Here is a 57,500-nt window from a genome sequence, read left to right on the forward strand (position 1 = left end):
GCCTCGTCTGCTTCGTCAGACTCGGTCGGCCACGCTCAACATACTGTAAAGTATGCCTCGCATGGCCTCGGTCGTCTTCCTCGCATCCAAAGCGGACTCGGCGCTCTCGCGACGAAATCTGATGAGAAATGCGGGCTAGTAGTCGCCCCATTTATGGGGCCGTCCCTCGCATAAATTTGCCCGATGAATCGGGCGGCTACAAGGGGAACCAGCTGTTGTTACGTCCACATGGTTCGATCCAAAGAGCGGTATTGAATGGCCTCAGAAACATGAGGAGCTTCTATCATTTCACAATTTGCTAAATCTGCAATGGTGCGGGAAACTTTGAGAATGCGATCGTGAGCCCGAGCGCTCATTCCAAGTTCTGTCACAGCCATTTTTAAGAGGTTCTTTCCCTCTGTTTCCAAAACACAGTGCTTACGAATTTCTCTTAAGTTCATCTGCCCATTGGTAAAGATTCCTTTTCTCTTGAATCGGTTTTTTTGGATTTCCCGAGCCTGATCGACTCGTTGGCGGACAACTTCGGAGCTTTCTAGCGCTTGATCATTGGACAGTTCATGGAATTTGACCTCTGGAACCTCGATGTGGATATCGATTCGGTCAAGCAGGGGACCCGAAATTTTTGAACGGTAACGCTGAACTTGAAGGGGAGTGCAACGGCATTCTCGCCTGGGATCAGTAAAATAGCCACAAGGACAAGGATTCATGGCTGCAACCAGCATAAATCTTGCGGGATAGGAGAGTGAGCCCATCGCTCGGGTAATCGTTATGTGGCCATCTTCCAAGGGTTGCCGGAGCACTTCAATGACATTGCGTTTGAATTCTGGAAGCTCATCCAAAAAAAGAACGCCATGATGTGAAAGACTGACCTCTCCCGGTTTAGGAAAAGTTCCACCCCCAACCAAACCGACATCACTGACGGTATGATGGGGAGAGCGAAAGGGGCGGGAAGTGATTAAAGGTTTTTCGGGACTCAGTGTTCCAGCAACACTGTGGATTTTTGTGGTCTCAAGGGCTTCTTCTAGATTCATGGAGGGAAGAATTCCAGCCAATGCCTTTGCAAGCAGGGTTTTCCCTGATCCTGGAGGACCAATCATTAAAAGATGATGAGAGCCTGCTGCTGCAATTTCAAGGGTCCTTTTGGCAAGCGCTTGCCCCTTAATTTCAGAGAGATCAAGATCGGCATATCCGTTTTGTTCAAAAATTTTTTCGGGATGAATTTCACTGTTTTTCAATTCAATTTCATTCGATAAAAAACGGACTGCCTGAGAGAGCGTTTGAAGGGGAAGGGCTTTGATTCCTTGAACAACTGCGGCTTCTTGAATATTTTCTTGAGGGACCAAAACCCCTTTTTTCCCTTGTTTTAATGCGAGAAGAGCCATGGCCAAAACCCCTTTCACGGGCCGAATCTGGCCATCTAAAGCAAGCTCTCCAATCACAAGATAATCCCGAATTTTTTCAGTCATCAGTTGATTGGAAGCGATGAGAATTCCTAAGGCGATGGGAAGATCAAAACTGGGCCCTTCCTTTTTAAGATCTGCTGGGGCAAGATTGACCGTGATCCTTTTAGACGGTTGAGAAAATCCTGAATTTTCAAGAGCGGACTTGACACGATCTCGCGATTCTTTGACAGAAGTATCAGGGAGTCCCACCAAGACCATGGTGGGAAGCCCACGGGTAATATCCACCTCAATCTCGACCGCATAAGCATCCACCCCTAAAATAGCGCTCGAGAAAACTTTTGAAAGCATGATTTGAAAAGCCTTTTTTAAATGATGGTCATCAAAATGAGTTTCGAATCACAAACATCATACATTGCTAGGAGAAATGTTACAAATATTTACAAGCTTTCATTTCTTTTAATTTCTGTGAGGAGTAAAAATTAACGACGTCTATGCTTTTTTGTCAGTTGTGTGTATTCTTGGATAAGCATAGAGTCGTCTAAAGCTGTTTCAAATTGTTTAAGCCATCCCAGAATATATTTTTGATCTAACTTCTTTTGTCTCATGATAATCCCTTCGATATCTTCATGATCTCTTGACCGGGTGGATATGATTTTGTAGATGAGGAGATCTTCGGGTGTACAGATTTTGAGAAATATTCCAGGTTTGACTTTAATTGGAACAGATCGCTCAATGACTTTAACATCAAAGGGTGTTTCTGCGAGCAATAGATCTATTCTGACTCCCTCTGGGCTTTTCAAAAAGATGAGACCTGCTTTTTGGAGGTCTTCTAAAGGGTTTGACGAGAGGAATTGGTAGGGAGCAGCTATCTTGTTGACCAGTTGTTTCGATTGAGAACGGTCAAGGAGTATTTTAAAATCTATGTCTCGAGTGAGTCGAGGTTCTCCCCAAATAGCAATTGCCAATCCTCCGATGACGACGGACTTAATTTTTTTCTCTTGGAGATAGGTTTGAAACTTAAAGGTGATCTGATAGAGATCTTCCACGGCGATTCCTCAACAACAAATTCAATTTTCCGAGTCGTTCTTGGAAATGGGAGAGATAGATTTTTCGTTCATGATGAAAGATCTTTTCCGTTTGATCAAGCAGGGGACGAAAGGTGTTGTAGAGATCAAGAAATTCGCATATTCCTTGATGCACGCTAAGAGATTGTAAGACCTTTTTCTTGTTTTTTTCGTGATAAAGCTGTCCCTGACGCAAGAAGGATAAAGAATGAGAATGAGTACCCATGGATGTATTTTACCATGATTTCTATGCTTAAAATTTAAAAAATAACTAAAATAGATATCCGTCTGCTTCAAAGGCATTTTCAAAATGTTCGATTCTTTGAGGAGAAGAATCTTTTAAATAGACGCTGACGACATCAAAACGATAATCAAAATCTTTGGCCCCGGATTCTTTGATAAATCCAAGAGCTGTACGAATGATTTGTTTTTGTTTTCGTGTATCGACTCTCGATTCAGGTCTTCCAAAATCATTGGAAGCAGCATTTGTTTTGACTTCCACAAAGGTTAATTTTTTTCGATCGAGACAGACCAGATCAATTTCACCTAAGGACGATCGATAATTTCTTTGAAGAATTTTATAACCCTTTTGACGCAGGAATTTTTCTGCGGCTTTTTCGCCTTCTTTTCCCACCTCGATGTTCATCGTTCTATCTTTCGTCTTGGAGTAATTGTTTAACCGGTTCAAAACTTGTACGATGGACAGGACAGGGGCCTTTTTCCTTGAGCATTTCTAAATGAAGTTTGGTTCCATATCCTTTGTGTTGTTTAAAACCATAACCGGGATAACGCTCTTCGTATTCAAGCATTAAATGGTCACGTGTGACCTTGGCGAGAATGGAAGCGGCTCCAATGGAATAACTTAAATCATCTCCCTTTGGAATTCCTTTCTGAGGAAGGGAAAGGCCTGGGATTTTAAAGCCATCGACCAGTACAAATTGAGGGCCAGGTGAGAGTTGACTTAAGGCCATTCTCATGGCTTGGAAACTGGCCTGAAGAATGTTTAATTGGTCGACTATACGCTCATTACAAATGCCAATTCCTTTGAGGATAGAAGGGTCTTCCATTAAGAGATGATAAAGGCGCTCTCGCTTTTGAGGACTTAATTTTTTGGAATCTCGAATGCCTTCAGGACTTTCTTTCTTCTGGAAGATCACTGCAGCTGCTACCACCGGGCCTGCCAGAGGTCCTCTACCTGCTTCATCGACTCCAGCAATCAGGGAAAACCCTTTTTGGAAAAGTTTTCTCTCAAACTGATCTCTGGGTTCCAAGACCACCTCAAGGTTTGTGCGAACAACTATGAAAACGAGTCCATAGTCTATAGTCCATGGTCCATGGAAATAAATAACTCCTTTAAAACTGTCGACCGTTGACTGTGGACCGTAGACTATTTTTATGACTCTATTTTAACCGGAGCCTCACTCTGTGGCACTTCTTTCTGAACATCAGCGATTAAAGTTTTCTTTTCCTTAATCTTAGACTTTTTTCCAACTTTTTCCCGGATGTAATAGAGTTTGGCCCTTCTCACTTCTCCATGGCGAACGACTTCAATTTTTTCAATGCGAGGAGAGGCTAAAGGGAAGGTTCGTTCGACTCCTTCTCCAAAGGAAATTTTTCTCATCGTAAAGGTTTTTGCAATGCCACCCCCATGCCTTCCAATCAAGGTTCCTTCAAAGGGCTGAATTCTTTCCTTTCCCCCTTCAACGATTTTATAAAAAACCTTTAGAATGTCCCCAATTCTAAAATCCGGAAGATCTGTTCGGATCTGTTTTTCATTCAGTTTTTTCATGATATTTGTTTTCATAAGCCTCTATTATAGTAAATCAGGTCTCTTTTGTTGAGTTCTTTTTATTGCTTCTTCATTTCGCCACTTTTTGATTTTTTGATGATCTCCAGTCAAAAGAATTTCTGGGACACTTTCATCTTGAAAGATACGAGGTCGTGTATATTGAGGATATTCTAAAAGTCCCATGGAAAAGGATTCCGTCATAAGAGAATCCGGATTTCCAAGGACTTCAGGAACGAGGCGTACGATAGCGTCTACGACCACGGCTGCGGCCAGAGCCCCGTTGGTTAAAACATAATCTCCAATCGAAATTTCCTCATCCGCGAGTCCTATTTTTACGCGTTCATCAATCCCTTCATAATGTCCACAAATAAAAATAAGATGGGAAAGACGTGAAAATTCCATCGCCTTTGCTTGGGAGAATTTTTCCCCTTGAGGATTGAGAAGAATGATCTTGGACTCGGATGTTTGTACCGACTTTACCGCTTTGAAAATAGGCTCAGCTTTCATCACCATTCCTGAGCCTCCCCCATAGGGGCGATCATCACAGGTTTTGTGTTTATCCGTTGTAAAATCGCGGGGATTCACACAATGAATTTCAAGAAGTCCTTTTTCTTGCCCTTTCTTTAAAATGCTTGAAGAAAAAAAGCCTGCAAGCATTTCTGGAAAAAGAGTGATGATATCGATCTTTAAAGACATTTTTTCTCCATTCAGGAAACAGGGATAAGGAGTTCTTATCTTATCCCTGAATTAAAATAAATTTGAAATTTGAGATTTGAAATTTATTTTTTAATACTGAACCCCTGACTTTTTTAAAAGCGTTTTAACTGTGTCAGAAGGTTGAGCGCCTCTCTTGATCCAGTCAAGCACCCGTTCCTTTTCAACGGTGCAGTTCTCAACCGCTTTTTTCTTAGGATCATACGTTCCTAAAGTTTCAAGAAATTTACCATCTCGAGGGCTTCTTGAGTCTGTTGCAACAATACGGAAGAATGGTTTTTTGAGTGTTCCCATTCTCCTCAGACGAATTTTAACCGACATACTGTTCTCCGTTGTTGATGTTTTTAATTTACAACTCCACTCCAATCTGGAGTTCCTCTTCTTGCTGAAGCTCTGAGACGCGTTCAATCTTTGCGCCGAGAGCCCTCAACTTCTGTTCAATTTTCTCATATCCTCTGTCTAGATGATACACTCGATGGACCTCCGTTTCGCCATCAGCAACCAACCCCGCAAGAATAAGGGCTGCACTGGCTCTGAGATCTGAGGCCATGACTGGGGCCCCGCTCAATTTCTTTCTTCCCACCACAACAGCGCTTGATCCTTCCAGAGAAATCTTGGCTCCTAACCGATTGAGTTCGCTGATATGCATGAATCGTTCAGAATAAATTTTTTCTGTAATCACACTAATCCCTTCCGAAATGGACATCAGTGACATCATCTGGGCCTGCATGTCGGTTGGAAACCCAGGATAAGGAAGTGTAATCACGTCAACCACCTTTAGCGGTTCTTTCCGTGAAACTGTAATTCCATCCACTTCAAATTCAAATTCAGCCCCCGCGTCCTGCAATTTATCAATCACGGCTGACAAATGTCGATATCGTGCATTTTTAACTTTGACAGGACCTCCTGTCATGGCTCCGGCTACAAGGTAAGTTCCAACTTCAATTCGGTCAGGAATAACGGTGTGTTCAGTGCCCTTGAGTTGAGATGAACCTTCAATTTTAATCGTATGAGAACCCGCCCCTTCAATTTTAGCCCCCATTTTCTTTAGGAATTCAGCAAGATCCACGATTTCAGGCTCACAGGCTGCACTTTCAATAAAGGTGATTCCTGGTGTAAGACAGGCTGCCATCATGACATTGGCTGTTCCAAGGACACTAGAACCAAAGCGTCCTCCTAAAAAAATATCTGCGCCTTTCATGAAAGTTCCATCGGCAACGACATAACCATGCTCCACTTGAATTTTAACATTGAGAGCTCGTAACCCTTTAAGATGAAGATCAATGGGACGAGGGCCAATCACACATCCCCCAGGAATGCTGACCACTGCCCGACGTGTTTTCGCTAAGAGGGGACCCAAAAGACAAACCGAGGCCCGCATTTTTCGAACCAATTCATAAGGGGCCTTATTCTCATGCAAATTTTGTGGATCAATCTTAAGAGAAGAAGGCCCGATCCATTCGCACTCGACTCCTAAAAAATTTAAAATTTCGATCATGGTGTTGATATCTTTTAACTGGGGGACATGATGAATAATGGAGGGACTTTCTCCCATCATGGCTGCTGCAAGAATCGGAAGGCAGGCATTTTTTGCCCCGCTTGCCTGAAGTGATCCTTGTAATCTTTCTCCACCTTGAATAACAATCTTGTCCATAGTTTCTACACCATGCTATTGATCTGACAAAATTAAAAATTGACAATTGACAATTGGTAATAAAAATAAATAAATTCCTAAATGATCCATTTTCAATTTTTAATGATTAATTAAGTTTTATTTTTTTATCGCCTTCACAATTCTATCTTTTCCTGATAGATCTTTTAAAATTTCAAAATTTTTAAAATTTCTTGTTTCTAGAATAATCTCTTCCACAATGTCGCTTTGAGCATTTCCTCCAAATTCCATCAAAAAAAGGCCTTCTTTGCTTAAAAGGGAGCTTACATTACTCATCATTTTTCGAATGATTTCGATCCCTTTTTCCCCACCCCAAAGCGCAATGCGAGGCTCAAAAAAACGAACTTCGCGAGGTAAATCGTTCCAATCCTCTTTGGCAACATAGGGTGGATTAGAAACCACCAAATCAAAAGGTTTGCTGCAAAATAATTCTTTTGTGAAATCAGCCTGAGAGGTTTCGATCTGAGAAGAAAGATCATGAAAAGTGATGTTTTCTCTCGCCACCTTTAAAGCTTTCTCAGAAATATCGATTGCCAAAATACGTGAGTTAGGAACATGCTTTGCAATGGCAATGGCGATATTCCCTGAACCGGTTCCCAAATCTAAAATTCGATGCATTTTTTTGGGATGTTGACAAAACCGATGTTGACAAAACCAATGAATAGCTTCTTCCACCAAAATTTCTGTCTCGGGTCTAGGAATTAAACAGTCTGAAGTTATTTTTAGCTTCAATGAAAAAAACTCCACTTCTCCCATTAAATACTGTAACGGAACGCCTTTCACTCTTTCAGCTGCAAGCTCAAAAACCCGATTGCAATTTTCTTGAGATATTTCTTGGTTTCTTTCAATATAAAGTTCGGCTCTCGATTTTAACTTCAGTGTTTCTGCCACAATCCATTCCGCATCAACGTCGCAATCATTCACCTTCCCTTGACTAAGATGGATACGAACTTCATTCAGCAAATTCTGAATTGTTTTAACTTTACAGTCAGTTTTGATCATTGTTGTCATAAACTTTTGTTCATCCAAGTGGATGAGAATTAATAATTCAAAATCCAAAAATCAAAAATCAAAATGACATACTAAAATCCAAAATTTCTAATGCTGCTGCAAGGGATGCATTTAGATTTTCATCATTGTATTAATATAATCATTCAACAACGCTTGAATCATCGGTTCAATTTTACCCTCCATAAATTCCTGGAGGTTATAGAGGGAAAACCCAATTCGATGATCCGTCACTCGATTTTGAGGGAAATTATAGGTTCTGATTTTTTCGCTTCTTTCCCCCGTTCCAATTTGAGATTTTCTTTCTTGAGAAAGTTTGATTTGTTCTTCTAAATCTTGTTTTTCTTTAAGCCGGGCTCGCAAAACGCGAAGCCCCTTGGCCTTATTTTTATGCTGAGATTTCTCATCCTGGCAAGAAATCGTAATCCCGCTTGGGATGTGAAAAATCCGAACGGCAGAATCCGTTGTATTGACACTTTGTCCGCCAGGTCCAGAGGATCGAAAGACATCAATTCTAAGATCCTCTGATTTTATTTCAATTTCTATATCCTCTGCTTCAGGGAGAACAGCAACGGTGACGGTAGAAGTATGAATTCTTCCACTCCCTTCTGTGACGGGAACCCGCTGAACCCGATGAACTCCGCTTTCAAAGCGAAGCTTCCGGTAAGCATCCGGCCCTTCTACCGAAAAAATAATTTCTTTAAACCCTTTTAATCCGGTTGGGCTGCTCGACAAAGGCTCTAATTTCCAACCATGATCCTGAGCATATCGGTCATAAAGCCGAAACAAATCAGCTGCAAAAATGGATGCTTCATCGCCTCCTGCACCTGAGCGAATTTCTACAATGACATTTCTTCCCTCGTTCTTGTCGTGGGGGAGGAGATCCGCTCTGATTTCAAGCTCCAAATCTCCTTTTTGATGTTGAAGGCGCTCCAATTCCCCTTTTAAAAAAGACGTGAGTTCAAGATCAAGATCATTCTTCGGGTCCTTTTGTAAGAGGGTAACCTCTTCAATTTCTTCAAGGACCTTTCTATAGGCTTCCATTTTTCCAACGGTGCCCCTCAAGGAGGCATGCTCTCGAGCGAGCTCCTGATACTTGGACCGATCTAGAAAAACCTTTGAATCTGAAAGGAGCGTTTCCAGCTCCTTCAGTCGTGATTTTGATTCGTCATATCTTTCTAACACAAGCTATTTCTCGTCTTTATAAACTTTCGTTTACCTCTTGTAGTCGCCCGATTTATCGGGCAATCTATGCGTGGCCCCATGAATGGGGCGGCTACTTATTACTTTTTGTTGTATCTTTTTTGAAAGCGTTCGACCCGTCCTGCGGTATCTACAAATTTCTGCTTGCCTGTGAAAAGGGGATGGCATTTTGAACAAATCCCCACCTTTAAATTTTCTTTCGTTGATCGAGTGTGAATGACTTCCCCACAAGCACACGTAATCGTTGTTTCCATGTAAGTGGGATGAATTCCTTCTTTCATAACATCCTCCAAAAGAATAAGTTATATAAAAAATGTCCTTTAAAAAGACTTGAAACCATAGCATAAAATGAGACGTTTAATCAAGCGTTACTGCTGGTGCAGAGTCACGAGAAATTCTGCATTCGTTTTGGTCTTCTTTAACTTTTCGACCAGAAGTTCCATGGCTTCTACGGCGTTCATGGTGTTCAAAGCCCGGCGAAGCATCCAGATTTTCTGAAGCTCATCCGGATGAAAAAGCAACTCTTCTTTTCGCGTTCCAGATTTTTCAATGTCAATTGCAGGGAAAATACGCTTATCGACGAGCCGGCGGTCCAAGGTGATTTCCATATTACCAGTTCCCTTGAATTCTTCAAAAATGACCTCGTCCATTCGGCTTCCCGTATCCACAAGGGCTGTAGCAATAATGGTAATACTTCCTCCCTCTTCAATATTTCGAGCTGTTGCAAAAAAACGCCTGGGTTTATGAAGGGCGTTTGCATCAATACCCCCGGAGAGAATTTTACCGCTATGGGGTTCAAGCGTATTATAAGCACGGGCGAGGCGAGTGATGCTGTCTAAAAGAATGACCACATCGAAGCCATGCTCGACCAATCGCTTGGCCTTTTCAATCACAATTTCAGCCACTTGAACATGACGCTCAGGCGGCTCATCGAAAGTGGAACTGACGACTTCGCCTTTGACCGTTCGTTTCATATCGGTCACTTCCTCAGGACGTTCATCAATCAGAAGAACGATGAGTTTGGTCTCTGGAGAATTGGTTGCGATACTTTTGGCAATTTTCTGGAGAATCATGGTTTTTCCGGTACGGGGTGGGGCAACAATCACACCCCGCTGTCCCTTCCCAATCGGGGATAGAAGATCCATCACCCTCATGGATATATCATTCGAACCATCCTCTAAAAGAAATCGCGATTGAGGATAGAGAGGCGTTAAATTATCGAAAAGAATTTTATCTCTTACCTTTGAAGGACTTTCAAAGTTAATGGCCTCAACCTTTAAAAGCGCAAAATACCGCTCTTTATCTTTAGGGGGTCGGATCTGGCCCGAGACCGTATCTCCTGTCTTTAGATCAAATTTTTTAATCTGAGAGGGAGAAACATAAATATCTTCAGGGCAGGGAAGATAATTATAATTGGGTGATCTTAAAAAACCAAAACCATCTGGAAGGACCTCTAGCACTCCCTCTCCAAACATTAGACCACTCTTTAATGCCTTGGCTTTAAGAATCTCAAAAATCAACTCGTGCTTTTTAAGATTTGCCATTCCCCGAAGGTCTAACTCCTTACCCATTTGATTCAGCTCGGAAACGGTCATCTCCTGCAATTTAGCAATGTCTGTCGTTTCTCCCACAGCATCGGCACGAGAGACCGTATCCTCGTCCAGTATTTCCCTTTCCGAATTTTGTGATCCTTGAGATGTTCTTCCCAGTCTAACCATATTTTTTCTCTCCTTTTATGTTAAAAATTTTAATCAATTCCACCCAAACTTTTTGAGTCTCACTTTTAAGCTCCAACTTTGTTCCTCGATTATGAATGATAAAATTGGCCTTCTTCATCTGAAGTTTTGAATCCATTTGATGCTTCATGCGAAAAAGAACTTGTTGCGGTGAAATCTTTAAATGTCGAGAAGCTCGTTCAATACGTTTTTTTTTAAGGCAAACGACAACAATGACCTTTTTAAAGAAACGTTCCAAATGTTTTTCAAAAAGAAGGGGAATAATGAATATCCCGATCGATGATTTTTCCCCTCTCTCTTCCTGTATCTTTTTCTTAATCTCTCGAATGACAGGAGGATGAATGATTTTTTCCAGTTGGTCCAGTTTCTTTCGATTCTGAAAAACAACCTCAGCTAATTTTTTTGGATCAATCTTTCCTGAAGCTTGGAGAATTTTTTTTCCAAAAGCGTGAAAAATTTTCACTTGAATCTTTTTTTCTTCTAAAACTGTTTTAGCAAGGACATCTGCTTCAAAAACTTGAGCCCCCACACGTTTCAGGTATTGGCCAACCGTACTCTTCCCTGATCCAATTCCTCCGGTTAATCCAACCCAATTCACTTTTCACCTGTATGACTTAAATTCATTCCAAGTTCCGAGATCGTTTTCACGCCTTCTTTGGTAGCGGCAATCGCTTTTTCAGATAAGTTTAAAAGCTTATAAATTTTAGCTAAACGAAAAAAAATCATGAAATCGTTTGGATCAAGGAAAAGGGCTTGGTTGTACTTTTTCTCAGCCTCATCATAAAATTGTTCTTTTAAATACTGATCTCCTTCCTCTTTCAATTTTTGAGCTTGTTCAAGCTCCTGAGGTGAAAGAACCCGATAGATCACGTATTTCGCGTTCTGATAAGTCAGGTCAAATCCTTGAATACGCTTACCATACTCAAAACGGGCTACAGGTGCCTGTAACGGAATTTCAAGTGCATTGGCCATATAGGCCCATGAGTACTTCGATCGATCTTGAAACGTCCCAAGGGCATGCACATAATAATGAACACCATTTTTAATACAGTACTGATAAAAAGCTTTTTCGTTTATTTGAAAGAGCGTCTGGGTAAATTGTTCTATCTTCTCCCGCATATCCCTGGATTCGTATTTGGGGTGGAGTACAATCGCCCTATGGCTATATGCAAGAAAAGAGGGGGATAACCCAAAATTCGCAAGGACCACAGCCTCTTTTCGCGTATGGACCTTAACCCAATGGACTACTCCCTCAAGCTGAGAATAAAGAACGGGTCTTTCAAAACGAGAAAAATCATTTGTAACGTCTTTTGCTTCAAAGAGTAACGTCAGAATTAAACAAGAATTCCAGATCATTTTCGTTCTTTGAAGGCTTGTCCTAAAGGGTGCTGAACCTATGAGGCACGCAAGGAAAAATACCAGAAATACTTCCAACCTTACAAAAGCTAGACTTAATATAAGGAAAGAGAAGAAAAAAAACAAGAGAAAAAATAAGGGCCTATTTTTGGGTGAAAATTGAAGGTCTGATTCTGGAGAGACGTTGAGTTTTCTCCTAAGATCTTTATAAAAAGAATAAATCGCTGCCAAGCCGAGCAAAAAGGCTGGGACAAGACTTTTAAGATGATCAAACGAAAGGGACTGAAGGGCAGGTGTCCAAAGGAGACGGATATCAAAGGGGAGGAGCGAAGGGTTTTCGGGTTTGATGTTTAAAAATTTAATTTTGTAGAATATTAACTCAATCATGTGATTATAAATGGGGAGATAAGGAGATTGCCAGCCCAGAAAGCAGAAAAGGGGTAGGAGTAAAAGGAGAGAGAACCTCTTCCATCTTTTAGAAAAAGGAAGGATCAATCCTAAGGCATAAAGCCCCATCATTCCTGGAGAGAAGAGAAACTGATGATCTTTGAGATAAGGGTGAAAAAAAGCTGTAGGAATGAGAACACATAAATGAATGATCCAAAGAGGATGTCGAAGACGAGGATCTTCATGAGCAAAAAACACATGGCCGATTTCATAAATCATCCATAAAATAAAATAGATTTGGGAACCATCCCAAATTATGAGGGCAAGGCAAAGACTCAAGGCCGCCAATATTTGTTGTAGGATTTTTCTTGCTGGAATGAAGAGCAGGGCAAAATGGAGAAAGAGAAATGGAAGCGCAAAATTTTCTCGGGAGTACTCCATGCCTGTTGACCTGATAACAGAGCAAAAACTAATGCCGTAAATTAAGCTCGAACCCAGGTTTAAGAAGGGATTTCTCGAACTTCGAAAAGTAATTCCAAAAACGAGAAAAATAGAAAGAGAAAGAAAAAAAGATTGAGCCATTTTTAAAAAATGGGCATAGGGAATAGATTTAAAGAATTTTCGATAAAAAAAACCTAATAGATGATCCGGGGTCAGTGAAATTTTTTTGGAAGCCGAAAACCCTTCTGGATATTGGGCTTTACGCTCAAGAGACGCCATATCTTTTCCTTGGGCTACAGCCTCTGAAAAGGTGTAGAGAAATGCCCCCTCTAAGGTGAAAGGGAGTTCGTCTCCATATTTTATATCGATGGCGTGGCGAATCCCAATCCGCAGCCAGACGCATAAAATATAGACGGTGATGAGGGAGAGGATAATGAATAATTTTTTTGAAAGTTTCATATGAATTATAACATAATTAGAAGCTCTGAGACGGGCTCGAAGCTCGAGGCTCAAGGCTCGAGGCAAATACTTCTTCGGTTTTTGCTTTTCCCTCGAGCTTCGAGCCTTGAGCCTCGAGCTGCTTTTAAAGCTCCATCCAATTCTTACCTTGGTTGATATTGATTTTGAGTTTAACGCGTAGGGGAGTGACGTTTTCCATTTTTTCTTTGAGTAAGGATTGAATAGTTCCTTCTTCTTTTTCAGGAACGATGAGAATGAGTTCATCATGAATTTGAAGAGAAATTTTTGAGGATAAGCTATTTTCTTTCAAGGCGTGATGAACATTGATCATGGCTATTTTTATTAAATCGGCAGCGGTCCCTTGAATGGGGGTATTGATGGCCATTCGTTCCGCCAGTTGACGTAGAGAGATTTGAGAACTTTTAAGGTTCGGAAGATAACGCCTTCTTCCAAAAAGGGTCGTAACATAGCCATTTTCTTTGGCCTTTTCTAAAATGAGTTTCAAAAATTCATGAACTTGAGGAAAGCGTTGGTGATAGGCTTCTATAAAATGCTTAGACTCCTCTATGGAAATTCCTAATTCTTTTGAAAGGCCAAAGGTGCCCATTCCATAGATGATTCCAAAATTAATGACTTTAGCCTTCGCTCTCATCTCGTCGGTGATTTTTTCTTCGGCAACACCAAAGATTTCCTGTGCAGTCGAGCGATGAATGTCTTCGTCCATTTCAAAGGCTTGAATCAGTTTAGGGTCTTCAGAAAGATGAGCGAGGACTCTCAGTTCAATCTGAGAATAATCAGCCGAGAGAAGAATATGATGTTCCGGGGCAACAAAGGCCGCTCTAATTTTTTTTCCTAAATGGGATCGAACGGGAATGTTTTGAAGATTGGGGTTGAGGCTTGCAAGACGTCCTGTTTCTGCTGAGGTTTGACTAAAGGTCGTGTGAAGCCGCCCCGTTTTTGGATGAACAAGGGAAGGAAGGGCATCCACATAAGTCGATTTAAGTTTTGAAATTTGGCGATATTCCAGTAGCAAAGGGATGATGGGATGGTGAGAAGTTAATTCGGTGAGGACACTGGCATCGGTTGAATAACCGGTTTTCGTTTTTTTAATGGGAGGAAGTTTCAATTTTTCAAAGAGAATTTTTGAAAGTTCTTTAGAAGAGTGAATATTAAAAGATTCCTCTGCAAAGGTATGAATTTTGAGTTCCAGCTTTTTAAGCAAATTTTGAAATTCATGAGACATTTTTTCAAGTTGAGAAAGTTCTAAGGGAATGCCTGTTTTCTCCATCTCAGCCAAGACCTCAATCAGGGGCATTTCAATTTTACAAAAAAGTTCTGTTTGATCTGATTTTTGGAGCATCGATGACAAAATGGGTTCCAATTCTAGGGAAAGGGCTGCTTCTTGAACGACGCTTTCGGGAGTTTCCACTTCTTGTGCTGCAATATTGGTTTTCAAAAAGAAACTTGCCAACTCTCTAAAATCTTTAAAGTGAGTTGTAGAATTGGCCAAAAAAGCTGCAACTTTAATGTCGAACGTTATTCCTGATAAGGAAAGGTGACTGCTTTCTAAAATGAGACTCTGTCCCTTTAAGTCATAACCTATTTTTTGAATAGAAGCATCTTTTAATAGATGGAAAAATTTTGAAAAATCTCTGTTTTTTTCCTGAAGTGAAAGATAGTAAGCTTTTTGATCAGGGGTCATGACTCCGATCCCTAAAAGAGAAGGTTCAAAAGGAGAAATTTTTTCAAAATGAATAGCCATTCCCATCTTTGGATGTTGTTGGAGCACTTGATTCATTTCGTCTATTTCATGGATATCTTGAGGTCGGATGATGTTGTAAGTAGAGGTTTGGGAAGGGGATGCTTCTCTTAAAAAATCTTTGAATTCAAGCTCTTCAAAAATTCTCAAGAGCTCATCTTGATTTTTAGCTTGGATTTTAGTTTCTTCCCATGAAAACTTGAAGGGAACCTCGAGTGAAAGGGATGCTAAATTTTTGCTTAATTCTGCAATTTTTTGATGTTCGAGGAGAGATGATTTTTTTGTTTTTCCAATGGTAGACCAGTTTTTTTCAAAAATCTCTTCGATGGTTTTAAATTTTTGAAGAAGAGCGGTTGCGGTTTTGGGGCCTACGCCAGGAATTCCGGGAATGTTGTCTGAAGTGTCTCCCACTAACCCCAAAAAATCAGTGATTTGACAAGGGAGGACCCCCCATAATTCCTTTACATCAGGTTCATCTAGAATTTTTTCTTGAGAAGGATCAGGCATGACATGAACATGAGGTTGAATCAGTTGAAGCATGTCTTTATCTGGACTGACAACAAAGACATCAAAAACTGATTTCGCTTTTTCTGCAAGGCTTCCCATCACATCATCTGCCTCAAATCCTGAAATTTCTAAAGTGAGGATTCCAGAGGCTTTAACCAAATTTTTGATCCAGGGGAGTTGAATCACTAGATCATCAGGCATGGGTTTTCGATGAGTTTTATAGTTTTCAAAGGCTTGATGACGAAAAGTAGGTCCCTTGGCATCAAAAACAATGACAAGATGGTCAGGATTTTTTTCATTTATAAATTTTTGAAGAGTTTTTGTAAATCCTAAAATGGCGTGGGTGGCCATGCCTTTGGAGTTTTGTAAGGGGCGGATGGCAAAAAAGGCTCGATAAATGAGGCTTGTCCCATCCAGAATAAAAAATTTTTTTCTAGGTAAATCGTTCATATTTTAGGGTTTTTAGGGTGATAAAATGAGCGTTAATCGATGGAGACAAAATTAATCTTTTTTAGGAAGCCCAGGCTGAAGAGAAGGTTGAGAAGCTAAAGGAGCTTCAGGATTTGTCTTGGGAACCAAGGTTTCACCGGGTTCAAATTGTGTGGGGGCATAAGGATCCCCAGAGGGAGTGACCAACTCGGCGGTCACAAAAATAATCAGGTTCTTCTTGACACTGATCTCACCTTTTTTCTTAAACAAGAGACCTAAGACAGGAATATCCCCTAGAACGGGTATTTTATCATGATAAGCAGTGATTTGATCTCGGATGAGTCCTCCTAATACAACGGTATCGGTATCATTAACGATGACACTGGTTGTCACATTGCGAGAGGCAAAAAGAGGTTGAAGAATAGGATAACCGGGGAGTGTTCGTGTGACTCCATCGGTTCCCAAAAACGTTTGAGTGGGAACTCCGTAATCCAGCCAAGTGACAAATTCACTGACCTCAGGAATAATGGTTAGGTTAATGGTCTTACGATCTGCACCTACATTGGGGGTTACATTGAGGACAATCCCAATATCCCTCGTTTGAAAATTCCCAGGAGAAACAACGGGAGGTGTGGTAACGCTGCCCTGGCTATTGGTGGTTGCAGGAGTGACGTCGTACTGAGTCGGATAGATAAATTCTTGAACAACTTTGATCTGAGCCCTTTGACCATTGACGGTGGTGACCCGTGGACTTGAAAGGACATTGCTTTTGGTCCGCTGGCTCAAGGCATGTAAGATAATTGAAAACTCTGGCCGTGTTAAAATTCCTGAAAAGGCAACAATAGGATTAGCGGAACCCGTTAGGCTTGATGTCACAAAGCCTGTTAACGGATCGGTTGAAAGATATCGAAGATTGCCAGAAAAGGATTGGTCGAGTGTTTTTCCGCCGACTGTTTTGGTCAATCGATCAAACTGGACTCTCTCCAAGGCATTTGCCGGTGTAAGACCTGAATTGGAACTTTCGTTGATGAAAAACTTAAGATCGTCTCTCAATAGCCACTCGAGCCCCATTTCTTCGGCATCCGTATTTTCTAATTCAATAAAACGAGCTGTAATGGCAACTTGATAGGGAGCAATGTCCAACGTTCTTAAAATATCTTCAACAATTTTTAAATTGGTAGGAGTGTTTCGGACAATTAAGGTTCCGGTTCTCTGATCCAAAAAGATTTTGCTTCCGATGGGCCATGGTACACCACTTTGCTCTAGGATGTCTTTGATGGTGATGGTTTCAGCTGCTTCGCTGCCTTCCTCGCCCATCTTCTTCTTCTCTTTCTTTTCTTTTTCAGCTGCACTGACAGAAAAAGAGGTAAAGGCACCTACACCGCTTGAAAGATGATAATAACGTGTTTCAAATTCTTCAGGGGGAATATAGTCTCCAGAGACAACGATAATCGCATAATCTTCAATCATGTAGCGCAGTCCCTTCGCCCTCAAGACGTATCTCAATGCTTCGATCAAGGGGACATCTTTGACGGTAATGGTCACTCGATCAGATTTTTTGGAAAGTTCAGAACTCAACGTCGGAGAAGGGGTTGAGGGTGTTTTACTCTCTAAAGGTTCATTCGGACCCACGGCTTCTTCAGGCACGTTCTCAGCGGGGATTTCTTCAGAAGACAGGGCCTGAAGAACGGACTCATCAACAATGATGTTGACGCCTGAGATTCTAGAAAGATACTTGATGACATCGGAGAGATGGGCATTATTAAAGTTAATGGCTGGAATAATCTGTTCTGTCTGAGCCTCTAAGCGTTTTCGAGCTTCAGAAATCCCGACGGGAACCTTCCAGGCAGGTATAATTTCAAGGGAGATTTTCTCCTTTTTAGGGGGAAGCCACTCTTTTTGAACATCAATCATCCGTGCATCCTCTGTAATGGCTTGCTTCTCTCGCTCAGCCGCCTGGTGGCGATTTTGTAAAAGAATAACGTATTTTCGTGCAGCAACATGGTAGGGATTCAATTCTAAGGCCTGTTCAAATTTTTTCTGGGCTTCTTCAAATTTGCCTTGGGTAATTAAATCTCGACCTTCATCATAAAGATTCCCCGCTTTGACAAAACTAGGATTGACTTGGAGTCTAGTCTTTTCCCTTACAGTCTTTTTGGGCTCTTCGACGATCGGAGTTTGATTTTCTCCTTTATGTAATTGCTGAACGCAGGCTGCTTTATATTTCTCAACACGAGAATTAGTAGGATCTATTGAGAGAGATTGATCAAAAAGACGAATCGCCTCTTCGTATTGTGAGTTTTTATAAAGCTTCATTCCCTCTTTAAAATATTTCTCTCCCTCTTCTTTTTGGAGTGTTTTTAAGGCTTTTTCAGTATTTTGGCTGTCTTCGGCATAGAGAAAGGATACATCTCTCAAAAGGAATAAGGATAAAAGAAGGGTTAATGCCAGAAAGGGAAAGGGGATAAAAAATCGATCGAAAATTTTGTATTTGGAATGGAAAAATTTTTCGTGATCTATTTTTAAAGGTTGGATTTCAGACGTGTCTTTCCTCACTTCAAATGCCCCCCGTTTTTAATAGGCTAGATCAGGTAAAGATGAGTGCTCGGCCTCTCTAGCTTTTTCTGCTTCTTTAAGAAATCAAATCGGATCGTTGTAAAGTAAAGTCTAGCTTTTCTTATCACGAATTATAACTTTGGAGGAAGTGATGTCAAGGACTTTCATCACATCCCCTGTCTTGCTTGAGAATAATAACACAGGTTTTTTTATTCAATCTCTCTGGGCCTCTGGAGAAAATATGGAGAATATGTATTTAAAATTTAAAAATTAAACCTGAATCCAGCACCTGCGATGAACATATCCAACTTTTCATTTTCCAAAATCGCCTGAATTTCTGTATCGGAAGTAGCAACAGTGGCCGTAATATCCATTTGGGCATGAAGATATCTTGCTTCAGCAAAGATGCTCCAATTTTTATTTAAACGATAGAGAAGCCCGCCTCCCGCCTGAATGGCACCGGCATTACCCACATCTACTGAAACAGTGACACCCAAGCTGTCCAAATCAACACCCAAGATGTCATTTAAAATCTCAATGGTTTTTGAAATGTCCAAATCGTAATCATTGAATATCACTCCTCCACCGACGTAAACGTAAGGACTGAAACGGGCTTCTCCCGAAGTCAAATCCAACTTCACATTAAGAAAAAGCGGAACCATCGTGAGCTCTGCGACTTCTTCGCCTTCAAATTTTTCATCGATCTTGGCCCATCCTGTTTCAAATTCAAGACTGGTCCAAGGGCTGACCTCAAACCCGATCCGACTTCCTATGAAAGGGCCTGGCTTTAATTCATCCTTCCCTAATTCCTCGTTCTCATCATCATTCCCTGGGACGATCACCATTGCCTCTGGCTCAAAATAAAAACGTTCCTTTAAAGAATTCTCTTCGGCCCAAACTTTCGAAATTCCCAAACTTATGATGACAGATAACGTCATCATGAATACCCCAGAATATCTCTTCATTATTTCCTCCTTTTCTTTTTGTCCGATTGAATCAGGTCAGACGCCTCGATATGAACCTCTCCCTCTCCAGGCTCCAGCTTAACCAAAAGCGATGTCGTCTCTAAATCATTCATAGAACCACTAACTGCATCCACAGCCATCCCAGCTACTGTCCCTATCCCCAAAGTCCACCATCCTACAGTTGCGGTATTGGTAAAAAAGGAGGCGCCCATATCTCCTCCACTGGGGCGTGAGCGAAGGTGAACAACTGCTCGCTTATAACCGGGCTTCTCAATATAGATCACATGATCCTGGGAACGATGTAAGCTCAAACTGCCCGGCGTCTCGATTGTTTGTCCACTGCACTTGACGATAGCACCGGCAGGATCCGTATGAACCTGTACCTCAAGCGTTTCATGGCTTGCCCTCATCATCGTCGCACAACCAGGTGATGAAAAAAGCACCGCTAAAATAAGTGCCTTCTGTGACCAATGCATTACGCCTTCTCTCATTAGAACTTTATCCTCAGTCCGCCCCCAAAAATGCCTGTGTGCAGCTCTTGCTCGTCCTCGAATGTCTCGACATCAGAATCAATCACAAAAGTTTCTGTCAGATCGGCTTCAGCAAAAAGGATGCGCCACTCCAGAAATGCAGCAATATTTTCAGTAAAATGATAAAGGATCCCCGCACCAAACTGAGCAGCAAGGGCATTGTCAATATCGGCCGAAACGCTCACCTCCCCAATCGTCTCGTCATCGATATCTGGGAAAACCACACCTAGGCCTCCAAAAAAGTACGGGTCAAGATTTCCAGACCTTACGTGAAGTCTGATGTTGGTCAATACCGTGACCATGGAAACGTCACCCAATACAGAATCACTTTCAAAATTTGCATACCCTGACTCCACATCTAGAGAAAAGTGGGAACTTAAGTCATATCCAAGTCGTCCACTGGAATAGATAGCCACGTCTAACGAATCATCCCGAGGAATAGCCCCCGATACTTGACCTTCCACGTAAAAATGATGCTTGTCTATTTCATTCGCCCAGCTTCCCTGCGCCACGAAGATCAATGATGCCACAACCCCGATTTTCCAAATATAGTCCTTCATCGCTTTCTTCCCCCCTTTCAAATTTTATGTAAGCTAATAAATTTTTAACAACTCTCAATCGCTTTTTCCCTTACTCGCAACATCTAGCCCGGATTTCTCATCAGATTTCTTGAGCTCGACCGCCCGAGTCCGCTTTGGAGGGGAGGTTGCACGACCGAGGCCATGTGAGGCGTACTTTACAGTACGTTGAGGAGGGCTAGACCTGAGTTTGCACCCAGAGACGAGGCGGAATTGGCGCTCTGAGTAGAAATGTGATGAGAAATTCGGGCTAGCTTCCTTTATTGCAATGGTACAACTTTCAAAGGTCACAAAGTTCAAACCTCGCAGCCATTAACTGAATTTTTAATAAGCCCTCCCTTCCTAAGATTGTCAAAAGACAAAGATAAGCATCTTAATTCTTGTCTCACGATCGTTTTAGAAAATTTAGATACTCAAAAAGTCCTTTTTTTTTTAAAGGAATAGATCGTCAGCCAAGATGTCACCAAAACAATTCAATTTTCAAAGAGCAAACTGTCATAAAATTTATGACGTATGTTTAGTAAATCAATGAATCAATGAACGTCCCCTTTTCATTGCAACGTGTAGCTTCTCTTATCACGTGAAACTATAACTTTGGAGGAAGTGATGTCAAGGACTTTGTAGGAATTAATTTGGCTCCCTGCATGAACTTGATAACGTTTTCCAGTCGAAGAATCCTCGATGATGGCATAGAGTTCCTTTTCAAAGGAAGGATGTCCCACGACTAATTTGATGGGGTTTTCTTCTTTCTTTTGAATTTTGATGTGAGAGGTATCCAAGATTTCGTCCGCATTAATTTGAGGGTTAAATTTCTTTTCGCTTTCTTCAGAAAATTCGATGATTTTATAGCCTCTGATTTCTTGATCTATTTTTAAAAAGGCTGTTTGCCTTCCCCAGTTGATTTGGATTTGAAAACTTCCGTCAGGGAGTTTGATGTATCCAAAAAAGTTTACCCGAATCCCCTGTTTGAAAATTTTAAGCAGTTTTAATTTAATTAAACCTGGGAAGCTGTTGGGATCGGTTGGATCTGATCCTCCGATGTATTCGTCAAGATTGGAATAATGGTCCTCATCCTTATCCGACTTGGCATCCTTTAAATCGGTGGGGTCTAGATTATAGCGGATTTCCCATTCATCCGGCATTCCATCCTGGTCCGTGTCCAATTTTCCAGAGGCCCATTTTTCGTGCTGAAGCGTTTCTTCACGGGATTTTGAGAAAATATCCCGCAAGTCCTTTTCTGAAAGATGGATCGATTCTTGAACCGTTGTGAGAATACTTTCGTATTCCTCGGAAGAAGGGATGTTTAAAGTGGGACTTTGCTTTGGATTTGCAATTGTAAAATCAATCGGGGCCTCGCGGCTCATTTCATGAATAATGGAAGTGGTGGCTCGGACCACTGTAAAAGCCCACACGAGTATCAGTATGACCAATAAAATTTTTTCAGCATGACCGAGGATCATCTTTTTTACAATTTCAAGGAAATGGAGTTTCATGATTCCTGCCTTCTTCTTAACCGGATGGCATCGATTTGAATCAAAATGGATAGACCCCCATTTTTCTGAGATTCCATATCAATTTTTCTGACAATAAATAGATAGCTTGAGGCATAGATCTTTTGGAGAAATGCCCTAAGGCTAGAGAGAGACCCTTGGACTGCGATTTCGAAAGACAGCATTTGGTACATCACTCGATTGGAGGCGAGAGTGATCTCGGGGCTTTCTTTACGAGTCATTTGTTCAATAGAACTCACCCGTGATTCAATTAAAAAATTGACCAGTGTTTTAATGGCATCAAACTGGAGCGTCAAGAGAGGGACCTCTTTAGGTTGTGGAATATTTCCGCCTTCAAATTCAGAAAAACCCAGGGCATGAGGGATTCTGATATTCCAGAGATTCGCACGTTCAACGAGAAGTTGTTGTGTCTTGAGGAGATCCTCTTTAAATTCCAAAGGAGAAAGGTTAAGAGGGGGAACCCTTGCGGTATCTAGAAGAAGAAGGAGGTCGTCATATTTTCTTTTCACATCATCAAATTGTCGGCTGAATTTTGCAACATGGGTCTGAGTGAGAGGGATGGGACTGGTGGAGACGAGGCGCTGAACTTCCTGGGCTTGCTTTTCAAGTTTTATTTCATTTTGGGCTTTTGAAGAGAGTGCATGACGAAAGAGGAGTAAGCCTAACAAAAATAAGAGAACGCATCCAGTGAGGGTGATTGCAAAAGGGGACTTCAAAAATAGGCGGGGTTGAATCGATAGATTCATTTTCATTCTTGAACCTCTGCTTGAATGACAAAATCTCGGATTCCCTGAGAAGGCGGATTAGCAGAGCGGATTTGAACACCCTCAAAAAGTGAGGATTTTTCGAGAAGGTCTCTAAAATCTGCAACATCTTTATAAGTTCCAGTTGTTTTACAATAGAGCGTTAAAAGTAAAATTCCGGGTCGAGCGCCTTTGGATTTTTCAGGGGGCTTTGTATTGGGTTTTTGAATGGTGGAGCTGTTGAGTTTTTCTAGCCAAATGTTGCCTGGAATGTTGTTTTGCAAATCCAATAGAATTTTATTCCAAAGAACCCGTTCTCCAACAAGTTTTTTAACCTCTCGGATTTGGGTTGAGTAAAGATTGCTTCCATTCTCGAGTGTTTTGATTTGAGTTGAATAGGATTCAAGTTCTTTTTGAGTTGACGCCAGATGGCTTATTTTTTCTCCTTTAAGTTTCCCCAGTTGATGTTGGTAAAAAATTTGACAAGTCAGGATCAAAAGGATGACAGCTGCACATAAAATAAAATGTTCTTTCTTGCGGGCTGCGGCTCTTTGAAAGAGATAGCCTTTAGGCAAAAGATTCATTTCAACAACGGTTCTTTTCAAGGATCGTAAAGCCATCCCAATAATGCCTGTGAAGAAAAGAGAATTTTTTTCTGACTCTTTCCCTGGCGTATATTCTATCGATGGGTTGTTGAGGGGATTGAGAAATTCTATGGGAAGAGAGAATTTTTTTGAGAGGGCTCTTTCCAAATCCTTAATTTGTGAACTTCCTCCACATAAATACATTTTTGAGATATTTCCAGAACTAAATTGGGCGTTATAAAATCCTAAAGAACGGGAAATCTCGGCAACCAGTCGAGTGTAGATACGACTCATGGCGTTATAGAGACCTAGTTCAATGATAGAGGCTTCATCTGTTTTCGAAAGAGAACCCTTGGCCCATTTGAGGTTCTCTGCCTCTTGAAATTCTAGTTTGAGCTCCTTTTGTATTTCCTGGGTAAAGTGGTCTCCTCCAATCGGAATCGTTCGTATCCAGGCTGTTTGAGGAGCGAGGATGACCAAATGGGTTGATCGAGCGCCTAAGTCCAGAAGACCTAAAGTGAGATGAGGGGACTCTAGCATTTGAGAAATGGCATGATAGGCGGCAATGGGCGCAGCCTCAATGAGTTCTACTTGCAAATGATAGGTGTTTAACTCTGAGAGGAGCGCTTGGACGATTTCCAGACGAATGGCGGCCAGAAGCACGTGCAAATGTTCTTCGTCGGGACTTCCAAGGACTTGATAATCCCAAAGTACCTCTTCAAGAGGAAAGGGAATTTGCTGCTGCGCTTCATATTGAACAATTTGATGAATTTTGGTGCTCTCGAGCTGAGGAAGCTTGAGGAGTCGGCAAAAACTTAAAGAGCCCGGTAAAGAAATATAAATTTGGGCAAAACGGGGATTGACGTGAAACGCATCAAACATTTCTTTCATCTTGTGGATTACGAGGGGCACAGACTGAAGAAAATTATCGGACAGAAGAAAATCAACTTTTTCGACTCGAGTCTCTAAAAGAGATAGTTTCCTTCCTTTTTTAGTGAAAGAAGCCGCTTTAAAATTCTGACTTCCGAAATCAAAGAAAATATAAACTTTTTTTGTCATAATTGTTTAATTCTGCTAGCCAGTTCGTCAGTTTACCCGTTGGTCAATTTTGTTTTTGCTTTTTTCTTTAAACTTTAAACTTTGAACTTTGAACTGTTATATTTCCGTATCTTCATATTTTTCAGCATCGTTCAGAAAGAATGGAGTCTCGAAACTTTTTTTCAACAAACCTTTTCGAATAGAAGCGGTTTTCCACCATTCTTGATGGGTTGTGCTGGGCCATTGACGGGTGTCTTCGATTTTTCCAGCTGAAGATCCTTGAATGGCAATTTTGTGAATGGATCTAAATCGCTCGAGGGTAGTGGGGTGAAGGTAAAATACGGCCTTGTGAGAATGCTTTCTAGAGAGATTAATTTGCTTTAAAGTCCCTTTTAAAATAACTTCATCATCCATGAGAACATAAATATCAAGATCGACTTCATCGGTCCAGTCCGGGAAGCTTTGATATTCAACTTCAATTCTTGCCCACTCTCCTAAATGAGAAGGAGTGGAAAGCCCTGCAAGTCCTCGTGCTTCATACCCCCCAAAGCCTCCTTGACTACTTCCGAGATAATCCACATTGATTTTCTTTATTTCTAAAATAGATTCAGAGTTTGAGGTGTGTTTTGTTGAATAATAGGATGCAAAGGTAGAGGAAGAAACCGTTCCTATGAGAAAGGACAGTAAAATAATAATGATAGAGCGTATATTTGCTGAGGGCATCATTACAAAAATCTTATAACAGCCGTGAGAACAGTGTCAAAGAATTTCATTGCGGTCTTGTGTTCAATAAATATTTAAGAAATATTGACATGGATATTAAAATTTAGTATAAATGAAAATGAAGTTTAATAGAGGATATGATATGAGGTCGATCACCACAAGTTTTTCGCTTCCTGAACTTCTTGAAAAAGAGCTTGAGAAGGAAGCCCGCAAGGAGCATCGCACGAAGAGTGGACTCATTCAGGAGGCCCTACGTTATTATCTTGAGAATAAGCGCTGGAAGAAGCTGCAGCAAGATATTGCGTTCAGGGCGGATCGGATGGGCATAACGGGGGAAGAAAGCGTTGAACGTCTTATGGATCAGGTGCGTGAGTGAAGGTTGTTTGTGATACGAATATTTTGATTTCGGCTTTACTCTTTCCAGGGGGTCCTCCAGATCATGTGATCAGTCTTGCTCGTCTGAAAGAAATTACTTTATGCCTTTCCCCAGATATTTTTTCTGAATTTAAAAAAGTTTTGATGGTTAAATTCAAATACTCAGAAGGGGAGACTGAAAAATTTCTCGATCGATTGACGAACATGTCGAATTTGGTCTATCCCCGTGAGAGAATTCAAGTCATTCACAGAGTAGAGCAGGACAATCGTATTTTAGAATGTGCCCTGGAAGCCGAAGCAGATTTTCTAATCTCCGGGGATAAAAAAGATATTTTACCTCTTAAAAAGATTGGGAAAACTATTATTATTTCTGCAGCTGAATTTTTAGAATATTACAGAAGACATTGAAAATAAATATGCCTAAGTCACCAGAGACAGAAACAACAAAATATTTAGAGGAGAGAATTCAAAAGCTCTACGGGCTCATTGAGGCGAGTACCCTGGTCATTTCCACTCTTCAAATTGATGAAGTCCTTCATTTGGTTATGGAAATTGCCAAACGGGTTGTGGATGCCCAGGCCTCAAGCCTTCTGATCTTGGATTCTAAGACTGGGCTTTTGGGATATGAGGTAGCTTTGGGTGAAAAAGGCGAAGAGGTAAAGGGAAAATTTTCTTTGAAGCTGGGACAGGGGATCGCGGGCTGGGTTGCCCAGTCGGGAAAGCCTTTGCTCGTTCCCGATGTTGAAAAAGATGACCGATTTTTTAAGGGGTCTGATCAAACGACGGGATTCAGGACTCGATCGATTCTTTGTGTTCCGATGTTGGTTCAAGATCAGGTGACGGGCGTGATTGAGGTCATTAACTCTAATCATGGAGGACCCTTTACCCAAGACGATTTGGAGCTTCTGAGTGCCTTCTCAAGTCTTGCCGCGATTGCGATTGAAAACGCTCGTCTGACTCAGAAAAAACTGGAACAGCAGGCGCTCGAACAAGAATTGGAAATTGCTCATCAGATTCAGGATAATTTTTTAAAGAGGGAATTTCCTCTACTTAAGCGCATTGAGGCCTATGCCAAATTAAGATCTGCCCATGAAATTGGAGGAGATTTTTACGATTTTGTGAATCTGGGTCAAAATCGCTGGGGATTTTTAATTGGAGATGTCACCGGTCGTGGAGTTCCTGCGGCGCTCTATATGATGAGGACTTTAACTGAGTTTCGCATGGAGGCCTTTTCAGATTTTGAAATTTCTAAAATACTTGAGCGTTTAAATGACCGTTTGGTCAAAAAATCTACAATGGGAATGTTTGTGACCCTGGCTTATTTAAGGATTGATACGAAGACGGGAAGGGCTGCTCTTACCAATGCAGGTCATTTGCCCCTTCATATTTATAGAGCTAAAAACCGGAAAATCGAACGGGTCATGGGAGAGGGAGGTCTCGCTCTGGGAATTATTCATCACTCGAAAATTCCGATGGAAGAAGTAACCCTTGAAAAAGGCGATATGGTGATTATGATTACAGATGGTCTGATTGAAGCAAAAAATCCCAAGGGGAAAGAATTTGGATGGGAAAAGTTCGAGGAGTTTTTTAACGATGAATCTCCGGCTTCTCCTCAGGAAGTGGCAGAGGGCCTTTTTCTCAAACTCGATCGTTTTTGCGGCCATTTTGCGATTCCGGATGATGTGACAGTGGTAGCAGTGAAATATAAGGGGTAAAAAATCAAATATCAAATATCAAAAATCAAAATTGTGGTAGAGATTTATGAAAAATTTTTGAAACGAATCAATCTTTGAATTTTAATTTTTAAATTTGACTTGTGATCATCCATAGAAATTGCATGTATCCTGTGAGGTTTGGGAACCATTTTAGATTTTGATTTGTCATTTTGATATTTAATTTTTGATTTTTGATATTTTGAAGAGAAAGGTTTTCAATTCTCATGAATTCGATTAGAATAGATTTTCAAAGTGATCCTCGATGGCTTTGTTTTGTACGAGGGATGGTGAGAGAAGTTGCGAGTGCCTTTGGCCTTTCTCGAAAAGGTATTCAGAATGTGACCTTAGCGGTTGATGAGGCCTGTACTAATATTATGAGGCATGGTTATAACGGCCAGTTGAATCAGTCCATCAGTCTTGAATGTAAAATAAAAAAAGGTTTGTTGGAAATCCTCTTAAAAGACAAGGGTAAAGCCATTGATTTAAAAAAAATGAAGTCCCGCTCTTTAGAACAGGTTCGGCCGGGGGGGCTTGGACTCTTTTTTATACAGCAAATGATGGATGAAGTTATTTTTAAAAGGTCCAATGGGATGAATATTTTAAGGATGGTTAAATATGGCAAAAAGAAGTGAAATTGAAATCTTAACACGTGAAGTAGACCAGGCCTGGATTGTCGATTTGGGTGGAGAAATTGACCTTTATCAATCGCCACAGGTGCGTAAAAAATTTGAGGGAGTCTTGGCAAAAAATCCTAAACGCCTTTTAGTCAATCTCACCAAAGTTTCTTACATGGATAGTTCGGGGTTGGCAACTTTGGTGGAGGTTTTTCAGATTACAAAGAAAAAGGGAATCGTTTTTGGACTTTTTGGTATGAACACAACGCTTAAAGGCCTTTTTGAAATTACACGTTTAGAAAAAGTTTTTTCCATTTATCCAGAAGAGGCCCAGGCCTTGAAGGGTCTTTAAAATCATGATCAATCTTGCCCTCCGTCATTTGGAAAGCATGCTGTTTCTCATTGCAAATACCTTTTATTGGCTCACGATTGGAGCCTGGCAAAAGAAAAGTTATCGTGTCAAAGAAGTTATCAAACAGATGTTAGATGGCGGGGTGCGTTCCATCACGATTGTCTCCCTTGTTTCCTTTTTTCTTGGCCTGACCTTAGCGATGCTAACTTCCTATCAATTGAAAAAATTGGGAGGAGAAATCTTGGTGGCAGGATTGGTCGGCGTTTCCTTTACTCGAGAATTAGGCCCCCTGATTACGGCGATTGTAGTAGCGGGCCGGGTAGGGGCTGGAATTGCGGCTGAGATAGGGACCATGAAAGTTTCTGAGGAAATAGAGGCTTTAGAGACCATGGGGGTTCATCCGACGAGATATTTGGTGGTTCCCCGGTTTTTAGCCCTGACGCTGATGGTTCCCTGTCTTTCTATTCTTGCCAATATGATTGGAATGATCGGCGGCTATATGATTGGCCATTTTAGTTTAGGGATCGACGCTTCATATTATTATTCACGAACTTTTGAAGCCCTTGTCATCAAAGACATTCAAACCGGACTCATTAAAAGTTTTTCCTTTGGCGCCCTTATCAGTTTTGTGGGCTGTTATCAGGGTCTAACCGTTAAGGGAGGGGCGGAGGGAGTGGGACGAGCGACTACCTTGTCGGTGGTTTGTTCTATCATTTTAGTGATTGTGGTGGATTGCGTGTGGAACGCAGTATTTTATTTTTTGTAAATAAACCGAGAACTCGTTAATTTAAAATCCAAAAATCAAAATGCAAAATGACATATTAAAATCCAAAATTTCAAATGCTATTGCAATGGAAATATTTTAAGTTTTACATTGTCATTTTGATTTTTGATGTTTGATTTTTGGACTTTCATTGTTGGAAAATATGGATCCAGTTATTCAGGTTGAAAATGTTGTGAAAAGTTTTGGACCCCGTCGGGTTCTGGATGAAGTGAATTTTTCCATTGAGAAAGGAAAAATTCTTGTCATTCTTGGAATGAGCGGCTGCGGAAAAAGCACCCTCCTTAAACATTTGGTAGGGACCTTGCGGCCGGATTCAGGTGAAATATGGCTTTTGGGTCAGGATATTTCAAGGATGAAGCAATCGGATCTTGATCAATTAAGAAAAAAAATTGGAATTTTATATCAAAGTGCAGCGCTCTTTAATTCCATGACTGTGGGAGGAAATGTTGCCTTTCCTTTGAAGGAGCATACTGCCCTCAATGACAAAATCATTCAGATTATGATTCGAATTAAATTGGAACTGGTGGGTTTGAGCGGGTTTGAGGATTTGATGCCTGCTCAAATCAGTGGGGGAATGAAAAAACGGGTTGGAATTGCCCGGGCTCTTGCCCTCGATCCAGAACTTGTTTTTTATGATGAGCCAGGCGCGGGTTTGGATCCAGTGACCTTGGCTGTGATTGATCAATTGATTTTAGATCTAAGTCGAAAATTGGGGATTACCTCTGTTGTGGTGACTCATGAAATTCAATCGGCCTTTCGCATTGCCGATCAAATGGTGATGATGCATGGAGGAAAGGTCATTGCTGAAGGCTCCCCGGACCAGATTCGATCCTCATCTAATCCGATTGTGCAACAATTTATTAAGGGTGAAGCCGAAGGTCCGATTCCGATGAAGCGAGATAGCAGCGAGTATTTGAAAAGTTTGGCAGGGTGAGAACTGTTTTTAAGAAAGGTAAATTCAATGGAATATTTTAAGTCAGGTATTAAGGTTGCCATTTTGTTTTTAGTGTCCTGTGCCCTCTTAGCCTATTTTTTTATTCATGCAGGGCAGGTTCGTGTGGCGGGAGAAACGCATGAGTTTAAAATCCTTTTTTCTTCAGTGGGAAATTTAAAGGAAGACTCCCCTGTGACTTATTCAGGTTTTAAAGTGGGGCAAGTGATTCAAATTCGTCCTCTTTCTCCTGAAGAGAGGAGAAAGTACGCCCGAGATGTTGAGGTCTTGATTTCGGTGAGTAAAGACATTGTGATTCATAAGGATTCAGTAGCTCAGGTTCTTTCTATGGGATTTCTGGGGGAAAAATATGTTGAGGTGAGCCCAGGCGGAATCGATGCCGAGGCTATACCGCCTGGAAGCACCATTTCTGGATTTACTCCCAAGGAGCTGACGGAGGTGATTCAACATTTTGCAGAGGAACTGGACCAAATGATTCCCAAGATCAAGGACACTTTGGAAAAGGTTCATTCCTCAGTGGATCGTGTGAACGATATTGTTCAAGAAATTGCGAATGAACGGAAAATTCAAGCGCTTCTGGAAGGGGCCCAGGAAGCTACCAGGCGGATTAATGAGATATTAGAAGAGAATCGTAAAGAAATTAAGGCGACGATGGAGAATGCGGCCAATCTTTCGGGGGAATTGAAAGATCAACTTCATATTGCATACCCAAAAATTCAGAATGCTCTTGATCAAATGAATAAAGCTGTCGAAAATTTAGATGGAGTTCTTGCTGATGCCCGATCTTTGGTAAAAACAAATACGCCGGGAATCGATCGCATCATTAAAAATCTAGAAGAGGCTTCAGAACACGCAAAAGCATTTTTGAAGACCCTAAAAGAAGAGCCCTGGAGATTATTGTCTAAGCCAAGACCTGCCCCTGTTAATCAGGGCCCCAAACGAGGATTTTCGCTTTACTCTGCGAAAAAAAGTTCTGAATCTGGATCAAAGGAGGGAAAATAGCATTTAGGAAAATAAAAATAACATTCTTTTTTTCTAAGGTCTATTTTTGTTGTTCTTATAAATTCAAAATCCAAAAATCAAAATGCAAAATGACAAATCAAAAATCAAAATTTTTCACAGACCTGGACATAAGATGCGTTTTGGATTCTAATCTGTCATTTTGATTTTTGATGTTTGATTTTTGGATTTTCATTAAAAAATTCTTTCGGTCGGCTGAATGAAAGGTGATGAAGATTTGGAAATTCTTTCCTGAGGATTTTCAAAAGGGTGGTAAGTCCTAAAATATTTCCTTTGCGTTTGGGTAAGGCCAGTAGGTATTGATCCGGATCGATGGCAAGATTTCTCCATTGAATAGCGTTAATTTTTGTTTGATGAATAAAAGTAATCAGGGCCTTGGCCTCCTCTTCTCGATCGGTCACTCCAGGAAAGGTGAGAAGATTAATAGATATTGCGAGTCCGTTCTCTCGAGCGATATGAGCTGTTTCAACCACTTCTTTAAAATCATAACCCCGAGGCTGATAGTAAGCCGCATAAGTTTCTGGAATAGCGCTATTCATACTGATTCTCACCGATTCAAGACCGGCCTGACAGAGTTTAAGAAAATCGTGAGGGCGGCTTGCATTGGTATTTAAATTCAAGGTTCCAAACGAAGTTCTTAATCGGATTTCTTTAAGTGCTTTTTCAATCGTGTTGCTGACCAAAAGGGGTTCCCCTTCACAACCTTGTCCAAAGGAAAGAATGGCGTCTTCAGATTTTTCAAGGTGGGATAAGGCAATGGGCAGAACTTCTTCTAAATAAGGGGCAAAATTGATTCTTTGGTGACTGGAAGGGGGGAGTTCTTCAGGTTGTAAGCTAATACAGCCCACACATTGGGCATTGCAGGCGGGGGAGACCGGTAGGGCTCCTTCCCAGCGTTCATAAAAAATATTTTGGGCGGTGTTGCAATGATATTCCGAGGCGCAGAGGGCCAGTTGTTTGAGAATGCGATTTTGAGGTTCTTTGGAAAGACGCCTTTCAATTTTTACGAGAAGCCCGGGGGTATTGTAATGATGATTCTCCCACCGATCCGAAGAATCGATTCTAATCGCCGCACCCATTACATTTTTCTTTGAGCGACCGATGGCGGCATAGGCCCATTGAGGGAGAAAATCTTTTTGAACCGGAGCTGTTGCAGGAAGAAGGGTTCTTAAATATCCGATGGGAAGAATAGCTCCTGCCGTTAAATTTTCTTTTTCTGACGAAGTTGGATCTAGTTGAGGTTTTTTTAAATTTTGATTCCAAAGGATAGGAATTCTTTTGGGAAGAAAAGTAACTTGGGTGTTGGTGGGTAAGTCGATGAGTTCCTCTTCTAGGGGAAGACGGTAGAGATCTCCTGAGCGACCGGTCATCAAAAAACCGGGTCGCTCGAAGATATCTCCTTTGGAATTTGCTGTTACTGCGTTCATGTTCATGATGTTGTTATAAATTTAAAATTCAAAAATCAAAATGCAAAATGACATACTAAAATCCAAAAATTTCTAATGCGATTGCAAGGGAGATATTTTAAATTTTGATTTGTCCGACAAGATTTTTGATGTTTGATTTTTGGATTTCCTAAGTTGTCCCCTGCTCATTATTAATTTGCATAAAATTCAAAGGGGACTTATATTATCACACTTCTGAAAGGGATGGTGGAACAATGCAAGCAGGCGATTTAAGACCCGGGATGGCCATTATGTTTAATGGCCAGATCCATAAAGTGGAAGAGTTTCAACACGTGACGCCTGGAAACTGGCGGGCCATGATTCAGACAACTTTGAGAAGTCTCAAAACTGGTAAGGCCGTTAAAAATAGATTCAGACCTCAAGATAATGTAGAGGAAGTATTTCTAGAACCCAAACCTTGCCAATATTTGTACCATGATCAAGGGCTGTATTATTTTCTAGATTTAGAAGATTATCAAAACCATTCTGTTTCAAGTGAGATTATAGGGGAAAGGTCCCATTATCTTGCTGAGAATTTAGAGGTTAAGCTTTTGATTCATGATGGAGTTGTGATTGATGCCGAATTACCCACCAGCGTGATTCTTAAAATTACCCAGACAGAACCGGGAAGCCGTGGAGATACCGTGACCAATGTCATGAAAATGGCTACGGTTGAAACGGGTTACCAAATTCAAGTCCCCATTTTCATCAAGGAAGGAGAAGCCGTGAAAGTGGACACTCGAACGGGCCAATATTTGGGAAGAAGCTAATAAATAAATTTCGGATTGCGAATGGCGCATTTCGGATTGTTAAAAACAAGAAATTTTTTTAAATTAATATTTATTCCTAAAATCCGAAATTCGAGATCCGAAATCCGAAATTACTTTATTTTTTATTTTTCCCTTGCCTATCTTTTTCAGAGTGATATGATCACCAGGTTCACTCACTTCTATGGGAGCGGTATGTGGATAACCTGTGGATTGTGAGTGGAAAACTTATCCAAATTTGGATTTCCTTTTTTGTAAGAACAGAATAAAACTAACTCTATCTCTCTATTTTCTTTTGAATGAAATTGTGTTGTGGAAACTTTGTGAATAAGCAATGACTCAAAAAACTTCTCTCGATCTTCTTGAAGTATGGCCTCAGTTTGTTGAAAAAGCAAAGGATACGCTTTCCCCTCAAAACTATGACAACTGGTTTTCTCCCATTAAACCTATTAAGATCAATGCCGGTACACTTGAAATAGAAGTTCCCAATAAATTTTTTAAAGATTGGTTGATGAATAACTACCTAAAATACATTGAAGGAGCTTTTGCCGATTTGACAGGAGAACCCATTGCTCTTCATATTAAAGTGAGTTTGGAAGAACCTGTTAGAAGTCTTCAGCCCACACAAACCGTCCATTTAAGACGATCGATTCCTCCTCAAAATGCAAAAAATTTAAATCAGAATTATACCTTTGATCATTTTGTCGTTGGCCCTTCTAATCGCTTTGCCCATGCGGCCAGTGTGGCGGTTTCCCAATCTCCCGGAAAGGCCTATAATCCCTTATTTATTTATGGAGGGGTAGGGCTAGGGAAAACCCATTTGATGCATGCGATTGGTCATTTTGTTTTAAAGAATCAGCCGAAAGAGAGAGTCCTTTATATTTCGAGTGAGGAATTTACAAACCAATTCATCGACTCCGTTCAGAGTAATGCCATGGTCCGATTTCGCAATAAATACCGAAGCGTGGATATTCTTTTGATTGATGATATTCATTTCTTAAGTGGTAAAGAACAAACCCAAGAAGAATTCTTTCATACCTTTAATTCACTTTACGATGCCCATAAACAAGTCGTTCTTTCCAATGACCGCCCTCCCAAGGAGATTTCCAATCTTGAGGAAAGGCTGATCTCTCGGTTTGAATGGGGATTGGTGACCGATCTTCAGCCGCCGGATACTGAGACGAGAATTGCCATTTTGAGAAAGAAGGCCACTCTTTCAAAAGTGGAGCTTTCGGATGACCTCGCTTTTTTTCTAGCGAGTCGCATCAAAACCAATATTCGAAAATTAGAAGGGGCGTTGGTCAAGGTGATTTCCTACGCTTCTTTAAATAAGAAGGAACCCACGATTGCCTTGGCTGAAGAGGTGATTCAGGATATTTTGGGAGAAGAAAAAATTGTTTCGATTGAGGGAATTCAGAAGAAAGTGGCCGAGCATTACGACTTAAGAATTTCGGATATGATCAGTAAAAAAAGGCCTCAGACCATTGCTTTCCCCAGGCAGATCGCCATGTATTTGGCTCGAGAACTCACCCATTATTCTCTTCAAGAAATTGGGGAGGCCTTTGGAGGACGGGACCATACCACGGTTCTTCATGCCCATAAGACAGTTGAAGATTCCGTGAATAAAGATTTTAAAATTAAGAAAACCATTTCTTTCTTAAAGCAGAAAGTACGGGAGTAAGCTAATTGATAATTGAAAATTGATAATTAAAAATTTAGGAATTTATTTATTCTTACCTCAATTCTCAATTGTCAATTCAGTTTTAGGTTTTGAATCGCTTCTTCCATCTCTCGAGCGGTCTTGAGCGTATTCACTTTCGCTCGAAACTGTGCCACTCCAGGAAAATCTCTAAAATACCAAGTCGCAATTTTTCTAAATTCTAAAATGGCTCTTTCTTCATCCATGGCGACTTTAAATTTAAGATGTTTAAGGGCTACAGCCTTTTTATCCTCTAAGGTGGGGGATCGAGGCGAGGGATGATTGTTTAACATCGACGCGACTTCCTTATAAATCCATGGATTTCCAAGCCCCCCTCTTCCAATCATGACCCCATCACAACCGCTTGTTTCAAGAAGACGGCGGGCATCATCCGGTGTTGTAACATCCCCATTTCCAAAAACAGGAATTTTAAGAGCCCGCTTCACTTTCCCAATCGCTTCCCAATCGGCTTCTCCAGAATAGCCTTGCATACGGGTACGGCCATGAACCGTTACGGCAGATAATCCAGAGTCCTGGGCGATTTTTGCCAGTTGAACTGCTTCATCTCCAGAAGGATCTGAAAATCCTTTTCTCATCTTAACGGTGACAGGAATTTTTTTTATATTTTTAACAACATTTTCAAAAATTTTACGTGTCTTCTCAGGCTCAATTAAAAGTGCAGATCCTCCTCCAGGTGCTGTCACCTTGGGCACAGGGCAACCACAATTAATGTCTAAAAGATCAAATCCCATCTCTTCAATCATGGAAGCTGCTTTCCCCATGATTTCTGGATCGCAACCCACGAGTTGGGCCCCTAAAGGACGATCTTCAGCCGTTCTTTTCAGTAAATCTTGTGTTCGAGGATTTCCGTAGACCATGGCATTGGCGGAAACCATTTCAAGAAAAGCCATTTCCATTCCTTGTTCACGGGCAATCAGACGAAAAGCCAAATCCGTACACCCAGCCATGGGAGATTGAATAATGTTTGATTGAAGGGTAAGGTTTTTAAGTTGAATCATATTTTTACTTTTGATGCGAGAGGATTTTACAGTTTCCTAATTTGAATTTTTGCTTCTTCAAGAAGTTGCAAAGAAATCTCTCCTAAGGGATAATCATGACTGTAAATAACTTCCTTGATACCGCTATTGATAATCATTTTGGTGCAAGTCAGGCAAGGGGAGTAGGTGGAATAAAGCGTTGAATCTTTGATGTTGACTCCGTGATAGGCTGATTGAGTAATCGCATTTTCTTCGGCATGAGAGCAAAGACACTCTTCTAATTTTACGCCTGCTTCCCCAAAACTGTTGCACCGAGGACATCCCCCATCCATACAATTTTTGACCCCTCGTGGGGTCCCATTATATCCCGTTGAAATAATTCGCTTATCCTTCGCAATCACGGCCGCAACTTTTCGTTTGATACAATTGCTTCTCAAGGCAACCACCTTGGCAATGCTCATAAAATATTCATCCCAGCCGGGTCTTTGACTGACAGATCCAAAATTTTTGAGCGTTTCGATTACTTGGACGTGGAATTTTTCAAGAGAGTCATTGTTGATGAGCGTCGTGTCCGCTAAGGCTTGCGTTTCATCTAGCTGTTGATGATGAGGGTTGGAAGAGCTTCTTTCAATATTTTCAAGTCGAGTAAATTCTGCAAGCGTTTGAGGATCATTTTCTCGACCCCGAGATTTAATTCTTTCGAAACGCAGTTCTAATGGGGCATCAATATAAAGGAGAAGAAAATCTTTTCGTTTTTTAAGTGCCTTTGCTTCTTCTGGGTTTCGGATCGAATCGACAATATAATTTTTATCGGGGTCCAGTTGAAGAAGGATTTTATCTGCAAGGACGCTGGGTCCTCCAAGAGACCGGAGTTCATTCCCTTGGCGAATGAGACTCTCACGGGAAATTTCAATCGAGCGCTTTTTAAGCTCTTCTCGAATGACGTCCGAGAGGGATGTATAAATGAAACCTCGCTGCTTTAGAAATTCAGCAACGATCCCCTTCCCAGATCCATTTTTGCCTGTGAGCCCAATAATCATCTCACCACCTCTGGATCCTGCCAAAGGCAGGCTTGACCTCTTCCTTTTAACATCTCATGACCCCTTCCTATTTTTTACTTCAAAACCAAATTGTTCCAACCTTCATCGGCTTCCGGGGAGCTGTGAGGGGGTGGGATCTAAATGGGAGAAGACCAATTGTAAATTTAAAATTAATCAAATTAATCGAACTTTTCCTGATCCTCCACCTCGTCCCGGCCGGCCTTGTCGTAGTCAAAGATTTGAATCTTGTCGGAATAAAACCAATCAAACATGTCCCGTCGAAGTTTGGCCATAGAGGTCTTTCCCTCGCTCTTACGCCGGAGATTATAGAACACAACCCCTTCTGCAAAGACTTGCGTATTCAGATTTAACTTAGAGGCACGTTTTGTGAAATAGCGAGAGAATAAATAATCCTTAAACCAACTGCTCCAGTTCTCAAAATTTCTCTCATGCTCATGAAAGGATTTGTATCGCAATACCTCTATCGCACGCTCAAAAGGAAACCACTCATGAACATTCAATTGATAGGGGTTTCCCTGGAGCTTGGGACCGATCACCTCTCCAGCCTGCTCCCCATCCATCTTAACGTAATCCTTTCCAATGGCCTGAAAAATGCCCTCGATGATAAAGGTTTGCCCTTTTATAACTTGAAGCGGATCGATCGGGTTTTTTCGATTCTGCACCGCGACAAGCCGGCCTTTTTCGGTTAAAATCTTGACATTGGTCCCATCTAATTTTTCAACCGCAAAGGTATCCGGATCCTCAAAGACCCACTCATAGTCAGGGTTAATGCGATTGACGACAAGATAAACCTCTGGCACGCGCAATTTAAGCGACGACCCATATTTTTTCCATTGCTCGGCATCCACCTTGAATGTCTGGCGGATAAAAGGACACTGGATTTTGGTAAAATCGGTCAACAGAATCGGTGGTGTATACGTCTCTTTCATTTAAACATCTTCTCCTTCTATCTTTGATAAAACTTCATTTGATAATCTGCTCTCACGTCTTCATTGTCAAGCCCAAATCAGTTGAGAATCAGGTTCAAGGTTTAAAGTTCAAGGATTTCCAGACTTGGTTTTTCTTTGAACTTTGAACCTTAAACTTTAAACTGTTCTTAACAGTTGAGTCTTCCCAAAGGGGAAAGTATACTGATGACTCTTATGGCAAAAACATTATTCGAAAAAATTTGGGATCGACATCTTGTAACCACTTTATCCGATGGTACAGTCCTTATTTATATTGATCGGCATTTGGTTCATGAAGTCACGAGTCCCCAAGCCTTTGATGGACTTCGGATGAGTGATCGCAAAGTGAGACATCCGGAACTCACTTTTGCAACCATGGATCACAATGTTCCTACGGATAGTCGCGGAATGATTCTCGATCCCATCTCAAAAGCTCAAATAGAAGCCCTCTCAAAAAATTGTAAGGAATTTGGAATTACCCTTTATGATTTAAAAAGCGACGAGCAGGGGATTGTGCATGTGATTGGCCCTGAATTGGGGTTGACTTTACCCGGAACCACTATTGTTTGTGGGGATTCTCATACCTCAACCCATGGTGCTTTTGGAGCTTTGGCCTTTGGGATTGGGACCTCCGAGGTTGAACATGTCTTGGCCACAGAATGTTTACCTCAGAAAAAGCCTAAAACTTTTAAAGTGGAATTTCATGGAAGGCTTCAACCTTATGTCACAGCCAAAGACCTCATTTTAAAACTCATTGGTCAAATTGGGACTGCGGGTGCCACAGGTTATGTCTTAGAATATATGGGGGAAGCAATTCGGGGGCTTTCCATGGAAGAGCGTATGACGGTTTGTAATATGAGCATTGAAGCAGGAGCTCGGGCAGGATTGATCGCTCCCGACAAGATTACTTTTGATTATTTCAGGCGTGAGAATCGGCCCTTTGCGCCAAAAAATTTAGAAAAGGCAATTCAATTTTGGAAAACGCTTCCTTCAGATTCTGATGCTCCATTTGATCGAGTATTAAAAATCGATGCCTCTAAAATAGCCCCGCAAGTGACTTGGGGGACAAGTCCTGGAATGGTTGCTGATGTTACGGAGAAAATTCCCGATCCTGATCGAGTCCCTGGCTACAGTCGAAAGGATGTAGAACAAGCTCTTGATTATATGGGTTTGGTTCCGGGTATGCTTGTCGAACAAATTAAGGTGGACACCGTTTTTATTGGAAGTTGTACGAACGGCCGCATTGAAGATTTAAGACGAGCAGCTCAGATTTTAAAGGGGAGAAAAGTTTCAAAAGGCGTTCAGGTTTTGATTGTACCGGGCTCTGAAAAAGTACGTCATCAAGCTGAACGTGAAGGTTTGCACGAAATTTTTAAGGCCGCCGGTTGTGAATGGCGGTTTGCAGGTTGCAGCATGTGTTTGGGCATGAACCCAGATCAGTTAAAACCAGGTGAAAGATCAGCCTCAACCTCGAACCGCAACTTTGAAGGCCGTCAGGGTAAGGGTGGGCGGACCCATTTGGTGAGCCCTGAAATGGCTGCAGCCGCTGCTGTTGAAGGGCATTTTGTAGACATTAGGAGCTGGAAATAAAAATCAAAATGACAATGCAGAATTCGAAATGTTCACTATGCAATAGCATCAGAAAATTTTTAAGTTTTAGTTTGTCATTTTGATTTTTGAATTTTGATTTTTGATATATTTTTTTGCTTCTGACGCAAGGGGTTTTTTTTATGAAATCATTTAAAGACCATCAAGGTTTAATCGCTACACTGGATCGAGCCAATGTTGATACGGATCAGATCATTCCAAAACAATTCTTGAAAAAAATCACGCGGACTGGTTTTGGAGAGCATTTATTTCAAGATTGGCGTTATTTATTTGATGGAAAGCCAGATCCAAAGTTTGAATTGAATCAGGATTGCTTTAAGGGGGCGACTATTTTGGTTGCCCGAAATAATTTTGGTTGTGGATCCAGTCGGGAGCATGCGGTGTGGGCCATAGAGCAATATGGTTTTCGGGTGGTGATTGCACCTAATCTAAAGAGGGGAGAATCGATTATTCCTGGATTTGCAGATATTTTTAGGAGTAACAGTCTTAAAAATGGACTCCTTACCCTTGAACTTCAAGAACCTGAAGTAGAAGAAATTTTTCACTGGGTTTCCCGCTTTAAAGGACTGCAAGCACGGGTTGAATTAGAACATCAGCGTGTGACACTTCTTCTTCCCGAAGAAATTTCTTTTCACTTCGAAATCGACTCTGCCATTAAGCATCGCCTCATTCATGGATTGGATGAGATTGGGATTACGCTTCAACATGTGAATGACATCACTCGTTTTGAAGAGAGTCATGACGCTCAGATGGTTGCTTTTAAAATGAAGTCAAAAGGCCCTTGATTGAAAAATCAATGATTTGGAGGGCAGGTTCCTGAAAAACTCCCAGAAAAAGGATGCCGACCATCGAAATCAAAATAGCGATACGGGCCGGTAAACTGATCGTAATCGGCGTTGTGCTTTGAGGTTCGTCCATATACATTTTTTTCACAATCATTAAATAGTAATAAAGAGAGATCACCACGTTCGCAGCTCCAAGGAAGGCAAGCCAGGTCAGTCCTCCTTTTACAGCGGAGCTGATGAGTAAAAATTTTCCGAAGAATCCGGATAAGGGAGGGACTCCAGCTAAACTCATTAAAGCGATCAGCATGGCCGCTGCAAGGAAGGGAGAACGTTTAGAGAGACCTGTATAATCAGAAATTTCGTCATTGGGATGAACGTTAGAAAAAGTCACGATGATTAAAAAAATGCCTAAATTTGTAAAAAGATAAGACAAAAGATAATAAAGAACGCCACTGAGTCCCAAAGAAGAACCGGCGGCCAAGCCCATGAGTAAATAACCTGCATGACCGATACTGGAATATCCAAGAAATCTTTTGATGTTTTTTTGCGGGATGGCTCCGAGGTTCCCATAAAGAAGGGTCATGGCCGAAAAGAGACTTAAGACTAATATCCACGGGGCTCTCAATTGAGGGAACGCACTAAAAAGTAAACGAACGAGCACCACAAATCCGGCAGCCTTTGATCCCACGGATAAAAATGCACTGACCGGTGTGGGAGATCCTTCATAAACATCGGGGACCCAAAGTTGAAATGGAACAGCTGCAATTTTAAAACCGATTCCTGCCAAGATCATCAAAAATCCTAAAAGAAGAATTTTTTCATTCATCGGATGCTGAGCGACATATTGAACAATTTCTGAAAAATGGGTTGAGCCGGTGACGCCATAAATAAAGCTGATTCCATAAAGAAGAAACCCGGATGAAAGGGCTGCTAAAATCAAATATTTGAGGCCCGCCTCGATGGATTTTGCATCGGTTCTTAAATAGGTCGACATGATAAAAAAGGAGATCGTGACAAGCTCGAGGGAAACGAAGAGGACTAGAAAATCGACAGAGGAAGATAAAAAAATCATTCCGAGAGTGGCCATGAGGATTAAAAGAAAAAACTCACCCTGACCCCGTTCGAGGTTGTGTGCATAATCGCGAGACATGATGAGAACGAAAAGAGAAGTCAGAATAAAAAAGGCTTTAAAAAAATAAGCGAGGGCATCATTCACATAAAGTTCCGGATAAAGGGTTGTGCCCTTTCCCCAGTTAAAAATATGAAATAGGAAAAGAATGAATGTAAAAACAATGCTCCACGTTCCTATTCTTTCTTTCTTTGAAAAAATATCAATAAAGAAAAGAACGATTAATGTAGCAATGCTGATCAATTCGATGTTAAAAGATTGAAAAAGAGAGATGAAAGGGCTCATGCTTCCCCTTTCATCTGATGAGTCGCTTGGCAAGCGACGGCTCGAGTCGTATTCTTTTCAGAACGATGAATGATTTTGGATGTTCCCTGATCAATAAGGTTTATTAATAAAGAAGGCCAAAATCCAACGATCAGGAGGACCGCGATGAGAAGCACAAAAGGAATTTTCTGAAAAAAGCTTTTTACATCCTGAACGTGATTCCAGCGGGGATTGAGAGGGCCAAAGAAGACGCCTCGAATCATTCGTAGGAGATAGGTTGCGGTAATAATAATTCCAAAAACAGCTAGAATCCCTTGAAAAGGGTGGCGGCTCCAGGCCCCTAAAAAAATAAGAATTTCAGCCACAAAATTGGCAAATCCAGGAAGTCCGCTTGAAGCCATCGCTGCCATGCTAAAACAAGTCGCAATGAAGGGAAGTTTTTTTGCCAGACCTCCGAACTCCTCAACCATTCGTGTATGGGTTTCATTATAGCAATGACCAATCAAGGCAAAAGAAAGGGCGGCCATAATTCCATGGGCAAAAATCATGAGGATAGCGCCATTCAAGCCTTCTGAATTAAGACAGGCAATGCCCAACAGAACGTAGCCCATGTGACTACAGCTTGAGTACCCGACAATAAATTTCATATCTTTTTGTGTGAGGGCAATCCAGCCGCAGTAAATCATGTTGAGAGAAGCTAAATAGGCGAGGGGTTTTGCCCAATAATGGGCGCCTTCAGGGAGAAGATTAATGGCAATGCGAATGATGGCATAGGCCCCTAATTTCTTTAAGACTCCGGCATGAAGCATGCTCACAGCTGAAGGAGCAGCCGCATAACCCATGGGGGACCAAGTGTGAAAAGGCCAGAGGGAAGCGATCACTCCAAATCCAATCGTGATGAGTGGGAAAAGCCAAATTTGCAGTTGAGAATTTAAAGGATGAATGCTCAAGAATTGCTCTAGCTCTGGAATGCTAAATGTAGTAAGCCCTGTTGAAAAATAAAGGACCAATAATGCGACCAGGGAAAGAACGGCTCCGCTCGTGATATAAAGCGTTAGCTTCATCGTGGCATATTCTTTGTTGGTGGAGCCCCAAATCCCAATGAGAGGATACATGGGGATCACAGCCATTTCGTAAAAAAAATAGAAAAGGAAAAGATCCAATGAAATAAAAACGCCGTAAACGCTTGTAATGAGGAAGAGAAAAAACACAAAATATTCTTTAATTCTTGTTTTAATGGAGTATGAAATAAGAACGCCTGTAAAGGCACAAAAGCCTTGAAGTAGAATCATGACGATCCCTATTCCATCTACACCGACGTGATAGGAAATGCCGAGTGATTTGACCCAGGAAATCTGATTGACAAATTGATATCCTCCGAGCCCCCGATCGTAACGGGCCCAGACAAAAAGGGCCAAAGCAAGCGGTATGGAGGTTGCAATGACGGCCACACGACGAATCCACGTCTCTTTCTCTTTGGGAAGGAAGAGAATGGATAGGGCGCCCATCAAAGGGGATAGTAAAATGTAAGTAAGAATGCTCATCGGTTCCTTTTAAATCAAAAATCAAATATCAAAAATCAAAATTATGGTAGAGATTGATGAAAAACTTCTGAAACGCATGAATTTTTGAATTTTAATTTGTCATTTTGATATTTGCATTTTGATTTTTGATTTAACTCTGTTGTTTTATCTCAATAAAAGAACAAACACCAATCCTGCAACTCCAGCGAAGAAAATAAGCGCATACGTCTGCACTCTTCCTGTTTGGCAAAATCTTAAAATTTCACCACTGGTTCGGGTTGTTTTTGCTACACCATTTACCCAAAGACGCATCAGAATATAACGATCAAAAAGTTGGCAAGAAATCGCGATCGTTTGTTGAACATAGTCCACGATCCATTGATAAAGAGGGTCGATATAGTATTTTTGAATGAGAATTTCATGGGGAATTCTAAAAATTTTTTTCAAGAAGTGAGCACCCTGGGCATTTCTCCAAGAATAAAGAAGAAATGCGCATAGAACACCCGAAAACACAATTCCTTGAGAAAGGATGGCGAGATGTTGGTTCAGGGGCTCATGAGCTGAGCCCGAAATCCATTCTGGAATTCCAATAAAACCTGTGACAACAGCACCGATCGCTAAAATAATGAGGGGTCCTGTCATTACCTTAGGTGATTCGTGAGGGGCATGTTTCCATTTTTTGGGGCCCAGAAAAGCGACAAAGACGGCTCGAGACATGTAAAAGGCGGTCATCCAGGTGACGATGAGTCCTGTTTTATAAAGGAAAGAATTATTTTGAAGGGCTACAAGAAGAATTTCATCTTTACTCCAAAAACCGCTGAAGGGAAAAACGGCAGCCAGGGCCAATGACCCAATGAGAAATGTCAAAGTCGTTACAGACATTTTTTTTGAAAGCGCACCCATTTCCCAAATATTTTGGGTGTGAAGGGCATGAATCACACTGCCCGCTCCCAAGAAAAGAAGCGCTTTAAAAAAGGCATGAGTTGCTAAATGGTACATTCCGGCCGTTTTTGCGCCAAGGCCCATGGCCATCACCATCAGGCCCAATTGGCTCAAGGTAGAATAAGCCAAGATACGCTTAATATCATTTTGAACCAAGGCGATGCTTGCTGCAAAAATAGAAGTAAATCCTCCTATATATGAAATCAGAATCATCGCATCAGGGGATGAGTCAAAGAGGAAAAAGAGCCGTGCCAATAAATAAATACCTGCGGCAACCATGGTGGCGGCATGAATGAGGGCGCTAACAGGAGTAGGGCCTTCCATGGCATCTGGCAGCCAAACGTGCAATGGAAATTGGGCCGATTTTCCTAAAACGCCGCAAAAAATTAAAGTTCCGACGAGAGCGAGCGTCCCTGGATGGACAAGACCTAATTCAAACAGTCGAGGTAAAATCGATTCAATTTGATGAAAATTAAAGGTGCCTTGCGCAGTTCCTTGGCTGCAGATGGTCCAACACAAAAGAATCCCCAGCATGAAACCAAAATCTCCCACCCGATTTACAAGAAATGCCTTATTTCCTGCATCAGCAGCACTATCCTTCTCAAACCAGAATCCAATTAAGAGATAAGAACTGGCTCCAACCAATTCCCAGAAAATAAACATTTGGATAAAATTATTTGAAAGAATAATCCCTAGCATTGAAAATGCAAAGAGACTTAAAGAGGCAAAATAACGCGATTTTCCAGGGTCCTTTTCCATGTACCCCAGAGAATAAATAAAAATAGTGCTGCCAATTCCGGTTACCACGAGAAGCATGAGTAAGGATAATTTGTCTAGAATCCATCCGATCTCGAGCTGGATAGATTCGATGTGAATCCATATAATCGAGTTTTCTTGAGGGTGCCAGCCTGGATGAAACGATTGGATAAATAAAGCAAGCGTTGCAACAAATGAAATTAAAAGACCTGTCATAGCAACCCCAGCGCTCAATTGAGGATAGCGCAGTGTAAGAAGGGTAATGATGACGCAAGCTATTAATGGCGAAAATAAAATGAGCCAAATCATAAGTCGCTATGCTCCTTAAATCCAAAAATCAAATATCCCGCCCAAGGGCGAGGCCCGCCACAGGCGGCAAAAATCAAAATGACAAACCAAAATTTAAAATGCTTCCCTTGCAAGGGTGCTAGAATATTTTGAATTTTGATATGTCATTTTGCATTTTGATTTTTGGACTTTGGATTTTTCCTCTTTACCATCGTAAAGATTTAATATAATCCGTATCAACAGATTTCTTGTTTCTAAAAAGCGTGATTAAAATTGCAAGACCTACTGCCACTTCAGCTGCTGCAATGGTCATGATAAAAAAAACAAAAATTTGTCCATCCAGATTGCCGGAAAAACGTGAAAACGCAACAAAAGATAAATTAACGGCATTGAGCATGATCTCTAGAGAAAGCAAAATCATTAAGGCATTTCTCCTTAAAAGAACGCCCAAAATGCCTGTGGTGAAAAGAATCCCACTTAAAATGAGATAATGCTGTAAGGAAATCATTTCCATCCTTTTTTTGATAACACCGTTACCCCTAGAATAGCTGTTAAAAGCACGAAGGAGATAATTTCAAAAGGTAAAAGGTGTTTAGTAAAAAGCAAATGCCCGACGGCTTCAATTGTTCCCTCACTCGACGGAATCATTTTAGATGGGTTTTGCAAAAAAGGTGCTAGAACAAAATAAAGTTCTGTTACAAAAGAAAGGGCGATAGGAACCGCAAACCAACGAGCTGGGCCCGAGCGAAAAGATTCTTCCCCTTCCTGGTCAAGATTGAGAAGCATGACGACAAAGAGAAAGAGAACAAGAATAGCGCCTGCGTAAACGATGAGTTGAATAGCGGCCACAAAATAAGCATGAAGCATGAGGTAGAGGGCTGCCAGGGCAAACATGGTTAAAACCAGATAAAGAACGGAATAAACAGGATGTCTTGTAAAAATAACAAGCAAGGCTGTTATGACCGCTAAAGTGGCAAAACAGTAAAAGAGAATAGATTCTAACATGTAAATCCCCTTTTTAATTTAAAATCCAGTCATGAAAATGAGACGTTGTTACTGGCTATTCCCCTCCTTTGTACCCCAAAGGGGAGGAACTCAATTTTCATCCACTTGGGTGGACTGAAAGTTCATGATGACAAAAATCAAAATGCAAAATGACATACTAAAATTCAAAATTTCTAGTGCGATTGCAAGTGATACATTTTAGGTTTTACATTGTCCGACAAGATTTTTGATGTTTGATTTTTGGATTTTAATTGCCAAATTTTGCGTATTTTACCTTAGCCGCTTAGCTTTGTAAAGATTGCATCCTTCCTAGCAGAGAGTTTCTTCCAATTTTCATCAAGGCATAGAATGGAAGATGAATGATACTCTCTTGTCTTGAAAAATTAAGTTGAGAAATTTTGAGAGCATGGGAAACATTTTTATCTTTTTCTTTTAGTTGGAAGGGTTCTGGTAAAGCAGTATCATACTTTTGGGGTTAAGCTGATAGATATATCTACTCTCATTAAAGGAAGTTAAATCATTAAAAAATTGAGAAAAGCATGAATTTTAATGGGGAAACAGAAGAAGAAAAATTATTGCGATGGATGAAAATCCCTCCGCGTAAAAAACTTGAGTGGCTTTATGAAATGCATCAATTTAATTTAAAATATGACTCATCCCGTGTAAAAAAAATTCGCAAAACTTTAAAGGCGCTAAGAAGTGAATAAAAATGGAAAATGAACCTTTAGAAGAAAGAGTTCGTATTTCTCCCTTAAAAGTCTTAATCGATGCCTTTATTCAGTTTCTTTCGGTGGAACGGGGTTTAAGTCTTAACACGCAAGTCTCTTATCAACTCGATCTCGTTCAATTCCAAGGTTTCTTGGAGAAAAATAAAATTAAATCAGTTCATCAAATCACCCGCGAACATCTCACGGATTTTCTTTACCTTAAAAAGGCTCAAGGCACTTCGGCAAGTTCTTTGGGAAGAAAAGGGGCGGCGCTTCGGAGTTTCTTTAAATTTCTATTAAGGGATGGATACTTAGCCCATAACCCGGCCGAGATTTTAACAAGTCCGAAGCGCTGGCATTTGATTCCGGAGGTTCTCTCAATTGAAGAAATTGAGAGACTTTTGAAATCTCCTGATGAGAAAACGACTTTGGGTCTTCGGGATAAGGCAGTTCTTGAATTAATGTACGCAACAGGAATGCGGATTTCGGAAGCAACTCATGTTAAAATTTCGGATCTTAATTTGGAGATGGGGTATGTGAGATGTTTGGGAAAAGGGAATAAAGAAAGGATTATTCCTGTAGGATCTCAAGCTGTCCGAATCGTAAAAAAATTTATTCTGAAATCAAGATCTCAGATTTTGGGACAGAAAATATCCGAGTATCTTTTCCCCTCGTCGCGTGGGAGTCCTTTGACACGACAGACGTTATGGCATCGCATTAAAAGGCATGTCAGGCAATCTAGAATCAAAAAAGAAGTCACGCCTCACACACTTCGTCATTCATTTGCAACCCATCTTTTAAGTGGAGGGGCAGATTTACGGGTGGTGCAAGAAATGTTGGGTCATGCAGATATTTCAACCACTCAAATCTATACTAGGGTGGATCGGTCGAGATTGAAAAATGTTCACAAACAATTTCATCCGAGGGGATAAAAAGCTCGAGGCTGGAAAAGCAGCTCGAGGCTCGAAGCTGGAAGCTTGAGGCAAAAACTCAAAACGGGCTGGAGGCTCGAAGCTCGAGGCAAAAGCAAAGAAAGCAGAAGTATTTACCTCGAGCCTTGAGCCTCGAGCAGAGTATTATCCTCGAGCCTTGAGCCTCGAGCTTCGAGCCCGTCTGAGAGCCTCGAGCTGCTTTTCCATCCTATAATGTGCTGGAACCTAATATAAAATCGTGTAATATGAGTAGATTATGGAACGCGTTTTAAGTGGCACACGGCCGACGGATCGCCTACATTTAGGCAATTTTTTGGGTGCGATTGAAAATTGGAAAAAACTTGAAAGTCAGATTGGAACACGTTTTGACGAGTGTTTCTTCATGATTGCTGATTGGCATGCCCTGACGACAGAGTACGAACATCCCGAGCACCTTCGTGAAAATATTCGACAGGTGGCCATTGATTATATCAGTTCAGGGCTCAATCCTGAAAAATCCACCCTTTTTATTCAATCCCATGTCAAAGAACATGCGGAACTTCATCTCCTTCTTTCAATGCTCACCCCTTTAGCCTGGTTGGAAAGAAATCCAACTTATAAAGAGCAACTTCAGGAGATGAAAGAAAAAGATCTTAAAACCTACGGTTTTTTAGGATACCCCATCTTACAAACCTCGGATATTTTAGCTTATCGGGCAACCACAGTTCCTGTAGGGATGGATCAGCTCCCTCATCTTGAGCTGTCCCGAGAAATGGTGCGCCGATTTAATTTTATTTATCGAAAAAAGGTTTTTCCAGAACCTCAAAGTGTTTTAACCGAGATTCCAAAATTATTGGGAATTGACGGGCGCAAAATGAGTAAAAGCTATGGCAATGCAATTTATCTATCAGATTCCCAGCCCGTTCTTAAAAAGAAAATTATGTCGACCTTAACGGATCCGGCAAGAAAATTGAGGACGGATAAAGGAACACCGGAGGTCTGTACCGTTTATTCTTATCATCAAATCTACAGTAAACCTGAACTGGATACCATTGCCCATGAATGTCGAGAAGCGCTTCGCGGGTGCACCGATTGCAAAATGAATCTTTTTAAAAATATGGCGCCTACTCTTCAGCCCATCCATGAAAAACGCTTGCAACTAGAGACGGAACCTAAAAAACTCGATGAAATTCTGAAGAAGGGAACTGAAAAGGCCAGGTCTTTTGCCGAGCGAACTTTGAAAGAAGTCAGGGAAGTGATGGGGCTTTAAAAGACAGAGGAGAGAGGACAGAAGACAGAGAACAGAGAACAGAGAACAAATTGAAAAGATTTTATTTATTTTCTGTCATCTGACTTCTGATTTCTGATTTCTAAGTGTGGGGGTTATCATGATTCAGTGCAAAGTAAAACTAGATATTTTCGAAGGACCACTGGACCTCTTGCTTTATTTGGTCAAGAAGTCAGAGGTCGATATTTACCATATTCCGATTGTAGAGATTACGGATCAGTATTTAAAATATCTTGATTTGATGAAAACCTTAGACCTTGAGATTGCGGGGGAGTTTTTGTGGATGGCGGCAAATTTAATTTATTTAAAAAGCAAAATGCTTCTTCCCATTGAGCAGCAGGAAGAAGAGGAGGAGGATGAAGAATTTGATCCACACTCGGAATTAATCCGTCAGCTCATCGAATATAAGAAATTTAAAGAAGCGGCGGATGGATTAAAAAAAATGGAGGAAGCCCGGAGCCTTTACTTTCCAAGGGAAGCAACCCCTGAGATGGATTCCCATGACTTTGCTGCTGATTTAGGAGAAGTCAGTATTTTTGACCTTTTGAATGCCTTTTCTAAAATTCTTGAGAAGGTTCAAATTCGGGAGAATTTAAACAAACTTTTCGAAGAAGAGGTCTCGGTCGAAGGGAAAATTCTGATGATAGAGGAAATGCTCTCTTCGCGTTTTTCATTTGTTCTCGAAGATTTTTTTTCCGGAAATGTTTCTCGCATGGAACTGGTTGCAACTTTTCTGGCTGTTCTTGAGCTGATACGTCTCAAAAGAATCAGAGTGACTCAAGATAACAATTTTGGCAATATCTTTGTCCAAAGGGCAGTTGATATAAAACAGCTAGAAGCTAGAGGCTAGAAGCTAAAAGTATTAAGTTGTCTTTTTCTAGCTTCCAGCTTCGGGCTTCTAGCCTATTTTAGCTTTGTTACAAAAGGTTTTTGAAAAGAACAAAACTATCATACAAGGTGTGCATTAAAAGATGAGTGCTTTTGACCCAAGACGCGTGAAATCAATTCTTGAATCCATCTTGATGGTGGCGGCAGAACCTGTCTCTCTTCAAGATATTCAAGAGACCTTTGAAGGAGAAATGGAAATCTCTTCCCTAGAGATTTTAGCCTTCATTGAAGAATTAAAAATAGAATACCTTTCTCAAATGAGAGGCTATCAAATTACGGAAGTGGCAGGTAAATATCAATTGTGTACGGATCCTCAGAATGCCCAGTGGGTTAAGAAATTTTTACAAGCGGCTCATGCTGAAGGTCTTTCGAAACCAGCCTTGGAGACCCTTGCTATTATTGCCTATCGCCAGCCCCTGACCAAACTTGAGATGGAAGGGATTCGGGGGGTCAATGTGGACGGGGTCCTAAAAAAATTAACAGACAAGGGACTCATTCGTACACGGGGAAAAAAGGATATCATGGGTCATCCGTTTCTTTATGTAACAACGGAAAGATTCTTAGAATATTTTGGTTTAAAAAGTTTAGAAGATCTTCCTCAGAAACAAGAGCTTTCTTTTAAAAAGACGAATGGAATTTCCGAAAGGCTTGAGCATGAACCTGAAAAAATTGAGACAGAAAATCGATCAAATTGATCGGCAATTAGTTGATTTATTTAATCAACGCACTCAAATTGCCCTAGAAATTGGTCATCAAAAATTGAAAAATCAGCAAGGGATTTATGCTCCCGAGAGGGAACTCCGTGTTTATAAAAATGTTTTGGAACAAAATAGAGGACCCTTGCCCCCGACGTCTCTTAAGGCTATTTTTCGTGAAGTCATGTCCGCTGCTCTCTCGGTTGAAAAGGCGATCCGTGTGGCTTATCTTGGACCGGTGGCAACCTTTACTCATCAGGCCTCCATTCAGAAATTTGGGTCTTCAGTAGAATATCTTCCCATGGAAGGGATTGCAGATGTATTCTTGGAAGTTGAAAAGGGAAGAGCGGATTATGGTGTTGTCCCCATTGAAAACTCTACAGAAGGGGCTGTCACGCATACTTTAGATGTATTGATGGATTCCGATCTTAAAATATGCTCTGAAGTTTTATTAAAAATTCGTCACTCTTTGCTTTCAAATACGTCGATCGAGAAGATTATTAAAATTTATTCCAATCCTCAAGTCTTTGGACAATGTCGAAGCTGGTTAAGAGAACATTTATCTAAAGTGGATCAAATCGAGGTTTCAAGCACTTCTAGGGCTGCCGAAATGGCCTCGAAAGAAAAGGGCGCCGCCGCTCTTGCCAGCAGCCTGGCCACTCAATATTACCCCATTCGCATGTTAGCAGAAGGGATTGAAGATTTTCAAAAAAATGTCACCCGATTTTTAGTGGTGGGTTCTCATGCGGCTCAGCGAACAGGTCGTGACAAAACCTCTATTCTTTTTTCTGTTCGAGATAAAGTAGGGGCTCTCTATGAAATGCTGGTTCCTTTTAAGAAGCATCGCATCAATTTGACAAAGATTGAATCGAGACCTTCGAAAAAGAAAGTTTGGGAATATTGTTTTTACATTGATTTGGTAGGGCATCAGGATGATGCGCATGTGAAGGCAGCATTAAAATCCCTGGAAAAGCATTGTCATTTTCTGAAAATTCTAGGAAGTTACCCAGAAGACAGTAGGTAGTAAACAGTAAGTAGTAAGAAGTAAAAAGTAAGTAGAAAGAAAAAATATATGCAGTTGATTTCTACTTCCTACCTACTACTTACTACGTACTACTTACTATCTACTGTATTAATGTGGTTTTCTATTTACTACGTACTACTTACTATCTACTGTATTTATAAAGGGAGTAAAAAATGATTATTGTACTCAAACCCAATGCGACGCATGAACAGAAGGAACATATTTCTAAATTTCTAGAAGAATATGGCTTGAAAACTGTGGTCAGCCATGGCGTTGAACGAACCATTGTGGGGGTGATTGGCTCTGAAGAAAATGTGGTGAAGGCCAAACCTCATGTGGAGGCCCTCGAAGGAGTCGAGACAGTCGTCCGGATTTTGAAGCCCTTTAAAATGGTGAGCCGAGAATTTAAGAAAGAGGACACAGTTGTTGATGTCAGAGGGGTTAAGATTGGCGGAAAAGCGGTGGTGGTAGCAGCGGGTCCTTGCTCGGTTGAAAACAAAAAAATGATGTTTGAAATTGCAGAAGAGGTTCAGAAGGTTGGCGCAAAAATTTTGAGGGGAGGGGCTTATAAACCTCGAACTTCGCCTTATGCCTTTCAAGGTCTGGGCAAACATGGTCTTGAAATTTTAGCGGAGGCTCGAGAAAAAACAGGTATGCCCATTTGTAGTGAAATCATGGACACCCGTGACGTTGAAATTTTTGAAGAGCTGGCGGACATTATGCAAATTGGAGCCCGCAATGTTCAAAATTTTAATCTCTTAAAAGAAGTCGGCCGTTCAAAAAAACCCATTCTTCTAAAACGTGGAATGATGACGACCATTACTGAATATTTAATGGCAGCCGAGTATATTTTGGCCCATGGAAATCCCAATGTCATTCTTTGTGAAAGAGGCATTCGAACCTTTGAGGACATGACTCGAAATACCTTAGACTTAAGTGCTATTCCCTTGATTAAATCCTTGAGCCATTTGCCGATTCTAGCTGATCCCAGCCATGGAACGGGTAAACGTGATCTAGTGATTCCCATGGCTCGAGCTGCCGTCGCCTGCGGGGCTGATGGCTTAATTATTGAGGTCCATAATCTTCCCGAAAAAGCACTTTCGGATGGAGCTCAATCCCTCTATCCCCAGATGTTTTCAAAATTAATGGCGGAGCTCAAGCCCATTGCTGCGGCGGTGGGAAGAGAAATCTAATTTTAGATTTCGGAATTCGGATTTCGGAATGAAAAAACAAAGTTCTGACTTATCACTTTACATGCCAGCATCCAAAACAATCCGCAATCCGCAATCCGCAATCCGCATTTGTATTGTTGGCATGGGTTTAATCGGGGGTTCTTTGGGGCTGGCCCTCAAGAAGAATTTTCGTGGCATAGAAGTGGTTGGGGTCGTTCATCAGAAAAAAAATATTCATCTTGTCCTTTCCAAAAAAGCAGCTGATTTTGCCACGCTCAATCTTGAAGAAGGCATTCAGGGGGCGAAATGGATTATTTTAGCGACACCTCCCCTCACTTTTGAAACGATTCTCAAGAAATTATCTTCCCTGTGTGACTCTAATCAAATCATTATGGATGTTGGAAGTGTTAAGGGTCCGGTGATGGAATCTTATCGAAGGCATCTCAAAAAACGGATTCCATATCTAGGAGCTCATCCTATTACGGGTTCTGAAGAAAAGGGGATAGGTGCTGCCCAAGAAGATCTTTTTCAGGGTGCTACCTGTATTCTCACTCCAGACCAGAACACTTCATCCAAAACCTTAAAAGAAGCGAAACAGTTTTGGAAAACTCTTCACGCCCTTCCCGTTGTAAAATCCGCTGCTTTACATGACCAAATATTTGCCTATGTCAGCCACCTTCCCCATTTAATTTCATTTGGTTTAGCCTATGCTCTTCAAGGAAAGCAGAATTTCATCCCTTTATCTGGACAGGCATGGCAAGACATGACTCGAATTGCTCATAGTTCTCCTCTCCTTTGGACCGAGATCCTCACCTTAAATCGTCAAAATGTTTATGAGAGTTTAAGAAGGTTTTTACAGGGGCTAAAAAAAATGGAAAAAGACCTCCAAAAGAACCGGCCAGAATCAATTAAAAAATTCTTTTCCCATGCTCAGCAGATTTTAAAAGATGGAAATCTTTTATGAAGGTGGGCCAAAAATTATATCAATGGATCCATATCGCTTTTTATGAATCAACTTATTGGGGATTTAGGTGTTTTTTTAAAATCTTTTTTAGACACCAAGTTTGGGGTCGTGAAAATGTCCCTTTAGACGGAGCCTGCATCCTGGCTTCCAATCATACAAGTTTCGGAGATCCTCCGATTGTCGGCATCTCTCATTCCAGAGAGATGTATTACTTTGCTCGTTCAACCCTCATGAAGAATCCTTTTTCAAAACTTTTGTTTCAACTGTGGAATTGCATTCCTGTTGACCGGAAAGAACCTGCCCCTGGAAGTTTGAAAAAGGCCCTAAAAGTCCTGAAAGAGGGTTATCCCTTGCTTCTTTTCCCGGAAGGAACACGTAGCCTGGATGGAAAATTGCAACCTGGAAAAATGGGAATTGGCTTCATTGCTCATAAGACAAAAGCTCCTGTAATTCCCTTTTACATTGATGGAGCCTACGATATTCTCCCCAAAGGAACGCATTGGCCTCGCTTCAAAAAACTGAAAGTTTTTATTGGGAAATCCCTCGCTTTTCCTGATCTCTATTCTCAAAGAGGAAGTGAAGAAATTTATCAAAGAATCAGTGATGAGGTGATGGAAGCGATCAAGCAATTAAAAATGAAGAGTGAAGAATTAAGTGTTTGACAAGCTTTCAAGCGGGTGATATCTTGGCGGCCACCTCAGAATCGAGGAATCGTATGGGTAAGTCCCAGAAGGAGGAGAAAAAGACAGACATGGTAGAAACCAAAGAAAATGAGGAAGTTATTGGAGCAGAGGATTTTAGGAAGCTTTATCAGAGCACCTTTAAGGATGTTGAAGAGGATAAAATTGTTAAAGGGACCGTTATCAGTATCCGTGGGAAAGACGTTTTAATTGATATTGGATATAAATCAGAGGGGACGATTTCCCTTGATGAATTTAGAACGAGTGACAGGCCTAAGCCTGGGGATGTAATTGAAGTTTATTTAGAGATGAAAGAAGATGAAGATGGTATTGTCGTTCTTTCTAAGCAGAAAGCAGATAAAGTTTTAGGATGGGAAAGAATTATTGCCTCATGTAAAGAGGGGCAAACCGTCGAGGGCCGTGTTTGTAAGAAAGTTAAAGGCGGCCTCATGGTTGATATTGGAATGGACGCCTTTCTTCCCGCTTCTCAAATTGATGTGAAACCCCTTCGTGATATTTCTCTCGATCATTATTTAGGAAAAGTTTACACCTTCAAGGTCATTAAAATTAATGCTGAACGGCGCAATGTTATTTTATCCAGACGTGAGCTTTTAGAGGAGCAACGTAAGGAAGGTCGAACAAAACTGTTAGAAGAAATTAAAGTTGGGGATGTTCGTAAGGGAGTGATCAAAAACATCACCGATTTTGGCGCTTTTGTTGATTTAACTGGAATTGACGGTCTTCTTCACATTACCGATATGACGTGGGGAAGAATTGGTCACCCTTCAGAAATACTCTCTATTGGTCAAAGCGTTCAGGTGATCATTTTGGATTTTGACCGAGAGAAACAGCGTGTTTCTTTAGGACTCAAGCAGCTCCAGCCAAGTCCCTGGGAAAAGTCAGGTGAGAAATATTCAATTGGCACTCGGGTCAAGGGCCGTGTGGTGAACATTGTTCCTTATGGCGTTTTTGTTGAACTTGAAAAAGGAATAGAAGGTCTCATTCATATTTCAGAATTATCCTGGATTAAACGGATCAATCACCCCTCGGAAATTATGAAATTGGATGATGAAGTAGAGGCGGTTGTTCTTGAAATTGATTCTGCTAATAAGAAATTATCTTTGGGTGTGAAGCAGACCGAGATGAATCCCTGGAATTTAATTGCCAATAAATATCCTCAAGGCACCAAGGTTAAAGGGGTTGTTAGAAATCTCGTCACCTATGGCGCCTTTGTTGAAATTGAACAAGGGGTGGATGGGTTGATTCATATTTCGGATTTTTCTTGGACGCGGAAAATTAATCGCCCATCAGAGATTTTGAAAAAAGGGGATGAAGTTGAAGCCGTTGTTTTATCTGTGGATGCTGAAAATAAGAAGGTGGCTTTGGGAGTTAAACAGCTTCAAGAAGATCCCTGGCAGAGAATCTCTGAAATCTATCAGCCCGGTCAAATCGTTGAGGGAAAGATCACGAAGATTACCGGTTTTGGTGCCTTTCTTGAATTAGAAGGTGGGATCGAGGGATTGGTTCATATTTCTCAAATCACAAGCCGAGAATTTAAAAAAGTTGAAAATATTCTCAAGGAGGGTGATTTGGCCAAGGCGATTATCTTGCGTGTTGAGCAAAATGAAAGAAGAATTGCGTTAAGCATGAAAGACCTTGAAGAGGGTAATATCTCAGGAAAAGAAGTCTAAAACAGAAGAAACGTTATAGACGGCTCGAGGCTCGAGGCTCAAGGCTCAAGGCTCGAGGTAAATACTTCTGCTTTCTTTGCTTTTGCCTCGAGCTTCGAGCCTCCAGCCCGTTTTGAGTTTTTGCTTCGAGCTTCGAGCCTCGAGCTTCGAGCTAGTGATTTATATGATTTCTCCAAAAGACCAGTTATTTGCTTTGAAACGCGGCGTCGTTGATCTCTTTTCTGAAGAAGAACTTCTTAAAAAGCTTGAAAAATCTCTTCAAGAAAATCGTCCCCTCAGAATCAAATATGGGGCAGATCCCTCCGCTCCCGATATTCATCTAGGTCACACGGTCCCTCTCAGGAAATTAAGGCAATTTCAAGAATGCGGCCATATTGTTGTTTTTATCATCGGAGATTTTACAGCGACCATTGGAGACCCTTCAGGCCAATCTAAGACTCGACCCATCCTTAGCCATGACCAAGTGATGGCTAATGCAAAAACCTATCAAGAGCAAATCTTTAAAATTTTAAGAAAAGATTTAACAGAAATTCATTTTAACAGTGAGTGGTTTGGAAAAATGAAATTTTCTGACGTGGTTCAACTGGCTTCTCAGTCGAGCGTTGCTCAAATGCTCGAGAGAAATGATTTTTCAATTCGATACCGTGAAGGAAAACCCATTTCCATTTTAGAATTTCTTTATCCCCTGATTCAGGGTTATGATTCGGTGATGATTAAATCTGATGTTGAGATCGGTGGAACCGATCAGACCTTTAATCTTTTGGTGGGAAGAACGCTTCAAAAAAATTCAAATCAAGAAGCTCAAATCGTCATGACGCTTCCTCTTCTCGAAGGATTAGACGGGAAAATGAAAATGAGTAAAAGCCTAGGAAATATAATTGGCGTCACAGATTCTCCGAAAGAAATTTTTGGAAAAACAATGTCGATCCCTGATGAACTCATCTCAAAATATTTTGAATTATTGACCGATATAGAAACTGAAGCGATTGAGCGTATGACCCGGCAAATGAAGGAAGGTTCACTTAATCCGATGGAGGCCAAGAAAATTTTGGGTCAAAAAATTGTAAAAGGTCTCTATGATGAAGAAAATGCAAAATTTGCTCTTGAAGAATTCACGAGAATTTTCTCAAAAAAAGAACTTCCTCAAGAGATAGAACAATTTTTTTGTAATCAAGAAAATGAAAATAAAGAAATCTGGATTGTAAAAGTTTTGCAAGATTCTGGATTGGCTCCTTCGAGTAGCGAGGGAAGAAGACTCATCCGTCAAGGCGCTGTAACCCTTGATGGAAAAAGGGT

General features: G+C 41.0%; 57 protein-coding genes (1 of these 57 running past the window's edge). 24 read left to right on the plus strand and 33 right to left on the minus strand.

The window, feature by feature from the left end; genetic code table 11:
- Window positions 1-218: 218 nt before the first annotated feature.
- The 14 genes from HYS07_01355 to HYS07_01420 form a co-directional block, all read right to left on the minus strand.
- A complete protein-coding gene (locus HYS07_01355; protein MBI1869822.1) occupies window positions 219-1,751 on the minus strand; it encodes a YifB family Mg chelatase-like AAA ATPase in 1,533 nt (510 codons plus the stop codon).
- Between the two features lie 131 nt (window positions 1,752-1,882).
- Complete coding sequence (locus tag HYS07_01360; GenBank protein MBI1869823.1) at window positions 1,883-2,449, minus strand: nucleotidyltransferase; 567 nt, start codon at window positions 2,447-2,449, stop codon at window positions 1,883-1,885.
- A gap of 289 nt (window positions 2,450-2,738) precedes the next feature.
- On the minus strand, window positions 2,739-3,113 hold the full coding sequence (locus HYS07_01365; GenBank protein ID MBI1869824.1) for a YraN family protein: 375 nt from the start codon (window positions 3,111-3,113) through the stop codon (window positions 2,739-2,741).
- 4 nt (window positions 3,114-3,117) lie between these two features.
- Window positions 3,118-3,744, minus strand: coding sequence for a ribonuclease HII (locus HYS07_01370; protein MBI1869825.1), 627 nt, complete (start codon window positions 3,742-3,744; stop codon window positions 3,118-3,120).
- Window positions 3,745-3,860: 116 nt separating this feature from the next.
- Window positions 3,861-4,271, minus strand: a complete 411-nt coding sequence (gene rplS / locus HYS07_01375; GenBank protein ID MBI1869826.1) for a 50S ribosomal protein L19 — start codon at window positions 4,269-4,271, stop codon at window positions 3,861-3,863.
- A gap of 9 nt (window positions 4,272-4,280) precedes the next feature.
- Window positions 4,281-4,952, minus strand: a complete 672-nt coding sequence (gene trmD, locus HYS07_01380) for a tRNA (guanosine(37)-N1)-methyltransferase TrmD (GenBank protein ID MBI1869827.1) — start codon at window positions 4,950-4,952, stop codon at window positions 4,281-4,283.
- A gap of 90 nt (window positions 4,953-5,042) precedes the next feature.
- Window positions 5,043-5,291 (minus strand): 30S ribosomal protein S16, encoded by a 249-nt coding sequence (rpsP, locus tag HYS07_01385; protein MBI1869828.1) that lies wholly within the window; start codon window positions 5,289-5,291, stop codon window positions 5,043-5,045.
- A gap of 28 nt (window positions 5,292-5,319) precedes the next feature.
- Window positions 5,320-6,624 carry a UDP-N-acetylglucosamine 1-carboxyvinyltransferase gene (gene murA, locus HYS07_01390; protein MBI1869829.1) on the minus strand — a complete coding sequence of 435 codons (1,305 nt, stop codon included), beginning with the start codon at window positions 6,622-6,624 and terminating at the stop codon, window positions 5,320-5,322.
- A 117-nt stretch (window positions 6,625-6,741) separates the two neighbouring features.
- Complete coding sequence (prmC, locus tag HYS07_01395) at window positions 6,742-7,653, minus strand: peptide chain release factor N(5)-glutamine methyltransferase (GenBank protein ID MBI1869830.1); 912 nt, start codon at window positions 7,651-7,653, stop codon at window positions 6,742-6,744.
- A 111-nt stretch (window positions 7,654-7,764) separates the two neighbouring features.
- Window positions 7,765-8,835, minus strand: coding sequence for a peptide chain release factor 1 (gene prfA / locus HYS07_01400; GenBank protein MBI1869831.1), 1,071 nt, complete (start codon window positions 8,833-8,835; stop codon window positions 7,765-7,767).
- A 98-nt stretch (window positions 8,836-8,933) separates the two neighbouring features.
- On the minus strand, window positions 8,934-9,134 hold the full coding sequence (gene rpmE, locus HYS07_01405; protein MBI1869832.1) for a 50S ribosomal protein L31: 201 nt from the start codon (window positions 9,132-9,134) through the stop codon (window positions 8,934-8,936).
- Window positions 9,135-9,221: 87 nt separating this feature from the next.
- Complete coding sequence (gene rho / locus HYS07_01410) at window positions 9,222-10,571, minus strand: transcription termination factor Rho (GenBank protein MBI1869833.1); 1,350 nt, start codon at window positions 10,569-10,571, stop codon at window positions 9,222-9,224.
- Entirely contained in the window at window positions 10,564-11,187 is a 624-nt protein-coding gene (locus tag HYS07_01415) for a dephospho-CoA kinase (protein MBI1869834.1), read from the minus strand. The genes rho and HYS07_01415 overlap by 8 nt, the downstream gene beginning before the upstream one ends.
- Window positions 11,184-13,232, minus strand: a complete 2,049-nt coding sequence (locus HYS07_01420) for a hypothetical protein (protein MBI1869835.1) — start codon at window positions 13,230-13,232, stop codon at window positions 11,184-11,186. The genes HYS07_01415 and HYS07_01420 overlap by 4 nt, the downstream gene beginning before the upstream one ends.
- On the opposite strand from HYS07_01420, the gene HYS07_01425 reads away from it, so the two are divergent.
- The gene (locus tag HYS07_01425) at window positions 13,233-13,388 is read left to right on the plus strand and encodes a hypothetical protein (GenBank protein MBI1869836.1); all 156 of its coding nucleotides are present in this window, start codon (window positions 13,233-13,235) and stop codon (window positions 13,386-13,388) included.
- Here HYS07_01425 and polA read toward each other — a convergent pair.
- From polA to HYS07_01470, 9 genes are all read right to left on the minus strand, one after another.
- The gene (gene polA / locus HYS07_01430) at window positions 13,357-15,948 is read right to left on the minus strand and encodes a DNA polymerase I (protein MBI1869837.1); all 2,592 of its coding nucleotides are present in this window, start codon (window positions 15,946-15,948) and stop codon (window positions 13,357-13,359) included. The genes HYS07_01425 and polA overlap by 32 nt on opposite strands.
- 51 nt (window positions 15,949-15,999) lie before the next feature.
- Complete coding sequence (locus tag HYS07_01435) at window positions 16,000-18,483, minus strand: tetratricopeptide repeat protein (protein ID MBI1869838.1); 2,484 nt, start codon at window positions 18,481-18,483, stop codon at window positions 16,000-16,002.
- 263 nt (window positions 18,484-18,746) lie between these two features.
- Window positions 18,747-19,448 carry an outer membrane beta-barrel protein gene (locus HYS07_01440; protein MBI1869839.1) on the minus strand — a complete coding sequence of 234 codons (702 nt, stop codon included), beginning with the start codon at window positions 19,446-19,448 and terminating at the stop codon, window positions 18,747-18,749.
- Window positions 19,448-19,939, minus strand: a complete 492-nt coding sequence (locus HYS07_01445) for a hypothetical protein (GenBank protein ID MBI1869840.1) — start codon at window positions 19,937-19,939, stop codon at window positions 19,448-19,450. Before HYS07_01445 ends, HYS07_01440 begins: the two co-directional genes overlap by 1 nt.
- Entirely contained in the window at window positions 19,939-20,538 is a 600-nt protein-coding gene (locus tag HYS07_01450; protein ID MBI1869841.1) for a porin family protein, read from the minus strand. Before HYS07_01450 ends, HYS07_01445 begins: the two co-directional genes overlap by 1 nt.
- A gap of 569 nt (window positions 20,539-21,107) precedes the next feature.
- Window positions 21,108-22,049, minus strand: coding sequence for a hypothetical protein (locus HYS07_01455; protein MBI1869842.1), 942 nt, complete (start codon window positions 22,047-22,049; stop codon window positions 21,108-21,110).
- The gene (locus tag HYS07_01460; GenBank protein MBI1869843.1) at window positions 22,046-22,819 is read right to left on the minus strand and encodes a hypothetical protein; all 774 of its coding nucleotides are present in this window, start codon (window positions 22,817-22,819) and stop codon (window positions 22,046-22,048) included. The genes HYS07_01455 and HYS07_01460 overlap by 4 nt, the downstream gene beginning before the upstream one ends.
- The gene (gene pilM / locus HYS07_01465) at window positions 22,816-24,453 is read right to left on the minus strand and encodes a type IV pilus assembly protein PilM (GenBank protein MBI1869844.1); all 1,638 of its coding nucleotides are present in this window, start codon (window positions 24,451-24,453) and stop codon (window positions 22,816-22,818) included. Before pilM ends, HYS07_01460 begins: the two co-directional genes overlap by 4 nt.
- A 96-nt stretch (window positions 24,454-24,549) precedes the next feature.
- A complete protein-coding gene (locus HYS07_01470; GenBank protein MBI1869845.1) occupies window positions 24,550-25,158 on the minus strand; it encodes a hypothetical protein in 609 nt (202 codons plus the stop codon).
- A gap of 139 nt (window positions 25,159-25,297) precedes the next feature.
- Here HYS07_01470 and HYS07_01475 point away from each other — a divergent pair, with 139 nt between their 5' ends.
- The 8 genes from HYS07_01475 (at window position 25,298) to HYS07_01510 (ending at window position 30,949) form a co-directional block, all read left to right on the plus strand.
- Window positions 25,298-25,531 carry a ribbon-helix-helix protein, CopG family gene (locus HYS07_01475; protein MBI1869846.1) on the plus strand — a complete coding sequence of 78 codons (234 nt, stop codon included), beginning with the start codon at window positions 25,298-25,300 and terminating at the stop codon, window positions 25,529-25,531.
- Entirely contained in the window at window positions 25,528-25,938 is a 411-nt protein-coding gene (locus HYS07_01480) for a putative toxin-antitoxin system toxin component, PIN family (GenBank protein ID MBI1869847.1), read from the plus strand. Before HYS07_01475 ends, HYS07_01480 begins: the two co-directional genes overlap by 4 nt.
- Before the next feature lie 8 nt (window positions 25,939-25,946).
- On the plus strand, window positions 25,947-27,245 hold the full coding sequence (locus HYS07_01485; GenBank protein MBI1869848.1) for a SpoIIE family protein phosphatase: 1,299 nt from the start codon (window positions 25,947-25,949) through the stop codon (window positions 27,243-27,245).
- Between the two features lie 224 nt (window positions 27,246-27,469).
- Entirely contained in the window at window positions 27,470-27,877 is a 408-nt protein-coding gene (locus HYS07_01490; GenBank protein ID MBI1869849.1) for an ATP-binding protein, read from the plus strand.
- Window positions 27,861-28,211: an STAS domain-containing protein gene (locus HYS07_01495; GenBank protein ID MBI1869850.1), complete on the plus strand. Its 351-nt coding sequence runs from the start codon at window positions 27,861-27,863 to the stop codon at window positions 28,209-28,211. The genes HYS07_01490 and HYS07_01495 overlap by 17 nt, the downstream gene beginning before the upstream one ends.
- Window positions 28,212-28,215: 4 nt before the next feature.
- Window positions 28,216-28,977 carry an ABC transporter permease gene (locus HYS07_01500; GenBank protein MBI1869851.1) on the plus strand — a complete coding sequence of 254 codons (762 nt, stop codon included), beginning with the start codon at window positions 28,216-28,218 and terminating at the stop codon, window positions 28,975-28,977.
- Window positions 28,978-29,137: 160 nt separating this feature from the next.
- On the plus strand, window positions 29,138-29,929 hold the full coding sequence (locus HYS07_01505; GenBank protein ID MBI1869852.1) for an ABC transporter ATP-binding protein: 792 nt from the start codon (window positions 29,138-29,140) through the stop codon (window positions 29,927-29,929).
- Between the two features lie 27 nt (window positions 29,930-29,956).
- The gene (locus tag HYS07_01510; protein ID MBI1869853.1) at window positions 29,957-30,949 is read left to right on the plus strand and encodes an MCE family protein; all 993 of its coding nucleotides are present in this window, start codon (window positions 29,957-29,959) and stop codon (window positions 30,947-30,949) included.
- Between the two features lie 155 nt (window positions 30,950-31,104).
- On the opposite strand, the gene HYS07_01515 is transcribed toward HYS07_01510, so the two are convergent.
- Entirely contained in the window at window positions 31,105-32,394 is a 1,290-nt protein-coding gene (locus HYS07_01515; protein ID MBI1869854.1) for a radical SAM protein, read from the minus strand.
- Window positions 32,395-32,627: 233 nt separating this feature from the next.
- Between HYS07_01515 and efp the strand changes: the two genes are divergently transcribed.
- Both efp and dnaA read left to right on the plus strand, forming a co-directional pair.
- Window positions 32,628-33,182, plus strand: coding sequence for an elongation factor P (gene efp / locus HYS07_01520; protein MBI1869855.1), 555 nt, complete (start codon window positions 32,628-32,630; stop codon window positions 33,180-33,182).
- 331 nt (window positions 33,183-33,513) lie between these two features.
- Entirely contained in the window at window positions 33,514-34,860 is a 1,347-nt protein-coding gene (dnaA, locus tag HYS07_01525; protein ID MBI1869856.1) for a chromosomal replication initiator protein DnaA, read from the plus strand.
- A 71-nt stretch (window positions 34,861-34,931) separates the two neighbouring features.
- Here dnaA and dusB read toward each other — a convergent pair whose 3' ends face one another.
- From dusB to HYS07_01540, 3 genes are all read right to left on the minus strand, one after another.
- On the minus strand, window positions 34,932-35,897 hold the full coding sequence (gene dusB / locus HYS07_01530) for a tRNA dihydrouridine synthase DusB (protein MBI1869857.1): 966 nt from the start codon (window positions 35,895-35,897) through the stop codon (window positions 34,932-34,934).
- 26 nt (window positions 35,898-35,923) lie between these two features.
- Window positions 35,924-36,940, minus strand: coding sequence for an AAA family ATPase (locus tag HYS07_01535; GenBank protein MBI1869858.1), 1,017 nt, complete (start codon window positions 36,938-36,940; stop codon window positions 35,924-35,926).
- 155 nt (window positions 36,941-37,095) lie between these two features.
- A complete protein-coding gene (locus HYS07_01540) occupies window positions 37,096-37,866 on the minus strand; it encodes a hypothetical protein (GenBank protein MBI1869859.1) in 771 nt (256 codons plus the stop codon).
- A gap of 213 nt (window positions 37,867-38,079) precedes the next feature.
- Here HYS07_01540 and leuC point away from each other — a divergent pair, with 213 nt between their 5' ends.
- Together leuC and leuD are read left to right on the plus strand one after the other, a co-directional pair.
- The gene (gene leuC / locus HYS07_01545) at window positions 38,080-39,474 is read left to right on the plus strand and encodes a 3-isopropylmalate dehydratase large subunit (protein MBI1869860.1); all 1,395 of its coding nucleotides are present in this window, start codon (window positions 38,080-38,082) and stop codon (window positions 39,472-39,474) included.
- A 140-nt stretch (window positions 39,475-39,614) separates the two neighbouring features.
- Entirely contained in the window at window positions 39,615-40,277 is a 663-nt protein-coding gene (gene leuD, locus HYS07_01550) for a 3-isopropylmalate dehydratase small subunit (protein MBI1869861.1), read from the plus strand.
- On the opposite strand, the gene HYS07_01555 is transcribed toward leuD, so the two are convergent.
- The 5 genes from HYS07_01555 to HYS07_01575 form a co-directional block, all read right to left on the minus strand.
- The gene (locus HYS07_01555) at window positions 40,252-41,691 is read right to left on the minus strand and encodes an NADH-quinone oxidoreductase subunit N (protein ID MBI1869862.1); all 1,440 of its coding nucleotides are present in this window, start codon (window positions 41,689-41,691) and stop codon (window positions 40,252-40,254) included. The genes leuD and HYS07_01555 overlap by 26 nt on opposite strands.
- Window positions 41,688-43,214, minus strand: coding sequence for an NADH-quinone oxidoreductase subunit M (locus HYS07_01560; protein ID MBI1869863.1), 1,527 nt, complete (start codon window positions 43,212-43,214; stop codon window positions 41,688-41,690). Before HYS07_01560 ends, HYS07_01555 begins: the two co-directional genes overlap by 4 nt.
- Before the next feature lie 144 nt (window positions 43,215-43,358).
- A complete protein-coding gene (gene nuoL, locus HYS07_01565) occupies window positions 43,359-45,200 on the minus strand; it encodes an NADH-quinone oxidoreductase subunit L (protein MBI1869864.1) in 1,842 nt (613 codons plus the stop codon).
- 184 nt (window positions 45,201-45,384) lie between these two features.
- Window positions 45,385-45,687, minus strand: a complete 303-nt coding sequence (gene nuoK, locus HYS07_01570) for an NADH-quinone oxidoreductase subunit NuoK (protein ID MBI1869865.1) — start codon at window positions 45,685-45,687, stop codon at window positions 45,385-45,387.
- Window positions 45,684-46,184 carry an NADH-quinone oxidoreductase subunit J gene (locus tag HYS07_01575; protein ID MBI1869866.1) on the minus strand — a complete coding sequence of 167 codons (501 nt, stop codon included), beginning with the start codon at window positions 46,182-46,184 and terminating at the stop codon, window positions 45,684-45,686. The genes nuoK and HYS07_01575 overlap by 4 nt, the downstream gene beginning before the upstream one ends.
- A gap of 539 nt (window positions 46,185-46,723) precedes the next feature.
- Here HYS07_01575 and HYS07_01580 point away from each other — a divergent pair.
- From HYS07_01580 to rpsA, 10 genes are all read left to right on the plus strand, one after another.
- A complete protein-coding gene (locus tag HYS07_01580) occupies window positions 46,724-46,891 on the plus strand; it encodes a hypothetical protein (protein ID MBI1869867.1) in 168 nt (55 codons plus the stop codon).
- A gap of 2 nt (window positions 46,892-46,893) precedes the next feature.
- Window positions 46,894-47,823, plus strand: a complete 930-nt coding sequence (gene xerD / locus HYS07_01585) for a site-specific tyrosine recombinase XerD (protein ID MBI1869868.1) — start codon at window positions 46,894-46,896, stop codon at window positions 47,821-47,823.
- A 256-nt stretch (window positions 47,824-48,079) separates the two neighbouring features.
- Window positions 48,080-49,072, plus strand: coding sequence for a tryptophan--tRNA ligase (gene trpS / locus HYS07_01590; protein MBI1869869.1), 993 nt, complete (start codon window positions 48,080-48,082; stop codon window positions 49,070-49,072).
- A 115-nt stretch (window positions 49,073-49,187) separates the two neighbouring features.
- Window positions 49,188-49,940, plus strand: coding sequence for a segregation/condensation protein A (locus tag HYS07_01595; protein MBI1869870.1), 753 nt, complete (start codon window positions 49,188-49,190; stop codon window positions 49,938-49,940).
- 145 nt (window positions 49,941-50,085) lie between these two features.
- Entirely contained in the window at window positions 50,086-50,673 is a 588-nt protein-coding gene (gene scpB, locus HYS07_01600) for an SMC-Scp complex subunit ScpB (protein ID MBI1869871.1), read from the plus strand.
- Window positions 50,633-51,697 (plus strand): prephenate dehydratase, encoded by a 1,065-nt coding sequence (pheA, locus tag HYS07_01605; protein ID MBI1869872.1) that lies wholly within the window; start codon window positions 50,633-50,635, stop codon window positions 51,695-51,697. Before scpB ends, pheA begins: the two co-directional genes overlap by 41 nt.
- 173 nt (window positions 51,698-51,870) lie before the next feature.
- Window positions 51,871-52,890 (plus strand): 3-deoxy-7-phosphoheptulonate synthase, encoded by a 1,020-nt coding sequence (gene aroF / locus HYS07_01610; GenBank protein ID MBI1869873.1) that lies wholly within the window; start codon window positions 51,871-51,873, stop codon window positions 52,888-52,890.
- A gap of 28 nt (window positions 52,891-52,918) precedes the next feature.
- On the plus strand, window positions 52,919-53,833 hold the full coding sequence (locus HYS07_01615) for a prephenate dehydrogenase (protein MBI1869874.1): 915 nt from the start codon (window positions 52,919-52,921) through the stop codon (window positions 53,831-53,833).
- Complete coding sequence (locus HYS07_01620; GenBank protein MBI1869875.1) at window positions 53,830-54,495, plus strand: 1-acyl-sn-glycerol-3-phosphate acyltransferase; 666 nt, start codon at window positions 53,830-53,832, stop codon at window positions 54,493-54,495. Before HYS07_01615 ends, HYS07_01620 begins: the two co-directional genes overlap by 4 nt.
- A 53-nt stretch (window positions 54,496-54,548) precedes the next feature.
- The gene (rpsA, locus tag HYS07_01625) at window positions 54,549-56,204 is read left to right on the plus strand and encodes a 30S ribosomal protein S1 (protein MBI1869876.1); all 1,656 of its coding nucleotides are present in this window, start codon (window positions 54,549-54,551) and stop codon (window positions 56,202-56,204) included.
- Between the two features lie 38 nt (window positions 56,205-56,242).
- On the opposite strand, the gene HYS07_01630 is transcribed toward rpsA, so the two are convergent.
- Window positions 56,243-56,380: a hypothetical protein gene (locus HYS07_01630; GenBank protein ID MBI1869877.1), complete on the minus strand. Its 138-nt coding sequence runs from the start codon at window positions 56,378-56,380 to the stop codon at window positions 56,243-56,245.
- Here HYS07_01630 and HYS07_01635 point away from each other — a divergent pair.
- Window positions 56,368-57,500, plus strand: the 5' portion of a protein-coding gene (locus HYS07_01635) for a tyrosine--tRNA ligase (GenBank protein ID MBI1869878.1). It continues 94 nt past the right edge of the window; only the first 1,133 of its 1,227 coding nucleotides appear in the window; the start codon lies at window positions 56,368-56,370; its stop codon lies off the right edge, out of view. The two genes, HYS07_01630 and HYS07_01635, sit on opposite strands and share 13 nt — an antisense overlap.

It is taken from the genome of Chlamydiota bacterium (genome assembly GCA_016178055.1).
In the GTDB taxonomy this organism is placed as follows: domain Bacteria; phylum Auribacterota; class JACPWU01; order JACPWU01; family JACPWU01; genus JACOUC01.

Coding starts and splice junctions, on each gene's coding strand:
- HYS07_01355 (MBI1869822.1), bottom strand. CDS start 1,751: ATGCTTTCAAAAGTTTTCTCGAGCGCTATTTTAGGGGTGGATGCTTAT.
- HYS07_01365 (MBI1869824.1), bottom strand. CDS start 3,113: ATGAACATCGAGGTGGGAAAAGAAGGCGAAAAAGCCGCAGAAAAATTC.
- rplS (MBI1869826.1), bottom strand. CDS start 4,271: ATGAAAACAAATATCATGAAAAAACTGAATGAAAAACAGATCCGAACA.
- trmD (MBI1869827.1), bottom strand. CDS start 4,952: ATGTCTTTAAAGATCGATATCATCACTCTTTTTCCAGAAATGCTTGCA.
- rpsP (MBI1869828.1), bottom strand. CDS start 5,291: ATGTCGGTTAAAATTCGTCTGAGGAGAATGGGAACACTCAAAAAACCA.
- murA (MBI1869829.1), bottom strand. CDS start 6,624: ATGGACAAGATTGTTATTCAAGGTGGAGAAAGATTACAAGGATCACTT.
- prmC (MBI1869830.1), bottom strand. CDS start 7,653: ATGACAACAATGATCAAAACTGACTGTAAAGTTAAAACAATTCAGAAT.
- rpmE (MBI1869832.1), bottom strand. CDS start 9,134: ATGAAAGAAGGAATTCATCCCACTTACATGGAAACAACGATTACGTGT.
- rho (MBI1869833.1), bottom strand. CDS start 10,571: ATGGTTAGACTGGGAAGAACATCTCAAGGATCACAAAATTCGGAAAGG.
- HYS07_01420 (MBI1869835.1), bottom strand. CDS start 13,232: ATGAAACTTTCAAAAAAATTATTCATTATCCTCTCCCTCATCACCGTC.
- HYS07_01425 (MBI1869836.1), top strand. CDS start 13,233: ATGAATTATAACATAATTAGAAGCTCTGAGACGGGCTCGAAGCTCGAG.
- polA (MBI1869837.1), bottom strand. CDS start 15,948: ATGAACGATTTACCTAGAAAAAAATTTTTTATTCTGGATGGGACAAGC.
- HYS07_01440 (MBI1869839.1), bottom strand. CDS start 19,448: ATGAAGAGATATTCTGGGGTATTCATGATGACGTTATCTGTCATCATA.
- HYS07_01445 (MBI1869840.1), bottom strand. CDS start 19,939: ATGAGAGAAGGCGTAATGCATTGGTCACAGAAGGCACTTATTTTAGCG.
- HYS07_01450 (MBI1869841.1), bottom strand. CDS start 20,538: ATGAAGGACTATATTTGGAAAATCGGGGTTGTGGCATCATTGATCTTC.
- HYS07_01455 (MBI1869842.1), bottom strand. CDS start 22,049: ATGAAACTCCATTTCCTTGAAATTGTAAAAAAGATGATCCTCGGTCAT.
- HYS07_01460 (MBI1869843.1), bottom strand. CDS start 22,819: ATGAAAATGAATCTATCGATTCAACCCCGCCTATTTTTGAAGTCCCCT.
- pilM (MBI1869844.1), bottom strand. CDS start 24,453: ATGACAAAAAAAGTTTATATTTTCTTTGATTTCGGAAGTCAGAATTTT.
- HYS07_01470 (MBI1869845.1), bottom strand. CDS start 25,158: ATGATGCCCTCAGCAAATATACGCTCTATCATTATTATTTTACTGTCC.
- HYS07_01475 (MBI1869846.1), top strand. CDS start 25,298: ATGAGGTCGATCACCACAAGTTTTTCGCTTCCTGAACTTCTTGAAAAA.
- HYS07_01485 (MBI1869848.1), top strand. CDS start 25,947: ATGCCTAAGTCACCAGAGACAGAAACAACAAAATATTTAGAGGAGAGA.
- HYS07_01490 (MBI1869849.1), top strand. CDS start 27,470: ATGAATTCGATTAGAATAGATTTTCAAAGTGATCCTCGATGGCTTTGT.
- HYS07_01495 (MBI1869850.1), top strand. CDS start 27,861: ATGGCAAAAAGAAGTGAAATTGAAATCTTAACACGTGAAGTAGACCAG.
- HYS07_01500 (MBI1869851.1), top strand. CDS start 28,216: ATGATCAATCTTGCCCTCCGTCATTTGGAAAGCATGCTGTTTCTCATT.
- HYS07_01505 (MBI1869852.1), top strand. CDS start 29,138: ATGGATCCAGTTATTCAGGTTGAAAATGTTGTGAAAAGTTTTGGACCC.
- HYS07_01510 (MBI1869853.1), top strand. CDS start 29,957: ATGGAATATTTTAAGTCAGGTATTAAGGTTGCCATTTTGTTTTTAGTG.
- HYS07_01515 (MBI1869854.1), bottom strand. CDS start 32,394: ATGAACGCAGTAACAGCAAATTCCAAAGGAGATATCTTCGAGCGACCC.
- efp (MBI1869855.1), top strand. CDS start 32,628: ATGCAAGCAGGCGATTTAAGACCCGGGATGGCCATTATGTTTAATGGC.
- dnaA (MBI1869856.1), top strand. CDS start 33,514: ATGACTCAAAAAACTTCTCTCGATCTTCTTGAAGTATGGCCTCAGTTT.
- dusB (MBI1869857.1), bottom strand. CDS start 35,897: ATGATTCAACTTAAAAACCTTACCCTTCAATCAAACATTATTCAATCT.
- HYS07_01540 (MBI1869859.1), bottom strand. CDS start 37,866: ATGAAAGAGACGTATACACCACCGATTCTGTTGACCGATTTTACCAAA.
- leuC (MBI1869860.1), top strand. CDS start 38,080: ATGGCAAAAACATTATTCGAAAAAATTTGGGATCGACATCTTGTAACC.
- leuD (MBI1869861.1), top strand. CDS start 39,615: ATGAAATCATTTAAAGACCATCAAGGTTTAATCGCTACACTGGATCGA.
- HYS07_01555 (MBI1869862.1), bottom strand. CDS start 41,691: ATGAGCCCTTTCATCTCTCTTTTTCAATCTTTTAACATCGAATTGATC.
- HYS07_01560 (MBI1869863.1), bottom strand. CDS start 43,214: ATGAGCATTCTTACTTACATTTTACTATCCCCTTTGATGGGCGCCCTA.
- nuoL (MBI1869864.1), bottom strand. CDS start 45,200: ATGATTTGGCTCATTTTATTTTCGCCATTAATAGCTTGCGTCATCATT.
- nuoK (MBI1869865.1), bottom strand. CDS start 45,687: ATGATTTCCTTACAGCATTATCTCATTTTAAGTGGGATTCTTTTCACC.
- HYS07_01575 (MBI1869866.1), bottom strand. CDS start 46,184: ATGTTAGAATCTATTCTCTTTTACTGTTTTGCCACTTTAGCGGTCATA.
- HYS07_01580 (MBI1869867.1), top strand. CDS start 46,724: ATGAATTTTAATGGGGAAACAGAAGAAGAAAAATTATTGCGATGGATG.
- xerD (MBI1869868.1), top strand. CDS start 46,894: ATGGAAAATGAACCTTTAGAAGAAAGAGTTCGTATTTCTCCCTTAAAA.
- trpS (MBI1869869.1), top strand. CDS start 48,080: ATGGAACGCGTTTTAAGTGGCACACGGCCGACGGATCGCCTACATTTA.
- pheA (MBI1869872.1), top strand. CDS start 50,633: ATGAACCTGAAAAAATTGAGACAGAAAATCGATCAAATTGATCGGCAA.
- aroF (MBI1869873.1), top strand. CDS start 51,871: ATGATTATTGTACTCAAACCCAATGCGACGCATGAACAGAAGGAACAT.
- HYS07_01615 (MBI1869874.1), top strand. CDS start 52,919: ATGAAAAAACAAAGTTCTGACTTATCACTTTACATGCCAGCATCCAAA.
- HYS07_01620 (MBI1869875.1), top strand. CDS start 53,830: ATGAAGGTGGGCCAAAAATTATATCAATGGATCCATATCGCTTTTTAT.
- rpsA (MBI1869876.1), top strand. CDS start 54,549: ATGGGTAAGTCCCAGAAGGAGGAGAAAAAGACAGACATGGTAGAAACC.